General features: G+C 62.8%; 54 protein-coding genes, 3 tRNA genes and 1 pseudogene (2 of these 58 running past the window's edge). 11 read left to right on the forward strand and 47 right to left on the reverse strand.

Annotation, left to right across the window (positions count from 1 at the left end):
* From BX592_RS17295 to BX592_RS17340, 10 genes are all read right to left on the reverse strand, one after another.
* Nucleotides 1–374, reverse strand: the beginning of a protein-coding gene (locus tag BX592_RS17295; RefSeq protein WP_377681513.1) for a rolling circle replication-associated protein. Its footprint begins 601 nt before the window's first position; only the first 374 of its 975 coding nucleotides appear in the window; the start codon lies at nt 372–374; its stop codon lies off the left edge, out of view.
* Nucleotides 375–960: 586 nt separating this feature from the next.
* Entirely contained in the window at nt 961–2,301 is a 1,341-nt protein-coding gene (locus BX592_RS17300; RefSeq protein WP_341804530.1) for a type II secretion system protein GspD, read from the reverse strand.
* Between the two features lie 23 nt (nt 2,302–2,324).
* Nucleotides 2,325–3,263, reverse strand: a complete 939-nt coding sequence (locus BX592_RS17305; protein ID WP_134193039.1) for a zonular occludens toxin domain-containing protein — start codon at nt 3,261–3,263, stop codon at nt 2,325–2,327.
* A gap of 12 nt (nt 3,264–3,275) precedes the next feature.
* Complete coding sequence (locus tag BX592_RS17310; RefSeq protein WP_134193040.1) at nt 3,276–3,554, reverse strand: DUF2523 family protein; 279 nt, start codon at nt 3,552–3,554, stop codon at nt 3,276–3,278.
* A gap of 121 nt (nt 3,555–3,675) precedes the next feature.
* Nucleotides 3,676–5,217 carry a virulence factor TspB C-terminal domain-related protein gene (locus tag BX592_RS17315; protein WP_134193041.1) on the reverse strand — a complete coding sequence of 514 codons (1,542 nt, stop codon included), beginning with the start codon at nt 5,215–5,217 and terminating at the stop codon, nt 3,676–3,678.
* Nucleotides 5,218–5,302: 85 nt separating this feature from the next.
* Complete coding sequence (locus BX592_RS17320) at nt 5,303–5,566, reverse strand: hypothetical protein (protein ID WP_134193042.1); 264 nt, start codon at nt 5,564–5,566, stop codon at nt 5,303–5,305.
* Between the two features lie 68 nt (nt 5,567–5,634).
* The gene (locus BX592_RS17325) at nt 5,635–5,847 is read right to left on the reverse strand and encodes a major capsid protein (protein WP_134193043.1); all 213 of its coding nucleotides are present in this window, start codon (nt 5,845–5,847) and stop codon (nt 5,635–5,637) included.
* A 38-nt stretch (nt 5,848–5,885) separates the two neighbouring features.
* Entirely contained in the window at nt 5,886–6,065 is a 180-nt protein-coding gene (locus BX592_RS17330) for a hypothetical protein (RefSeq protein ID WP_134193044.1), read from the reverse strand.
* A 23-nt stretch (nt 6,066–6,088) separates the two neighbouring features.
* Entirely contained in the window at nt 6,089–7,174 is a 1,086-nt protein-coding gene (locus BX592_RS17335; protein ID WP_166676384.1) for a ParB/RepB/Spo0J family partition protein, read from the reverse strand.
* A 68-nt stretch (nt 7,175–7,242) separates the two neighbouring features.
* Nucleotides 7,243–7,548 (reverse strand): cellulose synthase, encoded by a 306-nt coding sequence (locus BX592_RS17340; RefSeq protein WP_134193046.1) that lies wholly within the window; start codon nt 7,546–7,548, stop codon nt 7,243–7,245.
* Nucleotides 7,549–8,219: 671 nt separating this feature from the next.
* On the opposite strand from BX592_RS17340, the gene BX592_RS33880 reads away from it, so the two are divergent.
* Nucleotides 8,220–8,636, forward strand: coding sequence for a helix-turn-helix domain-containing protein (locus tag BX592_RS33880; protein WP_166676385.1), 417 nt, complete (start codon nt 8,220–8,222; stop codon nt 8,634–8,636).
* Nucleotides 8,637–8,718: 82 nt separating this feature from the next.
* Here the strand turns inward: BX592_RS33880 and BX592_RS17350 are convergent, their stop codons facing one another.
* The 6 genes from BX592_RS17350 to BX592_RS17375 all read right to left on the reverse strand — a co-directional run bounded on the left by BX592_RS17350 (nt 8,719) and on the right by BX592_RS17375 (nt 16,720).
* Nucleotides 8,719–9,567, reverse strand: a complete 849-nt coding sequence (locus BX592_RS17350; RefSeq protein ID WP_134193047.1) for an oxidoreductase — start codon at nt 9,565–9,567, stop codon at nt 8,719–8,721.
* 358 nt (nt 9,568–9,925) lie between these two features.
* On the reverse strand, nt 9,926–12,349 hold the full coding sequence (locus tag BX592_RS17355) for a penicillin acylase family protein (protein WP_341804475.1): 2,424 nt from the start codon (nt 12,347–12,349) through the stop codon (nt 9,926–9,928).
* Nucleotides 12,350–12,562: 213 nt separating this feature from the next.
* Nucleotides 12,563–13,405: an NAD-dependent epimerase/dehydratase family protein gene (locus BX592_RS17360; RefSeq protein ID WP_134193049.1), complete on the reverse strand. Its 843-nt coding sequence runs from the start codon at nt 13,403–13,405 to the stop codon at nt 12,563–12,565.
* Nucleotides 13,406–13,561: 156 nt separating this feature from the next.
* Nucleotides 13,562–14,026 carry a DUF2214 family protein gene (locus BX592_RS17365; RefSeq protein WP_134193144.1) on the reverse strand — a complete coding sequence of 155 codons (465 nt, stop codon included), beginning with the start codon at nt 14,024–14,026 and terminating at the stop codon, nt 13,562–13,564.
* Nucleotides 14,027–14,250: 224 nt separating this feature from the next.
* Complete coding sequence (locus BX592_RS17370) at nt 14,251–15,309, reverse strand: hypothetical protein (RefSeq protein WP_134193050.1); 1,059 nt, start codon at nt 15,307–15,309, stop codon at nt 14,251–14,253.
* A gap of 346 nt (nt 15,310–15,655) precedes the next feature.
* Complete coding sequence (locus BX592_RS17375; RefSeq protein ID WP_134193051.1) at nt 15,656–16,720, reverse strand: glycosyltransferase family 4 protein; 1,065 nt, start codon at nt 16,718–16,720, stop codon at nt 15,656–15,658.
* Between the two features lie 915 nt (nt 16,721–17,635).
* On the opposite strand from BX592_RS17375, the gene BX592_RS17380 reads away from it, so the two are divergent.
* Nucleotides 17,636–19,474, forward strand: coding sequence for an ABC transporter ATP-binding protein (locus tag BX592_RS17380; RefSeq protein ID WP_134193052.1), 1,839 nt, complete (start codon nt 17,636–17,638; stop codon nt 19,472–19,474).
* A gap of 160 nt (nt 19,475–19,634) precedes the next feature.
* On the opposite strand, the gene otsA is transcribed toward BX592_RS17380, so the two are convergent.
* Both otsA and otsB read right to left on the reverse strand, forming a co-directional pair.
* Complete coding sequence (gene otsA, locus BX592_RS17385; RefSeq protein WP_134193053.1) at nt 19,635–21,098, reverse strand: alpha,alpha-trehalose-phosphate synthase (UDP-forming); 1,464 nt, start codon at nt 21,096–21,098, stop codon at nt 19,635–19,637.
* 82 nt (nt 21,099–21,180) lie between these two features.
* Nucleotides 21,181–21,930, reverse strand: coding sequence for a trehalose-phosphatase (gene otsB, locus BX592_RS17390; protein ID WP_134193054.1), 750 nt, complete (start codon nt 21,928–21,930; stop codon nt 21,181–21,183).
* Between the two features lie 516 nt (nt 21,931–22,446).
* Here otsB and BX592_RS17395 point away from each other — a divergent pair.
* The 3 genes from BX592_RS17395 (at nt 22,447) to BX592_RS17405 (ending at nt 24,524) form a co-directional block, all read left to right on the forward strand.
* Nucleotides 22,447–23,025, forward strand: coding sequence for an SCO family protein (locus BX592_RS17395; RefSeq protein ID WP_243849597.1), 579 nt, complete (start codon nt 22,447–22,449; stop codon nt 23,023–23,025).
* Nucleotides 23,026–23,087: 62 nt separating this feature from the next.
* Complete coding sequence (locus BX592_RS17400) at nt 23,088–23,567, forward strand: copper chaperone PCu(A)C (protein ID WP_377681517.1); 480 nt, start codon at nt 23,088–23,090, stop codon at nt 23,565–23,567.
* A gap of 54 nt (nt 23,568–23,621) precedes the next feature.
* Nucleotides 23,622–24,524, forward strand: a complete 903-nt coding sequence (locus tag BX592_RS17405; RefSeq protein WP_134193055.1) for a cytochrome c oxidase assembly protein — start codon at nt 23,622–23,624, stop codon at nt 24,522–24,524.
* Nucleotides 24,525–24,695: 171 nt separating this feature from the next.
* On the opposite strand, the gene BX592_RS17410 is transcribed toward BX592_RS17405, so the two are convergent.
* From BX592_RS17410 to uvrC, 6 genes are all read right to left on the reverse strand, one after another.
* The gene (locus BX592_RS17410) at nt 24,696–25,190 is read right to left on the reverse strand and encodes a GNAT family N-acetyltransferase (protein ID WP_134193056.1); all 495 of its coding nucleotides are present in this window, start codon (nt 25,188–25,190) and stop codon (nt 24,696–24,698) included.
* 121 nt (nt 25,191–25,311) lie between these two features.
* A tRNA-Cys gene (locus BX592_RS17415) sits at nt 25,312–25,385 on the reverse strand.
* 172 nt (nt 25,386–25,557) lie between these two features.
* A tRNA-Gly gene (locus tag BX592_RS17420) sits at nt 25,558–25,633 on the reverse strand.
* 114 nt (nt 25,634–25,747) lie between these two features.
* Nucleotides 25,748–25,823: transfer RNA gene (locus BX592_RS17425), tRNA-Gly, on the reverse strand.
* Between the two features lie 127 nt (nt 25,824–25,950).
* Complete coding sequence (gene pgsA, locus BX592_RS17430) at nt 25,951–26,544, reverse strand: CDP-diacylglycerol--glycerol-3-phosphate 3-phosphatidyltransferase (RefSeq protein ID WP_134193057.1); 594 nt, start codon at nt 26,542–26,544, stop codon at nt 25,951–25,953.
* Between the two features lie 199 nt (nt 26,545–26,743).
* On the reverse strand, nt 26,744–29,038 hold the full coding sequence (uvrC, locus tag BX592_RS17435) for an excinuclease ABC subunit UvrC (RefSeq protein ID WP_134193058.1): 2,295 nt from the start codon (nt 29,036–29,038) through the stop codon (nt 26,744–26,746).
* A 153-nt stretch (nt 29,039–29,191) separates the two neighbouring features.
* Here uvrC and earP point away from each other — a divergent pair, with 153 nt between their 5' ends.
* From earP to BX592_RS17455, 4 genes are all read left to right on the forward strand, one after another.
* Nucleotides 29,192–30,463, forward strand: a complete 1,272-nt coding sequence (gene earP, locus BX592_RS17440; protein ID WP_134193059.1) for an elongation factor P maturation arginine rhamnosyltransferase EarP — start codon at nt 29,192–29,194, stop codon at nt 30,461–30,463.
* 224 nt (nt 30,464–30,687) lie between these two features.
* Complete coding sequence (gene efp / locus BX592_RS17445; RefSeq protein WP_134193060.1) at nt 30,688–31,245, forward strand: elongation factor P; 558 nt, start codon at nt 30,688–30,690, stop codon at nt 31,243–31,245.
* A gap of 292 nt (nt 31,246–31,537) precedes the next feature.
* Nucleotides 31,538–31,744 (forward strand): CsbD family protein, encoded by a 207-nt coding sequence (locus BX592_RS17450; RefSeq protein WP_134193061.1) that lies wholly within the window; start codon nt 31,538–31,540, stop codon nt 31,742–31,744.
* Nucleotides 31,745–32,006: 262 nt separating this feature from the next.
* Nucleotides 32,007–33,389, forward strand: a complete 1,383-nt coding sequence (locus BX592_RS17455) for a sigma-54-dependent transcriptional regulator (RefSeq protein WP_134193062.1) — start codon at nt 32,007–32,009, stop codon at nt 33,387–33,389.
* Between the two features lie 149 nt (nt 33,390–33,538).
* On the opposite strand, the gene nagZ is transcribed toward BX592_RS17455, so the two are convergent.
* From nagZ to BX592_RS17565, 22 genes and pseudogenes are all read right to left on the reverse strand, one after another.
* A complete protein-coding gene (nagZ, locus tag BX592_RS17460; protein ID WP_134193063.1) occupies nt 33,539–34,567 on the reverse strand; it encodes a beta-N-acetylhexosaminidase in 1,029 nt (342 codons plus the stop codon).
* 96 nt (nt 34,568–34,663) lie between these two features.
* The gene (gene acpS, locus BX592_RS17465; protein ID WP_134193064.1) at nt 34,664–35,062 is read right to left on the reverse strand and encodes a holo-ACP synthase; all 399 of its coding nucleotides are present in this window, start codon (nt 35,060–35,062) and stop codon (nt 34,664–34,666) included.
* Between the two features lie 17 nt (nt 35,063–35,079).
* Complete coding sequence (pdxJ, locus tag BX592_RS17470; protein WP_134193065.1) at nt 35,080–35,844, reverse strand: pyridoxine 5'-phosphate synthase; 765 nt, start codon at nt 35,842–35,844, stop codon at nt 35,080–35,082.
* On the reverse strand, nt 35,841–36,893 hold the full coding sequence (gene recO / locus BX592_RS17475; RefSeq protein WP_377681514.1) for a DNA repair protein RecO: 1,053 nt from the start codon (nt 36,891–36,893) through the stop codon (nt 35,841–35,843). The genes pdxJ and recO overlap by 4 nt, the downstream gene beginning before the upstream one ends.
* Entirely contained in the window at nt 36,880–37,785 is a 906-nt protein-coding gene (gene era, locus BX592_RS17480) for a GTPase Era (RefSeq protein WP_134193066.1), read from the reverse strand. The genes recO and era overlap by 14 nt, the downstream gene beginning before the upstream one ends.
* A gap of 379 nt (nt 37,786–38,164) precedes the next feature.
* Nucleotides 38,165–39,562: pseudogene (gene rnc, locus BX592_RS17485) on the reverse strand (ribonuclease III); the annotation flags it as partial.
* Between the two features lie 241 nt (nt 39,563–39,803).
* Entirely contained in the window at nt 39,804–40,721 is a 918-nt protein-coding gene (lepB, locus tag BX592_RS17490; RefSeq protein ID WP_134193068.1) for a signal peptidase I, read from the reverse strand.
* A 22-nt stretch (nt 40,722–40,743) separates the two neighbouring features.
* Nucleotides 40,744–42,537 (reverse strand): translation elongation factor 4, encoded by a 1,794-nt coding sequence (gene lepA, locus BX592_RS17495; RefSeq protein ID WP_134193069.1) that lies wholly within the window; start codon nt 42,535–42,537, stop codon nt 40,744–40,746.
* Nucleotides 42,538–42,780: 243 nt separating this feature from the next.
* Complete coding sequence (locus BX592_RS17500; protein ID WP_279589193.1) at nt 42,781–43,062, reverse strand: glutaredoxin family protein; 282 nt, start codon at nt 43,060–43,062, stop codon at nt 42,781–42,783.
* 5 nt (nt 43,063–43,067) lie between these two features.
* A complete protein-coding gene (locus BX592_RS17505; protein WP_134193070.1) occupies nt 43,068–44,600 on the reverse strand; it encodes a DegQ family serine endoprotease in 1,533 nt (510 codons plus the stop codon).
* Between the two features lie 19 nt (nt 44,601–44,619).
* A complete protein-coding gene (locus BX592_RS17510) occupies nt 44,620–45,666 on the reverse strand; it encodes a MucB/RseB C-terminal domain-containing protein (RefSeq protein WP_134193071.1) in 1,047 nt (348 codons plus the stop codon).
* Between the two features lie 4 nt (nt 45,667–45,670).
* Nucleotides 45,671–46,327: a sigma-E factor negative regulatory protein gene (locus BX592_RS17515; RefSeq protein ID WP_134193072.1), complete on the reverse strand. Its 657-nt coding sequence runs from the start codon at nt 46,325–46,327 to the stop codon at nt 45,671–45,673.
* Nucleotides 46,328–46,465: 138 nt separating this feature from the next.
* The gene (gene rpoE / locus BX592_RS17520; protein ID WP_075157742.1) at nt 46,466–47,065 is read right to left on the reverse strand and encodes an RNA polymerase sigma factor RpoE; all 600 of its coding nucleotides are present in this window, start codon (nt 47,063–47,065) and stop codon (nt 46,466–46,468) included.
* Between the two features lie 91 nt (nt 47,066–47,156).
* Nucleotides 47,157–47,570 carry a protein YgfX gene (locus BX592_RS17525; protein WP_243849592.1) on the reverse strand — a complete coding sequence of 138 codons (414 nt, stop codon included), beginning with the start codon at nt 47,568–47,570 and terminating at the stop codon, nt 47,157–47,159.
* Nucleotides 47,571–47,697: 127 nt separating this feature from the next.
* Nucleotides 47,698–48,936, reverse strand: a complete 1,239-nt coding sequence (fabF, locus tag BX592_RS17530) for a beta-ketoacyl-ACP synthase II (RefSeq protein ID WP_134193073.1) — start codon at nt 48,934–48,936, stop codon at nt 47,698–47,700.
* 257 nt (nt 48,937–49,193) lie between these two features.
* Nucleotides 49,194–49,433 carry an acyl carrier protein gene (gene acpP / locus BX592_RS17535; RefSeq protein ID WP_004197638.1) on the reverse strand — a complete coding sequence of 80 codons (240 nt, stop codon included), beginning with the start codon at nt 49,431–49,433 and terminating at the stop codon, nt 49,194–49,196.
* A 148-nt stretch (nt 49,434–49,581) separates the two neighbouring features.
* Nucleotides 49,582–50,331: a 3-oxoacyl-ACP reductase FabG gene (gene fabG, locus BX592_RS17540; RefSeq protein ID WP_134193074.1), complete on the reverse strand. Its 750-nt coding sequence runs from the start codon at nt 50,329–50,331 to the stop codon at nt 49,582–49,584.
* Between the two features lie 127 nt (nt 50,332–50,458).
* Nucleotides 50,459–51,394: an ACP S-malonyltransferase gene (fabD, locus tag BX592_RS17545; RefSeq protein ID WP_134193075.1), complete on the reverse strand. Its 936-nt coding sequence runs from the start codon at nt 51,392–51,394 to the stop codon at nt 50,459–50,461.
* Nucleotides 51,395–51,552: 158 nt separating this feature from the next.
* Nucleotides 51,553–52,542: a beta-ketoacyl-ACP synthase III gene (locus BX592_RS17550; RefSeq protein WP_134193076.1), complete on the reverse strand. Its 990-nt coding sequence runs from the start codon at nt 52,540–52,542 to the stop codon at nt 51,553–51,555.
* A complete protein-coding gene (plsX, locus tag BX592_RS17555; RefSeq protein WP_134193077.1) occupies nt 52,542–53,750 on the reverse strand; it encodes a phosphate acyltransferase PlsX in 1,209 nt (402 codons plus the stop codon). Before plsX ends, BX592_RS17550 begins: the two co-directional genes overlap by 1 nt.
* A 205-nt stretch (nt 53,751–53,955) precedes the next feature.
* The gene (gene rpmF, locus BX592_RS17560) at nt 53,956–54,135 is read right to left on the reverse strand and encodes a 50S ribosomal protein L32 (protein ID WP_134193078.1); all 180 of its coding nucleotides are present in this window, start codon (nt 54,133–54,135) and stop codon (nt 53,956–53,958) included.
* A 140-nt stretch (nt 54,136–54,275) separates the two neighbouring features.
* Complete coding sequence (locus tag BX592_RS17565; protein WP_134193079.1) at nt 54,276–54,953, reverse strand: DUF177 domain-containing protein; 678 nt, start codon at nt 54,951–54,953, stop codon at nt 54,276–54,278.
* Between the two features lie 316 nt (nt 54,954–55,269).
* On the opposite strand from BX592_RS17565, the gene BX592_RS17570 reads away from it, so the two are divergent.
* Nucleotides 55,270–55,890: a Maf-like protein gene (locus tag BX592_RS17570; RefSeq protein ID WP_134193080.1), complete on the forward strand. Its 621-nt coding sequence runs from the start codon at nt 55,270–55,272 to the stop codon at nt 55,888–55,890.
* Entirely contained in the window at nt 55,887–56,606 is a 720-nt protein-coding gene (locus tag BX592_RS17575; protein WP_134193081.1) for an SAM-dependent methyltransferase, read from the forward strand. The genes BX592_RS17570 and BX592_RS17575 overlap by 4 nt, the downstream gene beginning before the upstream one ends.
* Before the next feature lie 177 nt (nt 56,607–56,783).
* Here the strand turns inward: BX592_RS17575 and BX592_RS17580 are convergent, their stop codons facing one another.
* Nucleotides 56,784–57,671, reverse strand: partial view of a S49 family peptidase gene (locus BX592_RS17580; RefSeq protein WP_134193082.1) — the 3' portion only. It continues 120 nt past the right edge of the window; the window shows 888 of its 1,008 coding nt (coding positions 121–1,008); the start codon falls outside the window, past its right edge — the gene reads right to left on this strand; the stop codon is at nt 56,784–56,786.

The raw sequence follows: 57,671 nt of genomic DNA on the forward strand, positions 1-57,671 counted from the left end.
CGCTTGCGTATCATCCGACGCGACCGCTCCACGGACGTCTTAAGCGACTTCTCTTCTTTCAGCGTCAGATCCGCTTCAGTCTCGCCTTCAAGCGCTTCACGCTTCCCACGCACGCCACGCGGTAACGCGCGGATCGACTGGAAGTGACGCCACACACGCTTGCTAAACGCGACCACCTCTTGCTGGCCATCATCGAAGCGCTGCGTGCGCACCACGTACTCATCCCAGCAATTGCCGTCGATAAAGTCGGGTAACGTCTCGCCACGCATGCGAGCGTCGTATATCGAATCAAACGTGCTGTACTCGGCCTCCCAACTCTCGCGCGAACGCACCTGGCCGATCACCGCCTCATCACCTACAATGTCTGTACTCACGTTGGATACTCCCGTTATCCGATGTTTGTCACGGCCCCGGATCGCTGCCAACGATCGCGGGGCTTTCTCTTTCGCACAGACCCTCAAATACCTACCTAGCATGTGAGGATGCCTATATTCTTCTTTCCGCGCCGCACGTCCTCTTGTGCCTTGTGCGACGCTGTTGATCGCAGCATTTAGCCTGGCCTTCCGCCGGGCTTTTTTTCTCCACTGATACCGCGAGGTAGCGTCATTTCCGTTAAGTGTTAGAGGTACAAGTTTAGGCGCGCTGCGCGCGCCGCCTCTGCGGCCTACGGCTCGCGGGAGGCTCGCGCGCCCGCGCCCCGCTCAACCCCTCACCACCTTCGCGCAGCGTCGCCACGCGCCTGATACAGGCCGCAGCGGTCGTTGCACGCACAACAAACCGGCTTTGCAGGGAGGGGCGGTTCCGCTCACCGCCTTCGCCTGCGTTCAACCATCGCGCCGGAACCCGCTACTCGGTCCGGTAGGCCGCGCTAAGCCGCGCGACAGACGCCACGACTCCGCAGACACGCCCACGCCCTACTATCGCTGCGATCACGCCCCGGACACTCCTGACGCTAGACGCCTAGATTTTCTGGACCTGCAACACCAGCAAGACCTCTGTGCGCCCCTTCGAGGCGCTATGCCCGTCAAGGAAATGCGGCAACCAGCCGAGGCTGTTGTTGGTCGAGCTGGTCGTGTCCTGAACCAGCCCACCGATCACAATCACCTCGCCGTCCTTCATGCTCACGGTTGTTTGCATCTGCCGCGTATTCTTCGTCGGCGAATTGTTAACGCCGGTCGTCGTCGCAACGAAACTAGACATCTGCTCTTGCAGCTGCACCTGTATCGCGTCAGCCATCACGGTCGGCTGAACATCGAAGATCAGACCGGCGTCCTGATACTCCACGGACTGGACCGGCGTACCGCTCGCGCCCTGGTAGCTGATGCTGCCGAGCGTCGGCACCTGCGACCCAACGTTAAGCCGCACGCTCGAACCGGACAGCACGCGCGCATGCGGATCGCTCACTTGCTTGAACCGCGTATCCGCGTTCAACGCCGAGATAGCGAAATTGAGATAGTTGCTACTGAAGCGCAACGCCGTCGGGTCCTGCGACGTCGGCCCGTTCGACACCGACAGCTGCCCGCCGATGCCTGTCAGCACGTTTGCCGCAATCGAAAACGCAGAATTACTGTCGTTCTCCGTGTTGACCTCATACACCCAGCCACGCACCACCACCTCACCAGCGGCCCGGTCGAGCTGCGGCAACAGCTGCCTGACCTTCGAAATCTCAGACGCCGACGCCACGAACACAAGATCGTCAGCCGCCGACACGCCCGAACGGGGCGGCACCGGCAACACACCCGCCATAGCGCCCGCAGCACCGGAAGCACCTACAGGAGCCGATCCCGCATCGGACGCCACCAAACCACCAACCGGACCCGCCGAGGCCGTCATACGCCCGGAAAACAGCGGCTGCACCACTTGCGCCAGATACTCCGCCGTGCGGTAACGCGGGCGATACACAAACGTCTCCTGCTCCGGCTGCCTGACCTCACCCACTGGTTTCTTCGACACAAAATCGACGCCCTCATGCGTCTCTACCCGAAAGCCCTGCGAATCCAGAAACACGCGCACGAACGCATGCAGGTCGCCCGCCTTGCCGTCATACTGGAACGACACCAGCCGCGTGTCCTGCAACACCTCCGAGCTGATCACGTGCGGCACATGCATGGCATCGCCGTACAGCAGATCCACCAGCTGACCCACGTTCACGAACCGCAGATCGAACGCCCCCCCACGACCCAGGCGAAGCGGCGCAACGGGCACCGCTGGAACCGGCGCACTCGAGCTGGACACCAGCGCCGGCAGCGTAGGCAGCGGAGGCACCACCTCAGCACCCGCCACCAGCTGCGCGAACAGCACACCACCCAATGCAAGCAACCTCTTCATTTCTGAACCCCAACCGGTTTGTCACTGTCAGCCGCGGCGCCGGACCAGACGGCCACGCGCTCACCGTCCACCACACCTTGCAGCCGCAGCGCATCACCGCGAAACGCGTCGCTCAGTTCGCTACGAAAATGCCCCTGCGTGTCAAGCAGCAGCACGTATCCGCGACCTTCGACCGCGTACCGGCCAGCCACGCGCCAGCGCCCCGAGGCGGGGTCCTTTGATCCCGCACCAGGCAGCGACGCAGCAACAGCAGCCGCAGGCACACCAGCGGCAGCGCTCGACGCACTGGCAACCGTCGCAGCCGCACCGACCCCGAATCCACCGGAAACCGATTTGAAGCCCTTCCAGCCGAGCCAACAGGCGATCAGCAACGCGACCGGCGCGATAAAAAGCGCTTTCGGAATCACGGCCTTCTGCTTGGTGTGCAGCTCCGAACTGGTGTACAGCTCGAAGACCTTTTTCGGATAGCTCCAGCGCGTTTTCACGGCATCGCGAAAGCCCGCATTCGGGTTATGGCAGTGATCCCACTCATAGACCATCGCCTGCTTCAGACCGAACAGTCGCCGCACATGCACGTGCCGCCCGACCAGATCGCGAATCGTCTTGTTCATCCGGTTCGGGTGCTGCGTGATCACCACGAAGTCGACGCCCTTATGACGATGCTTGTGCAGCCATTCAATATCTTCGGTTGGCTTGACGCCGACAGACACAGGCGGCCAGATACGCTGGACCTCATCGACCACCACAATGTCGTTTGGCTGCACATGGTCAAACCAGCGACGCACCCACGCTTCGTCCACCAGCTCATGATCAATCGCGAGGTTGGGAATACCGTCCACCACGATTCGCCGCCCCGCCTTGATCTCCCGCAGCAGCGACCAGATCGCAAACAACGTCTTGCCGCTACCCGGTGTTCCCGTTATCAGCGTGATCACGCCCCGCCCCCGTTACTTGAAGAAGAACTTCTTGAAGCTCGACGCACCCGCCATGGCGACACGGGCCGAAATCGCGCCGCCGATATACCCGACGCCCTGAAACACCCCGCCAATGGCCAGCACGTTTGCCAGATCGGCACCCAGACCACCCACAGCGCCGGTCAGCCACTGCATCGCCGTGTTAATGGCCAGATCGATTCCGGTCACCGTCATGATTCCGACGCCCAGCGCGATCAACGCCTGAACGATCACCGGCTGGACGAGCGCCAGCAGCCATGTCGCCCACGTCATCGTGCGTACCTCATAGCGATGTGGTCAGCGAAGTCCCGCGACTGCGCCACCGAGTCGAGCAACGTCGCGTACATGTAGCCAAAGAAAACAGCCATCACGACGGCGCACACGAACAGCACTCTCATAGCGACACTCCCATCGCGACAATGAACGCAGCCGCGAGCGCACACAGCGCAAGAATCAGCGGCCGCAGCTTCCTGGCCACGGTGCACACCGGCTCATACGAAACGGACAATGGCGAACCAAGCACATCCACCGTGACATCCGAAGGACACGCGCCGTCCACCGCGCCCACATTCCACGGCGTCAGCGACACGCTTACGGAACTCGACGGAACAGGCTGCGCAGCCGGAGCCGTGCCAAGCGGCGCACAGGCCGACGCGCTGGGTTCAAGGTCGCAGGGGTTTTCGGAAGGCTGCGTGCCGCTTGACGGTTGGGTGCCGCTTGCCGGTTGGTCACCACCACCTGTCCCCGGATTACCACCGGTACCCGTATCACCACCGGTACCCGTATCACCACCTGTCCCGGGATTACCACCGGTACCCGTATCACCACCTGTCCCGGGATTACCACCGGTACCCGGTGACGTAACCGGCCCTGACTGAGACGGCACGGAACCCGGAAACGGCATCGCTACACCACCGCCATACGGGTCCCCGCTGGTGTAATCGCCGAGCGTCGGAACATACCCAGGATTCGCCTTGTTCCAGTTCGACACGTCATTCGCTGTAATTGGATTCGCGGCGTTATAGGGGATACCGGCATAGCCGCTCTGCTGGCTCGCCAGCTGCCACAACCCGTTAAGCGTATCGGCGACCAGCTGCGGATCAACCGGTGCAGCCAGATCGCCAGGCGGCAGCGACGACAGCGCATCAGCAGGCGTCATTGCCACGGACTTGGACGGCGCACCAACGCACTGCCCTTGGATCAGAAAGCCCGACGCGCACTCGACGCCCGAATAGCTCTTGTCCATCGTGATGACGAACCCCGAAGTCGGCGACGGGCTTCCACTACCAAACGCGAGCGTTTGCTGGCAAACAAACCGGTTCCCCGTTTGCATCTCGCAACCCGTCAACGCGTACGTTGCCGTCGCGCTGCTGTGATACTGCTCATAGGCAACAGCCGCCGAGTACGGATCACCCGCGCATACAGCCTGACAGGCAGTGTCACCCGAGCCATGCCAGTACGGCTGTCCCTTTACCAGCGCACCGCCCGAGGTCCCAACGCCGACTTTGCCGCCCTTGTCCGGAAGCAGCCACGCGGTAATCATCGCGGACGATACATGGACAGACACATTCACCAGCGCGCCGACAGCACCGCACAACAGCACGCCCGCAAGCCCCCCCTTTCCGGCACAGGAAAGCACCCCCTGTAACACGCCTAGCCCCGCAGTACCCGCGAGTCCCCACGCGCTGTTAATGCCCTTCGCTGTCGCCGCCGCCTGAGCCGAATTAGGCGAAATGCCAAGTTCGGCCTCCTTTGCGGCAAGCACGCCAGCCGCCTCAACCTGTGCAACGCTAAAGCCGGTGCCGTTCAGCGGATATGTGCCCAGGATGTTGCCAAGCTCGTCAACGACGAGCGGCGCAACGGTCGAAGTTTGCGCAAACGCGACGCTCGCAAAGAGCAGCAGGAACGCCGCCACAGCCGCACACAGAAAACGCATCGCATCCGCTCACAGAAAGAGAATCAGGCCAACGGCCCAACACGTCGCCACGACAATCGCCACGCACTCGAAATACCAGCTCACGTCACACCTCACCCGAAGAATCCAGATGCCGCCGGATCGCACGCAGCGACCACGCCGCAGCCATCACGAACAGCACGGCCGCCCCAATCTGCAAACCCGCGACCTCACCGCCCGCAACCGGTTGGTCATTGCTCAACGTCGAAACCTGCACATACAGCGCGTTGCCACCGCTATCGGTGCCGCAGCCAATCTGCTGCCCGCCCACCTGCGCGTAAGTGACACCCGCCACGCCACCCGGCCCACATACCAGCGACGACACCGCCATACCACCCCCGCAAGAAAAAAGGCGTCCAGTTGCCCGGACGCCCCGAAAAGGCTATTACCCGGCCCGCTTTAACGACCGAGGAAGCCCCTAACCGTCTTGTAGCCCCACGCCACGACGACCACTGCCAGCACTGCGCCACCGATCGCAACGATTGACGGAATCGTCCCGTTGATCGCGGTCACAATGGGCGTTACATCGACACCCGACGCCTGCGCAAAAGCGCCAGTCGATGCAGCTGCACCAGCGGCGATGACGGCCAACTTCGCTTTAAGTCCCTTCATTTCCTTACCCTCTCAGATTCAACAACACGGCCCGTTAATTAGGATTCGTCCGACTGGGCCAGCTTCGAACGGATCGACTTCCTTGGTGGGTCGCGGCGCATGACAACCTGAGTCACAAACGCCACGCCCTTGCAGACGAGATAGACGAACAGCATCGCGTTCAGGAACATCAACTGCACGCCAATCCGGTCCAGCGCATCAAATGGAATGCTTTGCATCACTACCCCTTTCGCTAACGACACTAGGCGTTTCGGATCGCGATCCGCACTTCAGCCAGCAGCGTCCCCAGCTCGAACGGCATGCCGAATGCACCCAGCGTGAAGGCCGCAAGCGTCCAGTCCTCAAGATGCTCTGACGCCTGCAGCCCGGCTACGCGTCGCACCAATGCCAACGCTTCGAGTCCTGCACACGACGAGCCGAACTCGAACCCATCGCGACACACATCCAGAATCGCTGTCTGCTGATCGCTAGAAAATTCGTTCACCAGCTCCGCGACCGGAGGACACTCCTCATGCCGCAGGTTCTCCGCCAGTTCCCACAGCGCAATCCGACCGTCAAACCCGCGCTTCCCTGTGGACGGGGGCGAGACTTCGCCCTGCACAGCAGCGCTATCCTCCTGGGGCACTGATGACGACGGCACCTTGCGCGCTGCAGGTTTTTTAAGCTCAGCGAGAACCGCTCTCGCTTCTTTTCGACCGGCATTTCCTTGCCGGATATTCATATCCAGCACTGCTGCATGCGACTGGTTCAACTCGCCCACTTTCGCCACGCACTGCAGCAGCTCCACGTCCTCAGTTATGCCGTCTTCAAGCAGCTTCTTCGCGCGCCAGTCAAAATCGTCGTAAGTCAGCGCGAGCCGCTTCGAGACCCACGCACTCGACTTCTTCACGCGATCCGCAACGCGGTCGACCTTCTTGAGCCGGTCATACAGACGGCGAATCGCACGCGCCTCATCCTGCAAGCTCAGTTCTTCGCGCTGAATGTTCTCCGCGAGCTGCATGTCTTCCGCAGCTTCTTCGGTTACTTCTCCGACCAGCGCAGGGACTGCTGTTAGCCCTGCGATACGTGCAGCACGAATCCGCCGTTCACCTGCGATAAACCGGTACCGCCCATCAACTGGAGTGCGCAGCAGCACGGGCTGCAATATCCCGCGCACTTTCACATCAGCCGCCAACTCAGCAAGCGACTGTTCATCGAATACCGTGCGGACCTGCTCCGGCATGTCGATCACGTCCAGCGCCACGAACTGCAACGCCGGTCCATCCGACGCCGGAAACACATCGCCGTTTAGCGGTGCTACCGCCGCTTTTCTTGTTTTTGCCGCCATCACCATCCCCGCCTTTCGCATGCGAAAAAAAGCGGACCGCAAACCTCACGGCCCGCACCGAGGCAACCTTATGCCGTGACGGCCTCTGACTTGGGCCGCGCTGCAGGACGCCCCCACGGCTGCAGCGAAGTGATACGCGGTTCGAGCTTGCCTTCCATCGACTGGAAAAACGCGAAGTTCGCGAGGTAGTCCCCTGGCTCCGTATCCTTGAGCGCATCAGGCAGGTTGATCGTGCCGACGAGCAGCTGCGGTTTGCCGTCCACGTCCTGTTCCAGCACGCATTGCGCGGAAAAAATCGACCAGGCGTTGCCGGTCTTCTTCGCGATGCCAGAACGATTGATGACCTGCAACACCTTCAGCTTTTGCGTGTTCATATAAACCCCTTTCAGGTTAGGACTACTATTCACAATGGATAAAGCCTTTTCAGGCGATTAACACTCTCACGTACTCGACGCGAGACGCTTAACGCGCTACTGCGCGTAAATCACTACAGGCACCGCAACCACCTGCGCGATCGACACCACACCACACACACAGATCAGCCACGCCCTCAACATCAGGACGCGATCGCACATCAACCGGCAGCGGACGAACAGGACCGAAGCAGCGCGGAATGAAATCCGCCAACAGTTCACCACCCGATCGCACGCGGAGCGGTTTCACAGCTAGTGACGAAATGGATTTGCTGCTGCGCCGACTTCGACTGGCACCAGCGTAAGGAAATTGGGTTGGCGACCCTGCCGGTAGAGTTCGGCACGGGCCTTGTCACGCGCACGATCGCTGTCGCGAGCGCTGCGGACTTCAATGGTCGCGACACGCGTATGCGCGTGCTGCGTATAGGCATAAACACGAAATGCAGGCACAACTACCCCCCGTTCGTCGGCTACATCACTTTCGCTTGCGAAACCCGGACGTCTGCCAGGTTTACCTTTTGCCGAATGCTGATAGACTCTCACCAACACGAAACCGGCAGAAATCACGGAATACCGTGATTCGCCGTAACAATCTCACACATTTCCGTGAGTGTCAACAGGAGTGGTAAAGAATGGACCTTCCAGCATTGCTAGACGCTGCGAAACGCGGAAAGGGATCACTAAAGGAAATCGCGACCGAATTAGGGATACACCCCAATCGGCTAAGCGACTGGCGAGCCGGCCGACTGAAACCCAACGCCAGCGAAGTAGCGTACCTCGCCGAATGCGCCAACCTGCCGATTCTCGAAACAGTCGCCGACATCGAATCGCAGCTGGACAGCCAACACGCAAGCATTTGGAAAAAGGCGCTAGGAACTCTCCGTGCAGCTGGAGTAGCCGCGACTCTTGTGCTCGGAATCGCGATGGCTTCGATGCTCTCGCCCAAGCAAGCCACAGCTGCTGAGCACGATGGCATGCTGCCTTCACACGGCAGGGGTCACTGGTTCGATCCCAGTACTACCCACCAGAATTCGCGGAACATCGCGTGAAAAAGGCCCTCAGGCAATTGCCGAGGGCCTTTTTGTTTTTGGTCGTTTTACTTCCGCATTTATCTTCGCTTCTATCTCCGATTCACCGCCCAAAGTCCGTCGACTTCGTCACCTTCTCCCAAGCCTTGATCTGCGCGTCGACATCCGCGAGCGTATCGCGCACGAAGCCGAACGCATCGCTACCTAGCAGCAGATGGCACGGCGGATTCGGCGTATCCACCAGCGTGAGGATCGCCTGCGCGGCCTTCACCGGATCGCCCGGCTGATGACCATCGCGCCTCAAACGTCCCGCGCGCAACGGTTCGAACATCTCGTCATAATCGGCAATCGTGCGCTGCGCGCGCACCATCGATTCGCCGGCCCAGCGCGTGCGAAAGCTACCGGGCGCAATCGCCGTCACGTGAATACCGAAAGGCCTCAGTTCCTTGCACAGCGTCTCGCTGATCCCTTCGATCGCGAATTTGCTCGCATGGTAATAACCAAGCCCCGGAAATGTGACGATGCCGCACATCGACGTGATATTGACGATATGTCCCGCGCGCCGCGCACGCATCGTCGGCAGCACGGCCTGCACCATCGCGACCACAGCGACCACGTGCACATCGAATTGCTTGCGCAGTTCCTCGATCGGCGATTCCTCGATCGTCCCTTCATAGCCATAGCCGGCATTGTTGACGAGCACGTCGATCGGACCGACGTTGTTCTCGACCTCTTCGATCAGCGGCGCAATCGCCTGCGTATCGGTCACGTCGAGCAAGCGGCCGAACGAGCGGCCGGGCGCCAGTTCGTCGAACTGCGCACGCTGGTCCTGCTGGCGCAGCGTGCCGACGACGCGATGCCCCGCGGCCAGCGCCGCTTCCGCGAGCGCGCGTCCGAAGCCGGAACTGACGCCGGTAATAAAGAATGTTCTCGAGGTATTCGTTCGAATCATGATGTCGAGGTCCCTTGACGTGTCGGCACGCACCCGAATCAGTCAGGCGCGCTTCATCACAGCGTTCGGTTGACGACGCCGTGCACAGGGTCGATCGTGCCGGTTCGCCCGTCAGTCGCCTTGTGGTTGCGCACGACACGTTTCAGAAACGCCCGGCTGCGCCGTGCAAACACGCCAAAGCGTGCATAGCGCATCGCCGATACGCATCGTCATCCGTGATCACTCGAGGCTAACAAATGGATCGGCATACCGATTCGCCTGGGCTACGTCGAATCGCCGTCGCTTGCAAAGAAGGGAGCCGCCGTCTCTGCAACGACGCTTCGCGCGATCGCGTACCGAACGAATGACACAGGCAGCCCTACTGAGCGCCGCCCGCGACAAGCGTCAACGTATGCTCGGCCGCGCCCGGCAGAAACGGCGCAACATCGCCGTGCACCCACGTTTCATGACCCGCGATGAAATACGGCGACATCGGATTGCCCGACTGCCCGCCCGGCATCTCGAAGATGCCATCCTGCTCACGCCCCGGCGACACCGCGAAGCGCTCGGATGCGCCGAACGTTGGCGACTGCACGCGCGGCATGTTGATATCGCCCGGCAGCGGATCGCGCGGCGTACTCAGCCAGCCACGCACCCATGGCAGCCATGCAGGCACAATCCGCGCGAACGGATGCGCGATCGCCGAGCGATTGCGATCGCCCCAGCGTGCGTCCTCAAGCTTGGTGCCCTTCGGCAACTGTGCGATCGAGTGGTCGATCCGTTCGAGCATAAACGCGCGCCAGTCCGCGAATCCGTCGGGTATCCACGCATGATCGTCGGCAAGCGTCTCCATCGTCGCTTCATAGCGCGAGTTGGCCGCGCGATAGCCGAGTTCGGGCGCCGTCGCGGCCATCTGCTTGTCGAGCGCGCCGAACCACGCGTCGTACAGCGAGTAGTAAAACGCACGCACCAACCGGTAACCGACCGCCCCCGCATCCGCGCGCCCATCCCAGGTTTCGACGAGGTGCCGAAACTCCGCACGCTCCGGATGGCCGGTGAGCGCGCGCGCATCGAGCGCGTCGAGCGCGACCCGTCGCCAGTGTTCAATCCAGAACGCGCGATCGTCGGTCTGCACCGACAGCATGTCGCGTTCGCTCGCATGTGGCAGCGCGAGCAGATCGTCGCGGATTTGCGTCGCGCGCGCGCCGAGATCGGTGCCGGAGTCGCCGACGCGCGCTGCTTCGTCCAACGGCAGAATCCGGTTGTTCGCGGTCCAGATGCGACCAGCCGATGGATCGACGCGTACCGGATACTCGCCCGGCGTCAGAAACCCTTGCCAACCCGCGTAGGTGTCGGAGCTGAACGGCAGGCTCGCGGGCGTCGCCGCATCCGGACTGGTGTCGGCAAGACGCGGCAGCGGACCGGCCAGCGTCCAGCCGATATGCCCTTGCGAATCCGCGACCGTAAAGTTTTGCGTCGGCACACCGAAAGTCTGTGCGGCATGCAGCGCGTCGGCGACGTTCGTCGTGTCTTCCAGACGCACGAGATTCAGATTGACCGCCTCCGGCGCTTGCGCAACCCAACGCAGCGCGTACGCGTGCGAACCCACGACGAGTTGCGGCCCCCAACGCGTCTGCACGACCGGCAGATCGACGCTCGCGCCGCCGTTCACGTCAATGCGCTCGTGAATCACCTGCGCGTTGTCCCACCCGCCGCCGGGAACGCGATAGCGCAACGCATTGGCCGGATCGCGCTGCAGTTCGATCAGATCGATAAAGCGGCCGTAGCTGTTCGTGAAGGCCCACGCGATATGACCGTTGCTACCGGCCACGACGACCGGCGCGCCCGGCAGGCTGACACCGGTGATCCGCCGCATCCCGCCATCCTCAGCCGGGTAGACGAGCGACACGCGATACCAGATATTCGGCAACGACAGGCCCAGATGCATGTCGCTCGCGACCAGCGCGCCGCCATGCGCGCTGTGCGCACCGTCGAGCGCGAAGCCATTGCTACCTACCATCGAGTTCATCGCGGCGCCGCCGCCGACAAAACCAGGCACGCCGTCAAGCCACCCGGTAATTTCCGGTTCGCTGCCGGACGCGGACTGCGTCGCGTGCAGCCACGGCGGACGCGTCGCGGGCAGCGCGAGCGGCGCCGATGCCAGCGCGCTCTGGCCATCGAGCGGTGCATCCCAGTGGCTCGTAGCCGGCAACAGAAACGCAAACAGATCACCCGGCGCGCGTTCGTGCAACGCCGCGCGCGACAGAATGCGCGTGACCTGATCGTATTGAAGATCGAAGTACATCGCGTAGACCGCGAGCAGCGTATCCTCGGCGCGCCACGGCGTCGGTGGCGTGCGCAACAGCCAGTATTCGAACGGTCGCGCGTGAAGCGCATGCAAACCGTCGTTGACGCCTGCGGTGTAGCGTTCGATCAGCTGCCGCTGCTCCGCGGGCAGCGCGGCCAGCGCCGCGTGCGCGTGTTCGCGAAAGCGCAACGGCCGGTCGCGTCGATCAAGCGGCAGCGCGGCCGGTCCGATCAGCGCACTCATCTCGCCGGCAGCGACCCGGCGCAGCAAATCCATCTGAAAGAAACGGTCCTGCGCGTGGATAAAGCCGGTCGCGTACGCGACGTCATCGCGCGAGCGTCCCTCGATAGTCGGCACGCCAAGCGCGTCGCGCGCAACGGTCACCGGCGCGGACAGCGATGAGGACAGCGGCGCGCGATGCGTACCGTCCAGTTGCGGCAGGCTCGCGCGCAGCGTCAGCCAGCCGGCCAGCACCGCCGCGGCCAGCAAGACCACGATAACGCACAACAGACGAAGCGGCCACCGGCGGCGCCGCCTTTGCGGGAAAAGGCTCGAACGGGTCATGGCAGAGCACGCGGTGGTGGTTCAACGCGGGTTGTTCAACGCTTGTGCAGCGGCGGCCGGATTGGGCCGGACGCCGTGCGACCATAGCATGACCATGTGAACACGATACGTAACGACGGAAGGACGCGAACGTGCGGCGAAGTCTTACGCGTCGCGTTCGAGCGGCGCGGCCGCCGCGAACGGGCCGCCCTGAAAGCGTTGCGCGACATCGTCGGATTCCGCGCTCGGCGCGACCGGCTCGAACAGATGCGCAAACTGCGCGGAACTGTCTTGCGGACGAAAGCCGAGATACGACGCCTTCGTGTTGTCGACCCACTTCGTCAGGTTATCCGACACACCGTAAACAATCGCGTGCCCGACCCGGTTCGTGAACAGCGAACAGCGCACCAGCTCGATGAAATCGCGGAAGCTCAGAAACGTCACCATCATGCGCCGGTTTTTCGGCGCTTCGAACGACGAGCCAATGCGCAGGCACACGGTTTCGATGCCGAAACGGTCGAAGTAGTAGCGCGACAGCGCTTCGCCGAAACACTTCGTCACGCCGTACAGGCTGTCCGGCCGCAGCGGTGCATCGACATCGACGACCGACGTGACCGGGTGAAAGCCGACCACATGATTCGAACTCGCATACACGACGCGTTTTACGCGATGCTTCACCGCTGCCGCGTACAGGTTATAGAGACCGCGGATGTTCGCTTCGAGCAGATCGTCGAACGGTGCATCGATCGAGATGCCGCCCAGATGCACGACCGCGTCGACGCCGTCGAGCATCGCATCGACCGCCGCGCGATCAGCGAGATCGACCTGCGCGGCTTCTTCATGCTTCGCGAGCGCGTCGATCGGCGCGATATCCGACAGCCGCACGACGTCGGCCCATGCGCCGAGCGCGCCGCGCAATTGCACGCCGAGGTTGCCGGCCGCGCCGGTCAGCAGGAGACGGTGAAAGGGCTTGCGCGCCGCAGACGTCGGCGCCTGTTGGTCGGTCATAGCGTGTTGTTCCAGGTCGAAAGCCGGCAAAGAAACCGGCGTTGAAAATAGTCACCGTCGTGCGGCACGAGTCCGCTGCCCTGCTGGCAAGCCCGCTGCCCGCCGTCGCCCTGGCCGGTGCTGCGTACTGGGTACTGGGTACGCCGCGACCGTCGCTTACCAGTCGGTGCCCGGCACGCCAACACCGCGCACCATCCCGGTCGCGGCGAACACCATCACGACGAGCAGCGCAATCTGCACCGCGCCGATCGTCGCAAACCGATGCGCGCGTCCAAGCCGTGGCGGCATGCCTTTTCTGAGCGCGATGCGCCAGCGGATCAACGCGACCATCGGTGCGATTTCGAGCAGCAGAATGATGACCAGCGCGCCCATCTTCACGTGGAAAAGCGGCTCCTGAAGATAAAAGGACGCGCCCTTCTCGAAGCCGCCGAACGCGCGTATCGAACCGGAGACGATCAGCAGTACCGCGCAAAGGCCCCAGACGTTATCGGCGAGAAACACACTCGACAAGCTTTGCGGCGACGAACAACGCCGCAACGCGTAGGTGCGCGCAACGATCGCCACCAGCGCAAGACCATAGCCCAGCAGATGAAGTGCGGCAAGCACCCAGCGGATCAACAAGGACACGTCCATTCGATACTTCTCTTTTCTCTTTCTTGTCGCCTGTTTGTTTCGTTGTTCGCGCAGTCAGCCGCGCGTGGTTCGGTTGGCATCGGTCGGTCTCACACGACGCACAGCGTCCTGGGGCGCAGCGATGGTCGATGTGCAAGCAACGAACCGGACAGACAACCCAAACCCCGGACTCACGCCACGTTCGCGGCGGCCATGGCGTGCATGCGATCCGTTCATCCCGCTTGCCGCAAGCTCGCGTCGAGCGCGCGGGCCGCTGTGCGGTCGCCTTCAGATACGAGCGACACACGAAATACCGTCTGGCGGTTATGCCCGGCCGCCGCCGGCGAATCCCACATCAGTTCGATCTTCGGCCGACGCAGCCAGCCGCCCGGACCGGTATGTCGCGGCGGCGCCATACTGGTGGCTCGCGCGATGGCGGGCTCGCGGCTCGCGACGGGAGCGGTCGCGGGCGGTTCGGCGGTGTGTTGGCCGTCGACGCCGCGCGCAGCGGCATCCGTATCGGCGCCCACATGGTTGTCCTGATTAGCGTCCGTTTGTGCCTCGCGGGTGTCAAACGCGGCGTCACGCTGCGCCTGGATATCAGGCGCGGCGGCAACGGGCACGGCCCCGAGGCCTGACCCGGCCGCATCCTTCGCGTCACCGCCCGGTGTTTCTTTCGCCGCACGACTGCCACCGTCGATCACGCCGCCCGGCCATCGCACCGAAAGTTCGCGCGCATCGTACTGCCCTAGCTTGCGGCTTTCCATCCAGACCACTGCAGTACGCGTGACGTTATCAATGGAAATCGCGTAACGGCCAATCGCAAAGCGGCGCGCACCGGTATTCGTGCGCCATAGCGCGCGCGGCCGGCAAATCCACAGCACGGCCGCGTACAACGCTGGCGCAGCGAGCAGCCAGCCATTGGTTGCCGCCACCGCATGCGCGGCACGCCGTAAGCCCGCCGTCCACGCGAACGCGCCGACCGACCAGGCGGCGAACAGAAACCCGAGAAACGCGAATAGCCGCAGCGCCTGCCGCAGCCATTGCGGCAGCGGATGGAACGGACGCTCGACGCGGGCGCGCGCGCCCGGCAGAAAAATCAGCAGAAACAGGAACACGAGATTGATGCAGGCCCACGGCGAAGAAGCCATCGCGGACAACGCAGTCAACACGTCCATGTTGGACATCGAGAACAGCCAGCGTGCGAAAATCACGAGACCGATCGCACGCAGCGCGAAGATCATGCCGGCGCCCGGCGCGGCATTCGCTCGCGTCTGTTTCGTTCTCGCCAAAGCATTCTCCTCGTGTCCGTGACGCCGCTTGCGCATTTTGCGGCACGGCCATTATAGGGATATTGCGCGGCCGACTCACCGGACCCTCACCCAACCCGCACCTGACCATCCGCCCGGCGCGCGCGCCGCGATGCGATGCGCATGCCAGCGATGCGTCAGTCCGGTGCACCACCGGACGACATGCCTGCGAATGGGCGTCGATGCGCCAGATTGTGGCATCAGCGAATCGCGACATCTAACGGTCGGGCGCCCGGGAAACACAACGCCCCGGGTGCAAGGTGCACACGGGGCGTTGTGAAAAACTTCACGCAGCCGCCGCTCGCGCGGCGGTCGCGGTCAAGCCGCGTTAGCTCGCGTTGACCTCGCGCAGCACGGTACGGCGCTTCTGGCGCAGCAGTTCTTCATAGGTCGCGACGTAGTTGCGCGCCATCACCTGCGACGTGAAACGTGCCTCGAACGCCTTGCGCACGTTCGCACGCGGCAGTTGCGACAGGCGATTGATGGCCGCCACCGCGCTGATTTCGTCTTCGACGACGAAACCGGACACGCCGTTTTCGATGACTTCCGGCACCGAGCCGCGCTTGAACGCGATCACCGGCGTGCCGCATGCCATCGCTTCGATCATCACCAGACCGAACGGCTCCGGCCAATCGATCGGGAACACCAGTGCATGCGCGTTGCCGAGGAACTCACGCTTTTCGGCTTCGCCGATTTCGCCGATGTACTCGACGTGCGGCAGCGCCATCAGCGGCTTGATCACTTCTTCGTAGTAGGCGCGGTCGGCCTTGTCGATCTTGGCTGCAACCTTGAGCTTCATGCCCGCCTGGCCGGCGATGCGGATCGCGCGGTCGAGGCCCTTCTCCGGCGACACGCGGCCGAGGAAGGCGAGATAGCCCGGCTCGACGTTGGGGATCGGCGTCAGCACGTTCTCCGGCAGACCGTGATAGACCGTTTGCAGCCAGTTCGCCTGCTGCAGCGGCTGGCGCTGGTTGTCCGAAATCGACACAACGGGCACGTCGCTGAACGTGTTGAACACCGGCTGCAGTTCGGGCAGGTCGAGACGGCCATGCATGGTCGTCAGGAACGGCACCGGCTGACGCGCGAACAGCGAGAACGGGTAATAGTCGATGTGGAAGTGCAGAACGTCGAATTCGTCCGCGCGGCGGCGCACTTCTTCGAGCAACAGCATGTGCGGCGCCATCACGTCGCGGATCGTCGGATCCAGACGCAGCGCCTGCGGCCAGAATGCTTCGAGCTTCGCGGAGGTACGCGAATCGCCGCTCGCGAACAGCGTCACGTCGTGACCCTGCTCAACCAGTGCTTCCGTCAGATTAGAGACGACCCGTTCCGTGCCGCCGTATAGCTTCGGCGGAACCGCCTCGTGCAACGGAGCGATTTGAGCGATTCGCATGTGGATTAACTCCCGTAAAAGATCAGGCTAAGTAACTGCAGTTTGTAAAAGCGACTCGCGTGCTCGCCAAGGTTGCATGGCCGGACCCGATGCCGGCACATACCTGCTCTTTCGAGAAAATCCTGCGATGGATCGCCCGGTAGGGACGCCAGGACTTCGCCATCGTCACCTACTGTCTTCGCGGTAAACGCACCGCAAGCACAGCCGTTGACAAATGTCAGTCATCCTGGGCTGACCGAGCACGCATTATCAATGCCACCTCGGCCAAACGGCCCGAACATTTCAAAGACTTTACGTTGTTACAAAGGGGAAACACTTTGCAACCCCTTGTTTTCTAAGACAGTTCTACATTGGAAACCGGTAGCGACAAACTCGCCGTCGCGTGTTGCCAACGTCCTCCTAAATGCGGTCTCAGGTGCAGTTTTCAATTGTGGTTACAGCTTGTTATTAGCCCGCGTTTCCCCCGTTGGCCGGTTCGGTTCCCGGATTGCATGTGCCCCCGAATCCCCCGCCTCAGGCCTCGTTTGTGCTTCAGTTTGTGCTTCGACACGTATCCAAACCTTATCGGCACTTGCTAGCGGGTTGGTTAGGCTCATCGCAGTGTCGCTTCGTTTCACGAAGCATCGCTTCGCTAACCGACAGGGCCACTCCGATTCGATGCGACCCGATTGAATGCAAACTGTAATTGTATCTCGAAAAACTTCGGGCCCGTCGTTAAGCCAAATCGGGTGGCGGGACGCGCCGGACCGTGTAACGTGCGAGCCATCCTGAAATGAATCCCGCACGAGGCTGGCGTAAATCGACTTTCCGCGGTCCGAATTCGCTTTTGCATGTTTACAATGCGGAACCTACGCTGTGTTACGAGGCTACCCGTGACCGATGAGCTAACCCGACTTCAGACGACAGTACGCACAATTGGAACATCTCACCATTGCCCAGCGTAATGCCCATAACGCAAAGCTTGCGAGCTATGCGCAACGGCCGCTTGCGTTCCTTTTTCGCTTCATTCGCCGCCATCCTTTTGCGCATACGGTGGTTCTGTGCAGCGTGTTCGCCGCAGTCGGCTGCGCGCTCGCGTCGCAATATGCGATCAAACACCTGATCGACGTACTGAGCCAGGGGCGACATCATCCCGGGCCGCTGTGGGGTGCGTTTGCGATCCTTGTCGGCCTGATTGCCGCGGACAACCTGCTGTGGCGGGTCGGCGGCTGGTTCGCCGCGCACACGTTCGTCGCCGTCACCGGCGACTTGCGCCGCGATCTGTTCCAGTACCTGAGCGGCCATTCGCCGACCTATTACGCCGAAAAGCAGCCCGGAACGCTCGCGAGCCGGATCACCGCGACGTCGAATGCGGTCTATACGGCCGAAAACACCACCGCGTGGAACGTGCTGCCGCCCTGCATCGCGGTGCTCGGCGCGATCGTGATGATCATCACCGTGAATCCGTTGATGGCCGGCGCGTTGCTCAGCTGTTCGGCGGTCCTCGCGATCGTGCTGTACAGGCTCGCAAAGCGCGGCTCCGCGCGTCACCAGAATTTCGCGGCGAAGGCCGCGGCGGTCGACGGCGAGCTGGTCGATGTGATCGGCAATATGGCGCTGGTGCGCGCGTTCGGCATGACGTTTCGCGAGCAGAAGCGCTTCGGCGCGACCGTCAAGGCCGAAATGGACGCGCGGCAGAAGAGTCTGCTGTATCTGGAGCGGTTGCGTCTGCTGCACGCGGTGATCACCGCGCTGCTGTCCGCCGGGCTGCTCGGCTGGGCGTTGTGGCTGTGGGATCAAGGCCGCGCGACGTCCGGCGACATCGTGCTGGTCAGCTCGCTCGGGTTCACGATCCTGCACGGCACGCGCGACCTCGCGGTGGCGCTGGTCGACGTTACGCAGCACGTTGCGCGTCTGGCCGAAGCGGTCAAGACGCTGCTCGAGCCGCACGGCATGCCGGATCGCAATGACGCGGCCGAGCTTGTGCCGCAGGGCGGCCGCGTGCAGTTCGACCAGGTCACGTTCGCGTATCCGCGCCGTCGGCCGATTCTCGATCATTTCGATCTGAATATCGAGCCGGGCCAGCGGGTCGGTCTGATCGGCAAGTCAGGCGCCGGCAAGTCGACCGTGCTCGCGTTGCTGCAGCGCTTTTACGAACCGCAGGGCGGACAGATCAAGATCGATGGCCAGGATATCGGCTCGATCACGCAGGACAGCCTGCGTCATGCGATCGCGCTGGTGCCGCAGGATATTTCGCTGCTGCATCGGACGGTTTACGAAAACATCGCGTACGGCCGGCCGGACGCGTCGCGCGAGGAAGTGCTCGCGGCCGCGCGCGATGCGCGCTGCACCGACTTTATCGAATCGATGCCGGAGGGTTTCGATACGATCGTCGGCGACCGCGGCGTGAAACTGTCCGGTGGCCAGCGGCAGCGCATCGCGATCGCGCGCGCGATCCTGAAGGATTCGCCGATCCTGTTGCTCGACGAAGCGACCTCCGCGCTGGATAGCGCATCGGAAGAGGCGATCCAGAAAGCGCTCGATCGTCTGATGGTCGGCCGCACGGTGATCGCGATTGCGCACCGGTTGTCGACGCTGCACAATTTCGACCGGATCATCGTGATGAGCGCGGGCAAAGTCATCGACGACGGCAGCCCCGAAGAGTTGCGCAATCGTCCGGGCCTCTATCGCGATCTGCTCGCGAAGCAGTACGGTAAGACCACGACGCTGCATATCGGCGGCAACAAGAAAGTGGACGAACAGCACGTCGCTTGATTGCGCGCGCCGAGTGCTGCATATCGCGAATCGCGACAATCGGCCATCGCGCATGGAATCAACAGGCGCTGGCTGAGACGCTGGCTAAAAAAATGCCGCTTCGAACCTTACGCTTCGAAGCGGCATTTTGTTTGCGCGAGCATGCCTCGTCGCGCGCGACTCAGTTCATCACACCGGCCCGGTCTTCGCGCCGCGGTGTCTTCCCCGCTTCAGCGACATCGGGCAACGCCGGCTGCGAGCGCTGCAAATCGCGCATGAAGTTGTCGCGCCATACCGACACATTGTTCTCGCGCAACTGCACGATCATGTCCCGATGCCGCGCCTGCCGCTCCGCGAGCGGCATCGACAACGCGGTCGCGAGCGCGTCAGCCATGCCGTCGATATCGACCGGGTTCACGATCAGCGCACCGGTCAACTCCTGCGCGGCGCCCGCAAAGCGCGACAGCACCAGCACGCCCGGGTCCTCCGGGTCCTGCGCGGACACATACTCTTTTGCAACGAGATTCATGCCGTCACGCAGCGGCGTCACGTAGCCGACGTGCGCGGTGCGGAACAACGCGGCCAGCACCGAGCGCTCGTACTGCCGGTGAATATAGAGAATCGGCGTCCAGTCGAGCTCCGCGAAGCGGCCGTTGATACGCCCCGATTCGCTTTCGAGCTGCAGCCGGATCTCCTGATAAGCATGCATATCGGCGCGCGTCGGCGGCGCGATCTGCAGGAACGACACGTTGTTGCGCTGGGCCGGCGCATGATCGAGCAGCCGCTCGAACGCACGGAAGCGTTCGACCAGCCCCTTCGAGTAGTCGAGCCGGTCGACGCTCATGATCAGCTTGCGCTTGTGCAGCGTGGCCTTCATCGTGCGCACCGGCTTGCCGCGCTCGCCGGCTTTCGCGAGTTCGGCGATCTCGTCCGGATAGACGCCGATCGGGTACGCGGCCGCGCGCAGTGTTCGTCCGAACGCATGGATCAGCACGGGTTCGGCGGCCGTCGCGGGCCGCGAATCCACGCTGCCATCCGCTTCGTTGACGATGTAATCGCAGAACGAACGCAAGTCGGGCGCCGTCTGAAAGCCGAGCAGATCGAACGAGCACAGCGCTTCGACCAGCGAGCGATGCGGCGGCACGGCCAGCAACACTTGCGACGCGGGAAACGGAATGTGCAGGAAAAAGCCGATGCGGTTTGCGACGCCCGCCGCACGCAAAGCCTGCGCGAACGGGATCAGATGATAGTCGTGCACCCAGATTACGTCGTCGGCGCGCAGCAACGGGACCAGCTGTTGCGCGAGCCACGCGTTCACCCGGCAATAGCCTTCGTACTCGTGGCGGTCGTATTGCAGCAGGTCGGCACGGTAGTGGAACGCGGGCCACAGCGTCGCATTCGAAAAACCGCGGTAGTACTGGTCGTAGTCGCGCCGCACGAGACCGATCGTCGCGAATGTCACCGGGCCGCGCTCTTCGAGCTTGATTTGCGGCTGTCCCGCGGCCAGCACGTCGCCGCTCCAGCCGAACCACATGCCGCCGGTTTCTTTCAGCGCGTCATAGACGCCGACCGCAAGGCCGCCCGCCGCGGGACCGCCTTCGGAAATCGGCGCGACACGGTTCGAAACGATGATCAGGCGACTCATGACGCGCGGTTCCCCGATGAAATAAAACCTTGGCCCGAAGCGGACGGCCGCACCACGAAACCGGAAAGAGCGCGCCGCCGCTTCATGCGCCGCGCGCCGCCGCGACGACCGCCGCGAGCCAGTCGTGCAGCGCGCCCACCGACTCGAGCCGCGAGCGCGCGATCGAATCGCCGCCGCCGACCTTGATCGACACGCCGCCACATTCATTCACTACCGCAAAGCCTTTTTCATCCGTCAGATCGTCGCCGGCGAACACCGGCTTGCGGCCCGCAAAAGGCGGTTCGTCGAGAAAGGCGCGCAGCGCGCGGCCTTTGTCGACGTCCTTCGGTTTGATCTCGTAGACCATCTTGCCCGGCTGCAACACGTACGCGCCCGGATAGTCGGCCACCAACCGCGCGGTCGCCGCGCGCGCGGCCGGCTCGCGGTCCGGCGCATTGCGATAGTGCAGCGCGAGCGACGCGCCCTTGATTTCGAGCAGCATTCCCGGATTCGCGTTGACGACGCCCGCGAGCACCTGCTCCATGCGCAGCAGCCGGTCGTCGTTAAAGCCGATGCGCTGCGTGTCGCCATTCGCGTCACGCCGCTCGGCGCCATGCAGCCCCGCGACTGGCAGGTCCGGCATGCGCAGAAAGCCATCGATGCTATCGATGCCGCGACCCGACACGATCGCGACCGCGCCATGGGTCAGGCCGCGCAGTTCGGTCAGCAGTGTGGGCGTTTCGGACTGCACGAGCACGCCGTCGGGCGTCGGTGCGAGTTCGACGAGCGTGCCGTCGAAGTCGAAGAAGAACGCGTATTCGGTTGGAGCGAGGACTGCGGGAGGTGCTTGCATCGGATTATCTTGCCTTTCAGCCGCTTTCAGCCGGAAAAGTGTGCGCATCTTACCGCGCATCGGTCGATTAATCGAGACGCGGAGTCTCGTTCGCACATCGGCGGGCGGGTTAGCCCGTATGTGTCGCGTCCATTTCGATACGCGATCGGTGAAATTAGTCAAAAACCGGACAATCTGGCTTCACGCAGCTTTCAGACGCTGCGTCATATTGCCCCGAACGACCCGATCGGGTGGCCGGCGCGCGACGCGGGAACCGGAATTGCGCTAGAGTTTCTGCCTCTGCCGCGAAACCGCATGGATGTTCATTCTGCTCCCGATGGACGCGTCGTACGACGCGCATTGTCGGTCTCGCGGGGCGTCGAGGGTTCTGGATAAATCGAGTCGGTGGTCAAGCCTTTGTTCCCCGGATTTTCATTTGCGCGCTTCGATGCCGTGCGTTCGGCAGCAGGCGCGCGCAGGGTCGGCGCGTCGCGAACGCGCGTCGCACGCAAGTCCGTTGCGCATCGCGTCGCGTCGTTGACGGTCGCGCTATGTGCCGCCACTGCGCTAGCCGGTTGCTCGCACCACGAAGCGCCGTGGCAGCTGACCAACGTCACAGGCCACTTGCCGGACCTCGAGTTCTCACTGACCGGCGACGACGGCAAGCCGGCCACGGCCGCCGCGTTCAAAGGCGATACGACGCTGGTCTATTTTGGGTATACGCATTGTCCTGACGTTTGTCCGGAGACGATGGCGCGATTGATGCAAGTGCTCGGCAAACTGGGCCCGGACGCGCAGCACGTACGCATTCTGTTTGTGAGCGTCGATCCTGCGCGCGATACGCCGCAGGCGTTGCACGACTATGTCGGCGCGTTCGATGCGCAGCACGCACGGGGACTCACCGGCAGCGATGCGCAGATCCAGGGACTCGCGCAACGCTATCGCGTCGCGTACCAGATGGAGAAGCGCGACCCGAATGGTAACTACGATGTCACGCATAGTTCGGCCGTCTACATCTTCGACGCGCAAGGCCACGCGCGGCTATTGGCTACCGACCAGGATACGCCGGATCAGATCGCGCAGGATCTGCGCCGTATCATTGAAGTTCGTTCGTGACGTGTTTCGCTGATGCCTTTTTCTCTTCCACGATGACCAACAATATGAGACCTCTGACTTCGATGCATCGTTTTGGACGCGCGCAGGCGTTTGCCTTTGCGTGCGCGGGTGCCTTTGCATTCGCGCTGATGTTCGCCGCGAGCACGCCCGCTCACGCTGCCGGTGCGGCGCAGGCCATCGTCGTGAAAAACCCGTGGGTGCGCTGGCTGCCGAATAACCTGCCCGCCGCCGGTTATGTGACGCTCTCGAACAATAGCGACAAGCCGATCGACCTCGTCGACGTATCGAGTGCCGACTATGGCAGCGCGATGCTGCATCAAACGGTGTCGAGCGGCTCGACGCAAAAGATGGTGATGGTCGACAAGCTGACCGTACCGGCGCACAGTGAAGCGAAGATCGCGCCGGGCGGATATCACCTGATGCTCGAAGAGCCGAAACACAAGATCGCGCCCGGCGATAACGTGCGTCTGAAGCTGCACTTCTCGGACGGTGAAACGGTTGAGACGACGTTTCCGGTGAAATCGCCGGCTCAGGCCAATTGATGGCCGCGATGAACCTGTTCCGTTGCCAGCGATGAACCCGCGCCGTTGTCCGCGATGAACCTGCTCTATTGGCTCGAACCGTGGGAACCGTCACCGACGGTCGTGATCGTGATGATCGTGACCGCCGTGCTGTTTGTGCGAGGCGTGCGCAAAGCGAAGCTGTCGTTCGCGCGGCAAGTGTCGTTCTGGTTCGGGCTTGTCGCGCTCTACGTGGTGCTGCACACGCGGCTCGACTATTTCTTCGAGCATGAGTTCTTCATGCATCGCGCGCAGCATCTGGTGCTGCATCATCTCGGGCCATTCTTCATCGCGCTGTCGTATCCGGGCGCCGCGCTGCGCGCAGGCATCCCATTCACCTGGCGACAGCGTTTCGTGCAGCCCGTGCTGCAGACACGCGCCGTGCGCATGACGCTCGATGTGCTGTTGCATCCGGTCGTCGCGGTCGTCTTGTTTGTCGGCCTGATTTATTTCTGGCTGCTATCGCCGATTCACTTCATCGCGATGATCGACTGGCGCGTGTACCGCGTGATGAACTGGAGCATGGCCATCGACGGGCTGATGTTCTGGTGGCTCGTGCTCAATCCGCGTCCGGCGCCGCCCGCGCGGCTCGCGCCGGGACGACGCATCCTGATTGTGATCGCCGCGATTCCGCCGCAAATTCTGCTTGGCGCCTTTATCTTCTTTTCGACGCACGAACTGTATCCGGTCTATTCGATCTGCGGCCGCGCGTTCACATGGTTGAGCCCGATGCGCGATCAACAGATCGGCGGGCTGCTGCTCTGGATTCCGGGGTCGATGATGAGCGTGTTAGGCGCGCTGATTGCACTGCGCCACTGGATCCGGCTGTCGGCACGCGGACGTTTGCGCAATGAGCGGGCGGGCAAGCAGGATGCCGGCGCACGGCCGGTCGCGGGCCCGTCCGCGACTCGGACGTCATCCGCACACGCGCAGCGATAGCCGTCTGGAAGCGGCGGGCGATGCGCCGCAGCCGGCGAGTTCGCGGGGGCTGCGACTGGGCCGGGCCTGCGATACCGCGAAACGGCGATCGGCGATTGGGCGACCAGGCGACCAGGCGACCAGGCGATGCCAGGCGTCTACGACTACAAGAGCCGCTCAGTCGCTCGCCTGTCAGGCCGAACGCATCCAGACGTGCGGGATGCCGTCTTCTTCGTGCACTTCCGAGATCGGCTCGAAACCATGCGCGCCATAAAACGCCTGCAAATGCGCTTGCGCATGCAAGCGAACCGGCGTGCCGGGCCATTGCGCATAGATGTGATTCAACGTGCGTTCGAGCATCGCCTTGCCGAGACCGACGCCGCGAAAACCGGCCGTAGTCAGCACACGGCCAATGCGAATATCCGCTTCTTCGGCATCGGGCAGCAGCACGCGCAGGTAACCGGCGAGCTTCGCGCGCGGCGCATCCGATTCGTATACCAGCAGATGCCATGCGTCGCGATCGAGCCCGTCGATATCGCCGTACAGACAGTTCTGCTCCATCACGAAGACCGCGCTGCGCGCGGCCAGCATCTCGTAGACCTCGACGTTCGTCAGATCATCGAAGGCTTTCCAGCGCCAGTCGAAGTGCGGCGCGGCTGGTGTATCGACTTGCTGTGAATCGGACATGGTTGAGCTCTGATGGAATGAACCAGGCGTAGCGCGACGCCGCGCGGGACGTGATCGCAAAACAAAAGCGTGATGCCAAAGCAAAAGCCCCGATCAGTTATCACTTGATCGGGGCTTTTTCTGGAGGCGCGAGCCGGAGTCGAACCGGCCTACACGGCTTTGCAGGCCGCTGCATAACCGCTTTGCTATCGCGCCGTAAGCGGACTACGGAACTGATCACGTTGCCAAAGACTGCACCCTGAAAACTCTACCTAAGGTTGCACGCGCAACGGTCCGCAGATAATGTGCATTGGCCTACTGGCCTGCCGAAAAACCTGCCAAACAAAAAGGGAAGCTTTGCTTCCCCAGCTGGCTTCCCTTTATTTGCTGGAGCGGGAGACGAGTCTCGAACTCGCGACCTCAACCTTGGCAAGGTTGCGCTCTACCAACTGAGCTACTCCCGCGTGGCCCTGCAAGTGGCACCCAATCAGGCTGCCTTGCAGCGTATTACCTTTTGCACTGCTGAAACGGCTTCGAGTCTTCGTTCAAAACTCAAACAAGGGCCGCTTCGAAAATTCTGGAGCGGGAGACGAGTCTCGAACTCGCGACCTCAACCTTGGCAAGGTTGCGCTCTACCAACTGAGCTACTCCCGCATTTGCTACTGACTTCCGGCGCATCAACTTGCTAGACCGCCTGCACCGGAGAGACGAGATTATGTATAAAGCACTGAAACGTGTCAACCCTTTTTCCACCGCCCGATTCGCGGCGTTTGCGCATCATTCAAACCGCACCGCCGCGCTCGCGAATCTGCGGCCATGCGAGCTTCATGTAATACAGCATCGACCAGATCGTCAGCACCGCGGCGAGATAAATCAGCCACACGCCCCACACTCGCGTATCGAGTACGAACCCACCCGGAAAACGCACGGGTTCATACAGCAGCAGCATCGGAATCGCGACCATCTGGCATGCGGTCTTGAACTTGCCGAGCGAATTCACCGCAACGCTCTTCGACGCGCCGATCTGCGCCATCCATTCACGCAACGCGGAAATCGCGATTTCGCGGCCGACGATCACCAGCGCGATCGCGGCGTCCAGGCGCGCCACTTGCACGAGTATCAGCAGTGCCGCGGTCACCATCAGCTTGTCGGCGACCGGGTCCAGAAACGCGCCGAATGCGGACGTCTGGTTCCATTTGCGCGCGAGATAGCCGTCGAACCAGTCGGTCAGCGCGGCCAGAATGAAGATCACCATCGCCGCCAGATTACGGTGCTCGACGTTCATCCATGAGTTGGGCAAATAGAACACGCCCACCACGAGTGGAATCAGCACGATCCGCAGCCACGTCAGAAAGATCGGGAAATTAAACGGCATGGGCAGCGACAGGGTTCTGAAAAATAGAGATGCAATTGTGCCGTCTCAATGAGACAGCCACAAGCGAACAAACATCCAGCGAAGTCCAGCGATCCATCGACAACTGGCCTGCAACTGACCCGCAACGGGCCGGCAACTCACTCGCAGGTCATTTGCAACCCACGCGCACAGCCGCGCCGGACCCGTCCCGCCGGCGCGTTCAGTGCAGTTGCCGGTAGATCTGCTCGGCCAGCGCGCGCGAAATACCTTCGACACTCGCCAGATCGTCGACACTCGCCGCCACCACGCCACGCAAGCCGCCGAAGCGCGCCAGCAGCCGCTGGCGGCGTTTCGCGCCGACGCCTTCAAGTTCCTCGAGACGCGACGTCTGGCGCGTCTTCGCGCGTTTCGCGCGCATGCCGGTAATCGCGAAGCGGTGCGCCTCGTCGCGGATCTGCGCGACCAGCATCAGCGCCGCGCTTTCCTTGCCCAGCTCGAGCGCCGTGCGGCCGTCGGCGAACACCAACGTTTCGAGCCCGACCTTGCGTCCCTCGCCTTTCGCGACGCCGACCAGCATCCCGAGATCGAGCCCCAGTTCATTGAACACCTGACGCGCAATTTCGACCTGGCCCTTGCCGCCGTCGATCAACACGATGTTCGGCAATGTGCCGCCCGCGGCGACGGGTTCCGCCGCATCCGGCGTGACGAGCGGGTCGGCGGCCGCTTCGGCCTGCAAGGTCGTCGCTTCGTCGACCGCATTCGCGGCGGCCTGCGCCACCATTTTCTCGTAGCGGCGCGTCAGCACCTGACGCATCGCCGCGTAGTCATCGCCTGGGGTGATGCCGGTGATGTTGTAGCGCCGGTATTCCGACGACTGCATCTTGTGATGGTGATACACAACGCACGACGCCTGCGTCGCCTCGCCCATCGTATGGCTGATGTCGAAGCATTCGATGCGCAACTGCGCGAGGTCTTCGCATTCGAGCGCGAGCGTGTCGGCGAGCGCGCGCGTACGCGCCTGCTGCGAACCCTGTTCGGACAGCAGACGCGCGAGCGCGAGCCGCGCGTTCTGCTCGGCCATCGCGAGCCACGCGCGCTTCTGGCCTTGCGGCTGACGCAGCACCGTCACCTTGTGACCCGCCTGTTCAATCAGCAGATCGACGAGTTCGCGGTTCGCCGGCGCGTGGCTGACGACCAGCACCGGTGGCACGCGGTTGCCGAGATAGTGCTGGGCGATAAACGCTTCGAGCACTTCGGATTCGATGCCCGGTGTGCGCGAGCGAGCGAGCGCCGTCCCGTTGCCGGCCGCGGCGGCGGAAGTGACAGCATCGTCGGCAGCGGTCGATGCCGCGGAAGGCATCGCGTCGTCGTCGGCAGCAGTTGACGAGTCATCGTCCGCGTTCGCGTCGTCCTGGTCCGAAAGGTCCCTGTTTGTGCTGCCCGCGACTTCGGTATGCGACGTGTCGTCGTCGGCGGATTCGCGCTCGCTGTTCAACGCCCGCATGTCGAGCGGCGCAACGCCGGTATGCGTCTCGGCGGGCGCGGCCGACGCGAAGTCTTGCGCCGCCCCGTCGTCCGCGTCATCGTCATCGTCGTCGAGCGTGCCTTCCTCGACCGCCAGCGCGCTTTCGACATGCGCCGGAAAGTACGCCTTGTCGCCCAGATGCCGCCCGCCGCGCACCATCGCGAGATTCACGCAGACGCGTCCACCGAGCGCGACGACCGCGAGAATATCGACATCGCTATCGCCGCCGACCTCGATCGCCTGCTGGTGCAGCACCGTCGACAGCGAGCTCATCTGGTTACGCACCGCCGCCGCCTGCTCGAACTTCAACTCGGCCGCGAACGCGTGCATCTTCTGCTCGAGCTCGCTCATCACCTCCGACTGGCGCCCAAGCAGAAACCGCGATGCGTTCGACACATCGCGCGCGTAGTCTTCCTCGTTGATCGCGCCGACGCACGGCGCGGTGCAACGACCGATCTGATGCAGCAAACACGGCCTCGTGCGGTTGTTGAACACCGAGTCTTCGCAGGTGCGCAACTGAAACACGCGCTGCAGGATCTGGATGCTTTCGCGCACCGCCCACGCGCTCGGAAACGGTCCGAAATACTGGTTCTTCTTATCGACCGCGCCGCGGTAATACGCCATGCGCGGAAACTGATGACCGGTCAGCTTCAGGTACGGATACGACTTGTCATCGCGAAACAGGATGTTGTAGCGCGGCGCCAGCGCCTTGATCAGGTTGTTTTCAAGCAGCAGCGCTTCCGCTTCGGAGCGTGTCGCGGTGGTTTCGATACGCGCGATGCGCGTAACCATCATCGCGATACGCGGCGATAGCAGCGTCTTCGTGAAGTAGCTCGACACGCGCTTTTTCAGGTCGCGCGCCTTGCCGACGTACAGCACCGCGCCAGTCGCATCGTAGTAGCGATAAACGCCGGGCAGATGCGGTAATTGCGCGAGCACTTTTTTCGGCTCGAAGACGTCGGCAGTATCGGAAGCGTCAGAGTGGGCCATGCAGAATTAGACTGGAAGCGGCGCTTTGCGGGGAAAAATCAGTCGATAAACAGCAGAGTAGACCGGTCTTGCGCGGAAACGCTGCATTAAAATCGCCAGTTTAGAACATTCCGATCATGCCGCGCCTACTCAAAGTCCACAGGCCCTGCCGCCATGTCCGCTGCCTCCCGCGCTGTCGTCTGCAACGCATCCCGAACCCCGCGCGCGGCGCGCAAGCCGCTCGCGCAGCCCGACGCGCAACCTGAATTGCATGCGCCGGACGACACGACGATCGCCTGCGATATCTTTTGCGCGGTGATCGACAACTTCGGCGACATCGGTGTCTGCTGGCGCCTCGCGCGCCAGCTTGCAGCGGAACACGGTTGGCAAGTGCGCCTGTTCGTCGACGATCTGCGCGCGTTTCACGCGCTGTGTCCGGTCATCGACACCGGTCTCGCACGCCAGAGCGCGCAAGGCATCGTCGTCGAACATTGGCGCGAGCCCACGCACGCGGGCGATACGCTCGAAGTGGCCGATGTGGTGATCGAAGCGTTCGCCTGCGAACTGCCGCCGGTCTACGTCGCCGCGATGGCCCGCCGCGCGCGCGCGCCGGTGTGGCTGAACCTCGACTATCTGAGCGCGGAAGACTGGGTCGCGGATTTCCATTTGCGGCCATCGCCGCATCCGCGTTATCCGCTCGTGAAGACCTTTTTCTTTCCGGGACTCGCGCCCGGTACCGGCGGCGTGCTGAAAGAACATGATCTCGACGCGCAACGCGCGGCGTTCGACGCGTCGGAATCCGTGCGCGCCGCATGGTGGCGCGATAGGGTCGGCGCCCCGCTGCCCACCGCCGACACGACCGTAATCTCGCTTTTCGCGTACGAAAACCCGGCCGTCGATGCGCTGCTCGAACAATGGCGCGACTCGGCCAGTCCAATCGTGCTGCTGGTGCCCGAAGGACGAATTTCGGGCGCTCTCGCCCGTTTTTTCAGCCTGCCGTCGTTCGCCGCGGGCACGCATGCGCAACGCGGCAACCTCGCCGCCCATGCGCTCGCGTTCACGGACCAATCCGGCTACGACCGCCTGCTATGGGCGAGCGACCTGAACTTCGTGCGTGGCGAAGATTCCTTCGTGCGCGCGCAGTGGGCCGCGCGCCCATTCGTCTGGCACATCTATCCGCAAGCGGACGACGCGCACCTGCCCAAACTCGACGCCGCGCTCGCGCACTACGCGCGCTCGCTACCCACTGCTGCGCGCGACGCGCTGACGCGCTTCTGGCACGCGTGGAACGGCGTAGGCGCGCCTGACTGGGCCACGCTGTGGGCCGATTTCTCGCGCCATCGGCCCGCACTGACCGCGCGCGCAACGCAATGGGCGCACGAACTTGCACGCGCCGGGGATCTCGCCGGAAATCTGGCCCGATTCGCAAAAACTCAGCTAAAATAAACGGTTAGCCAACGGCCGCCATTTCAGACGCGGCACCGCTATAGGCCCAAGCGCATCGGCGCGGGCATCCCGTGCGGTTTCATCCGAATTTCCTCTGCATCGGGTAAAACACCGGCAACGGCTGCGGGCAGCGCCCACGGATGCCGTGCGCCACGGCGTACGCAAATGGAATACGCCATACAGCAAGCAACGTTGAAGCACATTATTTCGTACAGGACAGTTTTATGAAGATCGCTCAAGAACTCCGCACCGGCAACGTCGTGATGATCGGCAACGACGCGATGGTCGTGCAGAAGGCCGAATACAACAAGTCGGGCCGCAACTCGGCTGTCGTCAAGATGAAGTTCAAGAACCTGCTGACGGGCGCAGGCATGGAAACGGTCTATAAGGCCGACGACAAGTTCGACGTCGTCGTGCTCGACCGCAAGGAAGTGACCTACTCGTACTTTGCAGACCCGATGTACGTGTTCATGGACGCCGACTACAACCAGTTTGAAGTCGAAGCGGAAATGATGGGCGACGCGCTGAACTATCTGCAGGACGGGATGGCGTGCGAAGTGGTTTTCTACAACGACAAGGCGATTTCGGTCGAACTGCCGACCACGGTGGTCCGCGAAATTATTTACACGGAACCGGCCGTCAAGGGCGATACGTCGTCGGGCAAGGTGCTGAAGAACGCGAAGCTGAACACCGGTTTCGAATTGCAAGTGCCGCTTTTCTGCAACATCGGCGACAAGATCGAAATCGATACGCGCACGCACGAATACCGCAGCCGCGCGTAAGGAAAGCGTAGGCTTCACTCAAGAGCGGCGCCCTACCTGGGCGCGGTTTCGCAAAAGCGTCCAATTTGGGCGCTTTTTCTTTTTTCCGCGACCGTGTATGGTGGTGGAAATCTTTACCGGAAATTTATGCAAATTTGCGCAGGCTATCGCGGACAAACTCGTCCGTTCAAACGTCAGCGCATTGATTCTGCAGCACATTCGGTATCTGGCACGCCCTCTGCTTCTCAGCTAGGCAGCCGTCCGGGTTTCCATTTCAATCTGCCCGGGCGGTTCATTGAACAGGGAGGTGTCAATGAACAACGACATTGCTGAAGGCAAATGGAAGCAGATGATCGGTAAGGCGAAAACCGCGTGGGGCGAACTGACCGACGATGAGCTGACAAAGGCGGAAGGTCGCGCGGACAGGCTAACCGGACTGATTCAGGAGCGTTACGGCAAGACCCGCGACGAGGCGGAGCGCGAAGTGCGCCGCTTCTTCGATGCAAACCGGGATCTGTAGCCGCATTCATGCAGTGACCCCGTGCGCGCGGCCGGTTGTGCCGCGTGTGACGATCAAGCCGCGCGCGCACGGGCAAAAGCAGAAACGCAACCGCGGCACGCAGGGTCCATGAGCGTTAGTGGAGACAACAGGATTAGAAAACATGCGTCGAATCGCCGGGCGGTGAAGTTAAAACGTCAGCACCGGCCCTTATCGTGCCCGAACGCGTCCAGAACGCTGACGCCCCGGGGGTTTCCGTTCATTTGAAAAAATTGCGCTCGTTATGCCACATGCCCTGATTGTCGAAGACGATCCCAATAGCCTGTCCGGTCTGTCGGCGATCCTCGCTGCCGACGGCTTCTCGGTCGACACCGCGATCACGCTTGCCGAAGCGCGCGCCGCGCTGTCCCGGTTTATCCCGGACGTCGTGCTCGTCGACCTGAATCTGCCGGACGGCAGCGGCCTCGATCTGCTGCAGCATCTGCCGGTGCAGCCGCCAGGCGGCGCATTGCCGGTCATCGTAATGACGGGCAATGCGACTGTCGAAAGCGCGATCGAAGGCTTGCGGCACGGCATCTGGGACTATCTGCTCAAACCCGTGAATATCCCGCGTCTGCGCAGCCTGCTCGCGCGCATTCCGCGTCCGTACGAACTGACCGAGGAAGTGCAGACGCTGCGCGCGAAGCTGCGTCAGATGGGCCGCTTCGGTCCGATGATCGGCCGCAGCGGCGCGATCCAGCACATCTATGACACGATCGAGCAGGTCGCGCCGACCGAAGCCGCCGTGCTGATCTCCGGCGAAGCGGGCACCGGCAAGGAGGTCGCGGCACGCACGCTGCACGAAATGAGCCGGCGGCGCAAAGGTCCGTTTATCGTGTTCGACTGCCGCGCAGCAGCGTCCGTCGGCGGCGGACGGCCGCTCGATAGCCTGCTGTTCGGCCACGAGCGCGGCGCGTTCAGCGGCGCCGAGCAACGCGAGCCGGGCCTGTTCGAACAGGCGAGCGGCGGCACGCTGTTTATCGACGAAATCGCGCTGCTGCCGCGCGCGCAGCAGGAGTCGCTGTTGCGCGCGCTCGATTCGCAGACCTTCATGCGGGTCGGCGGCACGAATCAGGTGGTGACGGATTTCCGGCTGATCGCGTCGACGCGCAAGGTGCCGCGCGCCGCGGTCGCGGACGGTTCGTTGCATGAAGACCTCGGCTTGCGCCTCGAAGCGGCCGCGCTGTCGCTGCCGCCGCTGCGCGAACGCGGCGACGACCCGGCGTTGTTCGCCCAATCACTGGTCGATGAGTTGAACCGCGAAGCGAACGCGCGCGGCATCGCCGATGCGACGAAGCTAACCACGCCGAACTTCCTGCGCGAGTGCCTCGCGTACGAATGGCCGGGCAATGTGCGCGAATTGCATGAGCGTGTGCGGCGCGCGTATCAGGCGTCAGGCGATGTGCTCGAGACGCTGCGCGCCGATGAGACACACGGCATCGGTGGACGTGATCTGAACGGGGGCCGCGTGCAGGTGACGGTCGGCACGCCGCTCGCGGACGTCGAGGAGATGCTGATTCGCGCGACGCTGGACGCGGTCGGCGGCACACGGCATCGCGCCGCATCGCTGCTCGGTATTAGTCCGAAGACGCTGTATAACAAGCTGCAGCGGATGCGGTTGAATTGATGCGTGTGCGGGTCGGATGAAACAAAGGCGCAAGCGTGTTGCTTGCGCCTTTGTTTTTCAGGTGCTTTAGATGCGCGCTCTCGCCGATCCCGGCATCGACCGCGTTTGCGTCACGTTTCAGTTCCAGTTAAACCCCAGTCACCCTTCTTTCACGCGAATGCGTCGCGCAACAGCGCTTGCGCCTGCCGATACTCCGGCTCGTCAATCAGTTTGTCCCAGATCGGCGCCTTGCCGCGCGAGCGCATCCGCTTGATGCGCCGGCGCGATGCCTTCGACGGTTTGACGCGCAGCGCGTCGAGCACCTTGCCGGCTTCTTCCGGCTGATTGCAGATCAACACCATATCGCAGCCCGCTTCGAGCGCGGCCGTCGCCGCTTCGGTCAACGTGCCGCCCTGGCGCGCCGCTTCCATCGACAGATCGTCGCTGAAGATCGCGCCATTAAAGCCCAGTGCGCCGCGCAGAATTTCCTGCAACCACACACGCGAAAACCCGGCCGGCTTCGAATCGACCAGCGGATAGATCACGTGCGCGGGAATCACCGACGCGAGCGACATGCCGAGCCAATCGTACGGCGCGACGTCTTCGGCGAGTATCTCGTCGAGCGTGCGTTCGTCGACCGGCACCGCGACATGCGAATCGGCCTGCGCAAACCCGTGCCCCGGAAAATGCTTGCCGCAGTTCGCCATGCCGGCAAGCGCCAAGCCGTGATTCAGGCTCTTCGCGAGCATCGTGACGACGCGCGGATCGCGATGAAACGCGCGGTCGCCGATCACCTGTGAATGGCCGTAGTTCAGATCGAGCACCGGCGTGAAGCTCATATCGACTCCGCATGCGCGCAGTTCCGCTGCGAGGATGTAGCCGACCGCGGTCGCCACCTTCGTCGCGTGCAGCACATCGTCATCCCATAGCGCGCCGAGCTTGCCCATCGACGGCAGCACCGTGAAGCCATCGGTACGAAAGCGCTGTACGCGGCCGCCTTCGTGATCGACCGCGATCAGCAGGTCTTCGCGGACATCGCGAATCGCATCGGTCAGCGCAATTAACTGTGCGCGGCTTTCGAAGTGCCGCGCAAACAGAATCACACCGCCCGTCATTGGATGAGCGAGGCGGCGTTTGTCGGCGGCATTGAGCGTCTTGCCGGCGACGTCGAGCATGACCGGTCCAGGAGAGGTTTTCATCGAGCGCAAATGGAAGAGAAAGACTGTCGAACGGCGCAACCGGCGCAAAGCGCCGCGCCGGAGAAATTCGGGTAGCGGGGATGACCCGCGCGCTCGCTAATTGCCGGTCTCCGCAATCACGAACGACACCGCGTAGTCGCGTTCGTCGGAAAGCGTCACGCGTGCGGTGATCCCGCGCACGGCGAGCCAGTCCGCGAGTTCACCGGATGCGACCACATACGGCCGGCCGTCGGCTTCGTTTAGCGTTTGCAGTGCGCGCCACGTCATCGGCCAGTGCATGCCGAGACCGATCGCTTTGGAGAACGCTTCTTTCACCGAGAAACGCGTCGCGAGATACGCGAGACCGCGCACCGCGGAACGCGCGTTGCGCGCGTGATAGACACGCAGTTCGTCGGGCCCGAGCACCTTTTCCGCGAAGCGGCCGCCGGTGCGTTCCATTACCGCGGCTACGCGGCTTACCTGCACGACGTCAGTACCAATGCCGTAGATCGCCATCACGCGCTCGCGTTGCGCTAAGCGCGTGCCGCAAGACGCGCGGCGACCATGATCGCCTTCATCTCGCGCACCGCGTTGTCCCAGCCGGCGAAGATTGCGTGTGCAACGATCGCATGGCCGATATTCAGCTCGACGATGCCTTCGATCGCCGCAATCTGCTGCACGTTTGTGTAGTGCAGACCGTGGCCGGCATTCACCTTGAGCCCGAGCGAGCGACCCAATTCGACGGCTTGAACGACACGTTCGTATTCGCGCTGTTGCGCGGCTTCGTCGTGCGCTTGCGCGTACTGGCCCGTGTGCAGTTCGATCACCGGGGCGCCCGCTTCATGCGCGGCGCGGATTTGCGTCTCTTGCGCATCGATGAAAAGCGACACGCGCGAGCCGACATCCGCCAGCTGCTTGCACGCGGCGCGTACCGCGTCGAAGTGGCCGGCAACGTCGAGACCGCCTTCGGTGGTCAACTCCGCACGCTTTTCAGGCACCAGACACACGTCGTGCGGACGCACCTCGCACGCGATGTCGAGCATTTCCTGCGTGACCGCGCATTCGAGATTCATCCGCGTCTTCAGTTGCGGACGCAACGCGCGCACGTCCGCGTCGACGATATGCCGGCGATCCTCGCGCAAATGCAGCGTGATCGCATCGGCGCCGGCCTCTTCAGCGGCCAGCGCCGCGCGGATCGGATCAGGATAGGACGTGCCGCGCACATTGCGCAGCGTGGCGACGTGGTCGATATTGACGCCGAGGTCGATCACGTGGGGCGACGTGAGAAAGAAGCTCATAGGTTCTGCAAGTCGATCAGGATCTGGCGCGTCGCGAGCGGCGTGCCGCCGAGGTACGTGTTGAGCAGGAAGCGCATCAGCGTCTTGCTTTGCGCAACCGTCTGCGCACGATGGTAATCGTCCTGCTCCATATCGAGCAAGGTCTGACCGGCTACGACCGGCCATTGCGCGGGCAGATCGTCGGACGCGTCGCGCACGCCGCGCTCCGGGTCGAACACATAACGGCCACCCGGCACGACCGGCTGGCCCGCGACTGTGCGGTTGAGCGCCATTGCGTAGCCGGTCTCGCGCAGCAGCACGCGCTCGAACGAACGCAGCACCTGCACCGGCGGCTCGTCGTGCGCAAGGCGCGTCAGCGTCACCACATAGTGATGGAAGAGTTGCGGATGCGGATCTTCGCGCGCGCAAAACTTGACCAGCAGTTCGTTCACGTAGAACCCGCAGAGCAGCGCGTCGCCGGCGAGCGGCAGCATGCCGCCAACCCATTCGGCGCCGGTCAGCGTGCGCATTTCCGATTTGCCGGTCCACGCGAGCGAGAGCGGCTGAAACGTCTGCAACACACCGCGCAGCGCCGAGTGCGGGCGCTTCGCGCCCTTCGCGATCAACGCGAGGCGGCCGTGGTCGCGCGACAGGACGTCGAGAATCAGGCTGGTTTCGCGATACGGGTAGCTGTGCAGAACGAATGCCGGCTGCTCGGAGACGCGGTATTCGGAAACCGGCGCGCGCGGCGTGCGGCGTGGGGTTTTCGTCGCGCGTCGTCCGCTTGCGGCCTCGTGGTCGTCGGGAGTGTCGGCTTGCTTGCTGGTCGATTTGGCGGCCGGCTTTTTGGCCTGCCCGCCCGGCTGACTACCCGCCGGATCGTTCGCTTCGAGCAGCGCTGCATCGGCGAAATCGTCACCGGGCGTGCGCGCGGTGGTGGACTTCTTCGGCGCGGCCCGTTTCGCGCGCGCACGCGCGGCGGGCCGCGCGTCATCGCGCGGCGCCGCCGGTTCCGCCGGATCAGGCTCGGCTTCGGGAGGCTGCGTCATCCATGCGTCATTCGTACCCATACGCGCGCAGCCCGGCTTCGTTGTCGGCCCACCCGCTCCTCACCTTGATAAAGGTCTCCAGGTACACCGGACCGTCGAACAGCTTTTCCATATCGAGGCGCGCTTCGGTGCTGATCTGTTTGAGCTTGGCCCCTTTCTGGCCGATGATCATCGCCTTATGCGTATCGCGCTCGACGAGAATCGTCGCGAAGATGCGGCGCAGGCGGCCTTCCGCCTCGAACTTGTCGATCACGACCGTGCTCGTGTATGGCAATTCGTCGCCGGTCCAGCGGAATACTTTTTCGCGCAGGATCTCAGCAGCGAGAAAGCGCTCGCTGCGATCGGTCAGATCGTCCTCGCCGTAGATCGGCTCGCCTTCCGGCAGATACGGCTTCACCGTCGCGAACAGCCGCTTGATGTCGTCGGGGTTCTTCGCGGACAGCGGCACGATTTCCTTGAAATCGCGCAGCGCCGACATCTGCTGCATGAATGGGTACAGCGTGTCCTTGTCGCTGACGCGGTCGAGCTTGTTCGCAATCAGCAGCGCTGGCGCCGCCGGCGGAATCAGATCGAGCACCTGCTGGTCGTCGGGGCCGAAGCGGCCGGCTTCGATGACGAACAGAATCGCGTCGACCGACGTCAGCGTCGAGGTCACCGCGCGGTTCAGCGACCGGTTCAGCGCGCCGCTATGGCGCGTCTGGAAACCGGGCGTGTCGACGAAGATGTATTGCGCGTCGTCGAGCGTGCGGATGCCGGTGATGCGGTGACGGGTCGTCTGCGCCTTGCGCGACGTGATGCTGACTTTCTGGCCGACGAGCGCGTTCATCAGCGTCGACTTGCCGACGTTCGGCCGGCCAACGATGGCGACCATGCCGCAGCGAAATCCAGGGGCGGTGGGAGTGGGCGTGTTCATATTCGGGCTACGGCAAACCGGGGCCGACGTGCATTGCGGGACAACCAGATGCGAACTGCAATAGCAACAGCAAAGGCGCGGCGGCGGTAATCGGCTGGGTTAATCAGGGGCGCTCGCGAGCAATCGGGGTGAATCAATGGCCCGCGTCGGCGACGCGGGTATGCAGCGCGCTCGCGACGCCGGGTTCAAGGTCGGCTTCCGCCGTCGCCGCGCCGGCGATTTCGCGGCTGCGGGACGTCGGTCTTTCAGTGCTGCGTGATGCGGCTTCAAATGGGTCCGCCGGTTTCTCCCGTTCGGAGCCATTTGCGAGGCGCGCGGCGGTGTCGTGCTTGTCCCCTGCTTTGTCGCTGGTTTTTTCGGCGGGTTTTTCGGCTGCTTTGTCTGTTTTCCCGGCTTGCCTGTCGGCGAGCGACGTGGCGGTTTCCAGCTTGTCCGCCGCCGTGTCGCCTTGACGAATTGTCGTATCGGTCCTGTCGGAAGGCGGATCCGGCGGTCGCGTCGCGGCGTCGGTCCGGTCGCTCTGCTTGTCGGCGTGGTTGTCCGACGGTTTGTCGGGCTGTTTGTCGACCGGCTTTTCAGCCTGCTTCTCAACCTGCTTGTCGGACGGTTTCTCCGTCTGCCTGTCGGACGGTTTCTCGCCCGGCTTTTCAGCCTGCTTCTCGGCTGGCTTCTCGGCTGGCTTGTCAGCCAGCCTGTCAATGCGGTCCGCCTTTTCGCCCCGGCCGGTCTTGTCCTCGGTCCGCTCGACCGCCTTGTCGCCCGGTTTATCCGCTGCTCGTTCGACCCGCTCCGGCTTGTCCGCCTTTTCCTTATCGGCGCTGCCACCGCCGCCGGCCTGGCCCTGGCTGTATTCGACGTGCGCGGCACGAATCACCGCGAGCGGGGCGACGCTGGGCGGCGCGGCGGCCGGCACACGCTCGGCGCCTGCTTCCGCTGCCGTTGTCTTCGCTTCTGCGCGTGCCGCGCGCTGCTCGGCCTTGCGCTGGTCCGGCGCACGCAGATCAAGCGCCGTCTGCACGCCGGTCACGCCGGGGACGATTTCCGCCTCGGCGCTCTTCGCCGCACGCGCGCTCTTCGAACGCTTCGACTTCGCAACCACCGCCGGCGCCGCTGCCATCACCTCGTCGAGCGCCTTCTTGGCGGCCGCCTGTTCGGCGGCGCGGCGGCTCGCACCGGAGCCCGACACCTTCACGTCGAGCTTAGGCACAGTGCATTCGACTTCGAACTGTTGATTGTGCGCCGCACCATGCGTGGCGATCACCGTGTAGGTCGGCAATGCGATCTTGCGGCCCTGCAGATACTCCTGCAGCAGCGTCTTGGCGTCCTTGCCGAGCGTGCGCGGGTCAATATGATCGAGAATCGGCACATACAGCCGCTTGATAACGGTTTGTGCCGCCTCAAACCCGCCATCCAGAAAAATCGCGCCGAGGATCGCCTCGAGCGTGTCCGCGAGGATCGACGGCCGGCGAAAGCCACCGCTGCGCAATTCGCCTTCACCGAGGCGCAGGCCGTCCGAAATATTCAGGGCCTGAGCAATTTCGTACAGCGACTGCTGTTTGACGAGATTCGCCCGCACCCGGGACAGATCGCCTTCGTCCAGCTTCCCAAAACGTTGGAACAAAAGTGCCGCCACCGCGCAATTGAGAACGGAGTCGCCGAGAAACTCGAGCCGTTCGTTATGCGTGGCGCTATGACTGCGGTGAGTGAGAGCCTGGCGCAGCAATTCCGCATTGCGAAATTCGTAGCGCAGTCGGCTTTCCAGCGGAGATGAAGGCATGGGCAGAGTATAACGCGGGCGCTTGCCCCGGCGAAAACGCGGACCGACACGCGAACAGGCGTGGTGAAGCGACGTTACCGCAGGTTCTTAAAGTAGCGTGATAACACGCCGCGCAGATTTCGCGGCGTGTTTCGAGCTTGCGATGCGACGATCGTGATGCGTGATTTTGAGACGCGTGGTCGCTGCGGTGATCGGAGCGCGGTTCGCGCTCATCGCGCGATGACGTTAAAGATAACGCCACTCACTCGAATGGGCCGATCCGTTTGAGATCGCTGAAGTTCATCCAGATGAAGAACGCACGGCCAACGAGGTTCGCGTCCGGCACGAAACCCCAGTAACGGCTGTCCGCGCTGTTATCGCGGTTGTCACCCATCATGAAGTAGTGGCCCGGCGGCACCTTGCAGATCACGCCGCGGTCGTTGTAATTGCAGTTGTTGCGATATGGGTAGTCATCCGCGCCGACAACGAACGGCGGCACCGCCGGATTGTTCAGGATACGGTTCTTGCGGCCGTCGATATCTTCCTCGAATTGCTTCATGTAGCCGGCGCGCGGGGTGCCGCTCGCTTCATCGGGTTCCTGATCGTAGAAGTCGGGCAGCGCAATCTCGGGAACCGGCTTGCCGTTGATCGTCAGTTTCTTGTCCTGATACGAGACGACGTCGCCCGGCAGACCGATCACGCGCTTGATGTAGTCGACCGATTCATCCTTCGGATAGCGGAACACGATCACATCGCCGCGCCGCACGGGACGGCCTTCGGTGAGCTTCGTATTCGTGATCGGCAAGCGCAGGCCGTAGTCGAATTTGTTGACGAGGATGAAGTCACCGACCAGCAGCGTCGGCACCATCGAGCCTGACGGAATCTTGAACGGCTCGACGACGAACGAGCGCACGACGAACACGACGAGAATGACCGGGAAGAAGCTCGCCGTGTATTCGAGCCACCACGGCTGGCGCAGTTTTTCGTCGCGCAACTTCGCGCGCGTCTGATCCGGATTTTCATCGGCGAAACGCTCGCCGACCCGCGCTTGCTGGCGGTCGAACTCGGCTACCGCCGCTTGCGCCGCGAGGCGCCTTCTCGGCACGAAAAAGAGCTTGTCTGCTACCCAGGCGATGCCCGTCAATACGACGAGCACAAAAAGAATCAATGCGAAATTCATTGAAGGGTGTCCGTTGTTCGTCTTATTTGTCTTCGACGCGCAGAATGGCGAGGAATGCCTCTTGCGGGATTTCAACCGAGCCGACCTGCTTCATCCGTTTCTTGCCTTCCTTCTGCTTTTCCAACAGCTTCTTTTTGCGCGAGATGTCGCCGCCGTAGCACTTCGCCAGCACGTTCTTGCGCAACGCCTTGATGTTCTCGCGCGCGATGATGTGCGCGCCGATCGCCGCCTGGATCGCGACGTCGTACATCTGGCGCGGGATGATCTCGCGCATCTTCGCCGCCACTTCGCGGCCGCGGTACTGGCTCTGCGAGCGGTGCACGATGACCGACAGCGCGTCGACCTTGTCGCCGTTGATCAGCATGTCGACCTTCACGACGTCCGACGCGCGGTACTCCTTGAACTCGTAGTCCATCGACGCATAGCCGCGCGACACCGACTTGAGCCGGTCGAAAAAGTCGAGCACGATCTCGGCCATCGGCATTTCGTAGGTCAGCTGCACCTGACGGCCGTGGTACTGCATGTTTATCTGATTGCCGCGCTTCTGCGTGCACAGCGTGATCACCGAGCCGACGTAGTCCTGCGGCATATACAGGTTCACCGTGACGATCGGCTCGCGCACCTCTTCGATGCGGGACGGATCAGGCATCTTCGCGGGGTTCTCGACCGTCGCGACCGTGCCGTCACGCTGCAGCACCTCGTAGACCACCGTCGGCGCGGTGGTGATCAGGTCCATGTCGAACTCGCGCTCGAGCCGCTCCTGCACGATTTCCATGTGCAGCAGACCGAGGAAGCCGCAACGGAAACCAAAACCGAGCGCCTGGGAGACTTCCGGTTCGTACTGCAGCGATGCGTCGTTCAGCTTCAGCTTTTCGAGCGATTCACGCAGCGCGTCGTACTGGTTCGCTTCGACCGGATAGAGGCCGGCGAACACCTGTGGCTTCACTTCCTTGAAGCCGGGCAACGGCTCGGGCGCCGCACGCTTGACCGTCGTGACCGTATCGCCGACGCGCGCCGCCGTCAGTTCCTTGATGCCGGCGATGATAAAGCCGACCTGCCCCGCGGACAGCGATTCGAGATTCTTCGACTTCGGCGTGAACACGCCGACGTGCTCGACCGGGTACTCGGCGCCGGTCGCCATCATGCGAATCCGGTCCTTCGCGCGCAGTGTGCCGTTGACGATGCGCACCAGCATCACGACGCCGACGTAGTTATCGAACCAGGAGTCGATGATCAGCGCCTGCAGCGGCGCTTCGACATTGCCCTTCGGCGCTGGCACTTTCGCGATCAGCGCCTCGAGCACGTCTTCGACGCCAAGCCCGGTCTTCGCGCTGCAACGGGTCGCGTCGGTCGCGTCGATGCCGATCACGTCTTCGATTTCGGCGATCGCGCTTTCCGGGTTGGCGGCCGGCAGGTCGATTTTGTTCAGCACGGGCACGACTTCGACGCCGAGTTCGATTGCGGTGTAGCAGTTTGCAACCGTCTGCGCTTCGACACCCTGGCTTGCGTCGACCACCAGCAGCGCGCCTTCGCACGCGGACAGCGAGCGGCTGACCTCGTACGAGAAGTCGACGTGGCCGGGCGTGTCGATCATGTTCAGGTTGTAGACCTTGCCGTCGCGTGCCTTATAGGACAGCGCCGCGGTCTGCGCCTTGATAGTGATGCCCCGTTCGCGCTCGAGATCCATCGAGTCGAGCACCTGCGATTCCATCTCGCGGTCGGACAGGCCGCCGCAAATCTGAATGATGCGATCGGCAAGCGTCGACTTGCCATGGTCGATGTGCGCGATGATCGAAAAGTTACGAATATGATCCATTCAAGGCCGATCAAGCAAAAAAGGCGCGCTCGGTGGGTCGCGAAGCACGCCTCGGAAACTGACTGAAAAACCTGCCTATTTTAGCTGAAAAGGGGTTCCGCTGGCGGATTTGCGGGACTGGCCGGCCTGCATGCGGACCGGCGGACACGCGGCCAGCGTGCGGACCGGTAGGCTTCGCGCCTGCGTGCGAACCAGCGAGCACGCGCACCGGCGGGAGACAGACGTCGCGGCGATGCGAGCGCATCAGCGCGCGGACGCATCGACGCATGCGGCCAGCGCGCCACGCACGCGCGCCTCGTCGAGGTGATAGCGGCACAGTTCGGCGCCGGCCAGCACCAGCACGGGCACCGCTTCGTTATATCGCGCTTCGAGCGCGGCATCCGCGTCGATATCGACCACATCGACGTGTACACCGAATTCCACCCGTAGCGGCTCAAGCGCGGCGCGCATGTCGTCACACAGATGACACCATGCGCGCCCATAGAGCGTGAGCACTGTCGGCTCTTGCGAAGCCGGCTTGGTCACAAGTGTCACTTCTGCGGTGCGCGCGGCCGGATCGGCACGAACTGCGTGTTGTCGCCGCGGCGCACGAGCAGCGCGACCATCTTCTGCGGATCGAGATGCGTGACCAGCTCGTCGAACTGCTTTGCGCTCGTCACATCGGTATCGCCAAGCCGCAGGATGATGTCACCTTTCTGCAGCCCAACCCGCGCGGCCGGCCCTTCGATCGCGTCGACCTGCACGCCATTGCGCAGCTTGAGCGACTTCATCTGGTCAGATGGGATATCGCTAACTGCGATGCCCAGCGCATTCGTCGCCTGTTGCTTCGGCGCGGGTGGCTTGCGCTGATCGGCGTGCGCGGCCTTGTCCGGCTGCATCTCGGCGACCGTGACCGACAGATCGCGCGTCTGGCCCTTGCGCCAGATCGTGATGGACGTCTTCGTGCCGGGCTTTGTATCGCCTACCATCCGTGGCAGATCGGTCGCGGTGTCGACCGAATGACCCGCGAACTTCAGGATGATGTCGCCCGGCTGGACGCCCGCCTTGTCGGCCGGACCGCCTGGTTCGACGCTGCTTACCAGCGCGCCCTGCGCCTTCGGCAAGCCGAGCGAATCGGCGACATCCTTCGTGACCTCGCCGATCGCAACCGCGATGCGACCGCGGACGACCTTGCCTGACGTCTTCAGCTGATCGGCGACACGCATCGCTTCGTCGATAGGAATCGCGAACGAGATGCCCATAAACCCGCCGGTACGGCTGTAGATCTGCGAGTTGATGCCGATCACCTCGCCTTGCATATTGATCAGCGGGCCGCCCGAGTTGCCCGGATTCACCGCGACGTCGGTCTGGATAAACGGCAGATAGTCGCCGGTATCGCGACCCTTCGCGCTGACGATACCCGCCGTCACCGTGTTTTCGAGCCCGAACGGCGAACCGATCGCGACCACCCATTCGCCGACGCGCACCTTGTTCGAATCGCCGATCGTCACGGTCGGCAGGTTGGTCGCATTGATCTTCACGACCGCGACGTCGGTGCGTTCGTCGACGCCGATCAGCTTCGCCTTGAACTCGCGCTTGTCGGTGAGCGTCACGTAAATCGAGTCGGCATCGTCGATCACGTGCGCGTTGGTCATCACATAACCGTCCGACGACAGGATGAAGCCCGAGCCAACGCCGCTGTTCGTTTCGGAATCGCTGTTGTCCTGTGGCGAATCTCCACCCTGGCCGCCCTGGCTACCCTGACCACCTCCTTGCCCGCCCTGGCTGTCGCCACCGCCACCTCGCGGCGGCGTTTGCGGCGACTGCGGCATTGGAATGCCAAAGAAGCGGCGGAAAAACTCGGACATGTCGCCGTCGTCGAGTCCGGGAGGCAGACCGCGGTTGCCGGTCGGCACGTGCGCGGTGGTCCTGATATTGACGACCGCGGGGCCGACCTTGTCGACCAGGTCCGTGAAATCGGGAAGGCTGGCTGCGGGCGCGGCCACCGCCGTATGCGGCAGAAACGGCAGGCAAGCCGCTAGCAGCGCGGCCGCGAAGAGTTTGCGCACCGAGGAAGTCGTCATGTCGTCGTAAACCGATGGATTACTTGGGAGCCTTGTATTCTATGGCAGACGCGAATTGCTGCAATGTGGCCTGAGGCACTTCGCCAAGCAGGGTAATCCAGAAGTCCCCGCGGCGCTTGACAAGCACATGGGTCGCCCCGGTGCTTCCCGCGCCTTCTTTCCGCGTATTTTTCTCGACCGGCTCGACGAAGATCGAAATGGCCGCGAGGCCGTCGGAGAACACCATCTGGTCGACCGGAATCGGCGGGTTGCCCGGATCGTGCGCCGCCATCGGCCGGCGCAGCTCACGAATCTTCCTGAAACCCGGCACGTTCGGCGTGATCTGCCAACCCTGCGCTTCCATATCGACCGGCTCGACCGGCGGATGCACGATCGTCCATCCAGCGGTATTACGAATGCCCGCTGCAATCGGCGCCTTTTCGACCGGCACGCCAATGCGAATCTGCGAAAACGACAACTGCTCGAGCACATCCCCGCTCGGATCGAGCGTTTGCGCGCGCAGCAGCAAGCCGGTTTTCGTGTCGGCCCACAGCTTGTATGCGTAACGGTAAGCGTCTTTGGGATCGAGTTCGATCACGTCGGCTTCGACGCCCGCGACGCGATCGCGGCCGAGGATTTTCGGGGCGTACACCGCCAGTACCTCATCGGTGCTCGCGGACAGCAGCGCAGGAAAGGAGTCCTTGTTTTGCCGTTGCTCGACGACGAGCAGATGCCGCTCGGGCACGAACGTATAGAGCTCGTCGTTATGCCGCAGCATCTTGCGCGGCTTGCCATCGAGACTTTCAAGCTGCTCGAATTCGCCATCGTTGCGCGTCGCATAGTGCGAGATGCGCGACGTCTGCACGAACGCGCCGCGCTGATAGACGAACGCGCCTTCGTAGTTCTGCTGCTGCGCAGCCTGGTGGATTCGATTGAGCAGTTCGGCCGCCGACTGGCGGCCCGAAGCGTCGTCCTGCGCATGCGCGCGAGGAACCACGGATAACGCTGAAACAAGTGCGGCTGCGCAGAACAGTAGTGCCGGCAGCCGTCCCCACGTTGTCTTTTTATTGAACCGCAAAGTCTGCATCGAGCTATCGGCCCTGCGTAGTGGCGGCTGCACGGATCAGCGGCATCGCGGTGCCCATTACGGGCTGCTGCGCGAACTGCTGATGGGCTTCCAGATACTGATCAAGACTTGCGTCACGGATGATATTCGCGTCCTGCACCGCCGGTTGCGCGGTCGCGACCGGCATCGACGCCATCGCGACACGCTGGAGCGTGTCCCCGGACGACACCGAGGCAACCTGCGCCCCTTGCATACCGGTGTTCACGCCCTGCAGTTGCGGAACGACGATCCACGTCAGCGTAGCGGCAGCGGCGGCTACCGCGAACGCCGGCAGCAAACGTCGACCGAGCGGACGTCCCAGCAGCCGGCCGGACGCATTGCGTTGTTCGCGCAACGCCGACGATGACGACGGCGCAACGATATGCGCTTCGCTTTCGAAGCGCGCCGCGAAACCGCTGACGAAAGCGTGGCTTGCGCTGGCGCTCAACGCCAGATCGTCGGAACGCAGCACGTCGCCGATCAGGTGATAGTCCGACCATGTCGCGCGATCTTCACGATCGAGCGCGCCAATAAACGCTTCCGACTCTTCGCCGACCCACTCGCCGTCGATCAGCGCGGACAGACGCTCGCCGCGCGAGCTCGCTTGCAGATTCGCTTCCGAACGCATCGAAACGGACCCCATGATGCTCCCCATCTTTACAGACACCCCGTAGTGACACCACCTGACCCAGATATTGCACCGTCGCCCCGCACGGCCGCTGATGAAACACTATCGACAAGCTTCGACCGGAGACGGCTCGAAGCGCAACGGATAGCGCGATTACCAGCGTTTGCCCTCGGGGGTGTCCAGCAACGGACGCAATTTTGCCGCAATGGCTTCGCGAGCACGGAAAATTCTCGATCTGACGGTGCCAATCGGGCAACCCATCATTTCGGCGATTTCCTCGTAGCTCAAACCCTCAATTTCACGAAGAGTAATGGCGGTGCGCAGCTCTTCCGGTAAAACCGCCATCGCAGCATTGACCGTCTCTGCGATCTGTTTGCTCATCAACATCGACTCGGGCGTGTTGATATCCCTTAGTTGGTCGGCATCCGAGAAAGTTTCAGCCTCTTCAGCGTCTGCTTCGGTCGAAGTCGGCGCTCGCCGGCCCTGCGTCGCAAGGTAGTTCTTCGCCGTGTTCACGGCAATCCGGTACAACCACGTATAGAAAGCCGATTCACCGCGAAATTGGGGCAGTGCCCGGTAGGCCTTGATGAACGCATCCTGGGCCACGTCCTCGACCTCGGCAGGATCTCGCACAAGGCGCGAAATCAGCCGGATGATCTTGCGGTGGTATTTGGTGACCAGAAGCTCGAACGCGGCCTTGTCGCCGTTCTGCACGCGTTCGACCAGCACCTGATCAATTTCTTTTTCGCTCACCTGATAAATCCGTTAGCTAGGGCCCGCGGGGGCACCATTGTAGCGTCCCCTTCATCCTGTCACGTTACAGCAGTAACGGCAGTAACAGTCGTTACAACGCCCCGTGCGCGGCGCGCCGGGCCTGTACCGCCAGTTCACGGAAATGGTCGGAGCAAAGCATATCGGCGGTCACGAGCAACGTGCGGGAGCGGCCATTGTCGCCTACAAGCGCAATCGAAAGCAGCCAACCGCTCCACTGCGCGCAGCCGACGATTCGGCCCTGGGCGATCGACTGACCGGCGCGATTCGACGTGGCCAATCCATCCGGCCCGATTTTAAGCGACGTGGGCCGGCGTCGGGCATCGCGCGCAAGCGCAATACCCAGCATGCCAAGCGTCGCGAGCGCGGCGACTACGGCGTGCGGCCACGCGAAGCGCGCGACGAGTGTCGTGAAAACGGCCGCGACGGCGATCAGGATAAAGACCGCGCTCACGCAATACAACAAGGCGGAGCGTCGCAGCACCATGCGCTGCGAAACTCCGCCTTCGGATACGTCCTGTTGCATTTGTCCCAGCGGCGACACCGCATCGAGCGGTGCCACCGGTAACCGGACGGATTGAAACTGCGGTGCTTGCGTCAAACGGAAACGCCGCTTACGCGCGTTTGAACACCAAGGTTCCGTTCGTGCCGCCGAACCCGAACGAGTTCTTCAGCGCGACATCGATCTTCATCTCTCGCGCAACGTTCGCGCAATAGTCGAGATCGCATTCCGGATCCTGGTTGAAGATATTGATGGTCGGCGGCGAGATCTGATTGTGCACGGCGAGCACCGTGAACACCGACTCGAGACCACCGGCGCCGCCGAGCAGGTGCCCGGTCATCGACTTCGTCGAATTCACGACGATCTTCTTCGCGTGTTCGCCGAACGCGCGCTTGATGCCGATCGTTTCCGCGAGGTCACCCAGCCCGGTGGACGTGCCGTGTGCATTCAGATAGCCGACTTCGTCCGCGTTGATGCCGGCGTTCCTCATCGCCGCCAGCATGCAGCGGCGCGCGCCGTCGCCGTCTTCGAGCGGCGCGGTCATGTGATACGCGTCGCCGCTCATTCCGTAGCCGGCCACTTCCGCGTAGATCTTCGCGCCGCGCGCCTTCGCGTGCTCGTACTCTTCGAGCACCATCACGCCTGCGCCTTCGCCGAGCACGAAGCCGTCGCGGTCCTTGTCCCACGGACGGCTCGCGGTCGCCGGGTCGTCATTGCGCTGCGACAGCGCACGCGCCGCCGCGAAGCCGCCAATGCCCAGCGGCGACACGGTCGATTCCGCGCCGCCCGCGATCATCACGTCGGCGTCGCCGTATTCAATCAGCCGCGATGCTTCGCCGATGCAATGCAGGCCCGTCGTGCACGCGGTCACCATGGCCAGGTTCGGGCCCTTCAGGCCGAACTTCATCGACAGATGGCCGGAGATCATGTTGATGATCGACGCCGGCACGAAGAACGGCGAAATGCGGCGCGGGCCGCGGTTCAACAGTTCGGTCTGCGTGATTTCGATCATCGGCAGACCGCCAATGCCCGAGCCGACCACCACGCCGATGCGCTCGGCATTCGCATCGTTGATGTCGAGGCCGCTGTCCCTGACCGCCTGCATGCCGGCCGCGATGCCGTAATGGATGAACGTATCCATATGGCGCGCTTCCTTGCCCGGAATGTATTCCTCGACATTGAAGCCTTTGACCTCGCCGGCGAAGCGAGTGGAAAAGTTCGACGCATCGAACTTCGTAATGTTGGCGATGCCGGATTTGCCGGCGACCAGATTGGCCCATCCATCGGCAACATTATTGCCAACAGGCGAAATCAGCCCCAGGCCTGTAACAACAACACGACGGCGGCTCACGGTAACCCCTTTTCCATAGAATGACGAAAGCAAATGCGATAGCTCATGCCAAAGCAAAAGCCACAGCGGCAACAGGAAACGAACCTGTGTACCCTGTGGCTATGAGCCCGGCGTGAATGCCGATAGCGGCGGCCTGACCGGCGTTTGCTCGCCGGCCGCGGACTGGCGCACGTGCGCCGGCTCCGGAAACACAACGACCATGACAATGGCGGCAGCAGCGGCCATCGACGACGGTGGCGGTGCGGGCGCGAATGGCCTTAGGCCTTGACGTTGGCGCGAGCGTAGTCGATCGCTTGCTGCACCGTGGTGATCTTTTCGGCTTCTTCATCCGGAATTTCCATGCCGAATTCGTCCTCGAGGGCCATCACCAGTTCGACGGTATCGAGCGAATCTGCGCCGAGATCGTTGACGAACGAGGCTTCGTTCTTGATTTCCGCTTCCGCGACGCCCAGTTGTTCCGCAACGATCTTTTTAACGCGTTGTTCGATGTTGTCCATTACCCCTCCAAGGGAAAAAAGTTCATAAATACAGGTGCGCGCATTTTATCAGGTTTGCCCCGCCGGAAAACGGCGCGCACGTGGTTGCAAAGGCACCGTCCACGCGCATGCGAAATGGCATCGCGGCGCGGATAGTAACCGAATTTGTTTACGACATATACATGCCGCCGTTAACGTGCAGTTCGACGCCTGTAATGTAAGCCGCTTGCGGCGACGCGAGAAACACGACCGCATGCGCGATTTCCTCAGGCGTGCCCAGACGGCCGAGCGGCACTTGCGCCTTCAATGCCGCCTGCTGCTCTTCGGGCAGCACGCGCGTCATGTCGGTGTCGATAAACCCTGGTGCAACGCAGTTCACCGTGATGCCGCGGCTGCCGATCTCGCGCGCGAGCGCACGCGTCATGCCGGCGACACCCGCCTTCGCGGCCGCATAGTTCGCCTGACCCGGATTGCCCGCCGCGCCGACCACCGACGTGATGTTGATGATGCGGCCGCCACGCGCCTTCATCATCGGGCGTAGCACGGCGCGCGACAGGCGGAACACCGCCTTCAGGTTTGTGTCGAGCACTGCGTCCCAATCTTCGTCCTTCATGCGCATCGCGAGCTGGTCCTGCGTGATGCCCGCGTTGTTGACCAGCACATTCAGCGAACCGTATTCCTTCACCGTGCTATCGATCAGCGCTTCCACCGCGGTCGCATCGTTGACGTTCAGCACCACGCCGCGGCCGTTAAGGTCGGCATCGTTGAACGCCTGCGTGATCGCCTGCGCGCCGCTCTCGCTGGTCGCGGTACCGATCACCGTCGCGCCCTGACGGGCCAGTTCGAGCGCGATCGCGCGACCGATGCCGCGCGATGCGCCGGTCACCAGAGCGACCTGCTTATCCAGAGATTTATCCATCGTTGAATTCCGCTGTGCCCGCTGTTCGCAGGCGGTTTAAACCCAACTGCCGCGGCAGCGACCCGCCGTTTCGGGTGGCGCTACCGCTCGCTACCGTGCGCCGCCGTTTACGTCTGTTCGCTACCGCTTATTGCGCGCTCACCTGCTTGAGCGCTTCGTCGAGCGAGACCGGATCGACGATCGACGCGCCGCCGAGGTTGCCGTCGATACGCTTCGTCAAACCAGCAAGCACCTTGCCCGGACCGCATTCGAACACATTCGTCACGCCTGCTTTCGCCATCGCCTGCACGCACTCGACCCAGCGCACCGCGCCGGCCGCCTGACGCACGAGCGCATCCTTGATGCCGGCCGGTTCGTTGACGATCGCCACGTCCACGTTGTTGATCACCGGGATCGACGGCACATCGAATTCGATGTTCGCGAGGTATGCGCTCAGTTGATCGGAAGCGGGCTTCAGCAACGACGAATGGAACGGCGCCGACACCGGCAGCGTCAATGCGCGCTTCGCCCCTTTGGCTTTGGCGATTTCGCAGGCCTTCTCGACCGCGGCCTTGTGGCCCGCGATCACCACCTGGGCGGGCGCGTTGAAGTTAACGGCTTCGACCGTGCCTGCCACGGATGCTTCGCTACACACCGCGTGCACGGTTGCATCGTCGAGACCGAGGATCGCCGCCATGCCGCCTTCGCCGACCGGCACCGCCGTCTGCATCGCCTGCGCGCGAAAACGCACGAGCGGCACCGCGTCGCGAAACTTCAGCGCGCCTGCGGCGACCAGCGCCGTATATTCGCCGAGACTATGACCCGCGACAATGGCCGGCGCGGGACCGCCGGCCGCGCGCCATGCACGGTAGATTGCATAAGCTGCAGTCAGCATCACAGGCTGCGTGTTGGTGGTGAGGTTCAGATCTTCCGCCGGACCTTCGGCAATCAGCTTGCCGATATCCTGGTTGAGTGCGTCCGACGCTTCCTGAACCGTCTCGCGCACAACAGGATGATCGCCGAACGCATTCAGCATGCCGACCGATTGCGAGCCCTGGCCCGGAAAAACGAACGCAAATTTCATATCAACCCCAAAATCGATGGTTTCGAATGTGCGCAGTGGTTGCGCTGCATTCCGTGAGAGCTTGTCGCATGGCGTCGTCGCCCGGTACCCGCTCTGCACGCGCGATACAGGCGCACCTCGCGCGCGGCCAGCGCCACCGCCGATGCAACCGTCTGACTTCAGAAACGGATCACCGACGCGCCCCACGTAAAGCCGCCGCCGACGCCTTCGATCAGCACGTTATGGCCGCGCTTGATGCGGCCGTCGCGCACCGCGACGTCAAGTGCGAGCGGAATGGAAGCGGCCGACGTATTGCCGTGCTCGTGCACGGTGACGATCATCCGTTCCTGCGGCAGGCCGAGCTTGCGACAGGTGCTTTGCATGATGCGGATATTCGCCTGATGTGGAATCAGCCAGTCGACCTGCTCGGGTTTCAGGTTCGCTTTTTCGAGTGCTTCAATCGCGACCTTCTCGAGCACGCCGACTGCAAGCTTGAACACCGCCTGGCCATCCATATGCAGGAATGCGCTGCCGGTCACCGTGCCGCTATGCACATTGCCCGGCGTACACAGAATGCTCGAATAGCTGCCGTCCGCATGCAGCGCGCTCGCGAGCACGCCCGGCTCGTCCGACGCCTGCAACACAACGGCGCCCGCGCCGTCGCCGAACAGCACGCAGGTCGTGCGGTCGTTGAAATCGAGAATGCGCGAAAACGTCTCCGCGCCGACCACCAGTGCAGTGCGATGCATGCCACTGCGGATAAAGCTATCGGCCGTCGCGATCGCGTACGCGAAACCGGAGCACACCGCCTGCACATCGAATGCAGCGCCGTTATTGCGGATGCCGAGCTTGTTCTGCAGCAGGCACGCGGTGCTTGGGAAGACGAAATCGGGGGTCGATGTCGCGACGATAATCAGATCGATCTGTTGCGGATCGACATCGGCCGCTTCGATCGCGCGCTGCGACGCGATCAGCGCGAGCTCGCTGGTCGTCACGTCCGGCTCGGCAAAATGGCGCGCATGAATGCCCGTGCGGGCAACGATCCATTCGTCACTCGTCTCGATGCCCTGCTTCGCGAGACGATCGGCCAGTTCCTGATTGGAGACGCGCTGCGGCGGCAGATAACTGCCGGTGCCCAGCACGCGGGAGTAGGTAGTGGATTGCACCATTATGCCTTCGAGGATGATGCGGCGTACGGCTCGGCAGGACCCGCGAGGCGACCCGCGGGACCGCCAGAACTGACCGCGCCGGCGGGATTCGCCGGGGCCGCCGGATCAGCCGGTGTCGGATTTGCGGAAGTGGCCGGGTCTGCTGGATTCGCCTTCGCGGCGCCGCCCGCGTCACGCGCGGCTTGCGTCGCCTGTTCAAGTGAGCCCGCGTTCTCCTCCATCGCGCGCGCGAGGCGTTCGAGCACGCCATTTTTGACGGCATCATACCCGCGTTTGATGGCCCACTCAAACGCGTACGCGTCGGCGGAGCCGTGGCTCTTGATCACGAGGCTGCGCAAGCCGAGCAGCGCCGCGCCATTGTATTGGCGATGATCGACGCGCTTCTTGAAGCGCAGCAGCACCGGCAGCGCGAGCACGGCCATCACCTTGGTCAGCCACGAGCGGCCGAACTCTTCCTTGATGATGTCGGACAGCATCTGCGCGAGACCTTCCGACGTCTTCAATGCAACGTTGCCGACGAAACCGTCGCAGACGATCACATCGGTCGTTCCCTTATAGATGTCGTTGCCCTCGACGTTGCCGCGGAAATTCAGCGTGCTCGTGCGCAGCAATTCGCCCGCGCGCTTGATCGTCTCGTTGCCCTTGATGACTTCCTCGCCGATGTTCAGGAGCCCGATCGTCGGACGGTCCTTGCCTTCGAGCGCGGACACGAGCGCATGGCCCATCTCGGCGAACTGCAGCAGATGCTGCGGCTCGCAATCGACGTTGGCGCCCAGGTCGAGCATCATCGTGTAGCCATTCGGGTTCGGCAGCGCGAACGCGATCGCCGGGCGTTCGATGCCCGGCAGCGTTTTCAGCACGTAGCGGGAGACCGCCATCAGCGCGCCGGTGTTGCCGGCGGAAATGCAGGCCTGCGCGTCGTCTTCCTTCACGCGATTGAGTGCAACGCGCATCGACGAATCTTTCTTTTTGCGCAGCGCGATCTCGACCGGATCGTCCATCGCGACGATCTCTGAGGCCGGCACGACGGTCAACGCCGGCTCGTTCGACGCTTTCAGCTTTTTCAACTGAGCGCGAATCGCGCTTTCGATGCCGACCAGCATCAGTTGCGCGTCGGGATGCGAGCGTACGAAGTTAACGGCAGCGGGAACGGTCACGGACGGGCCGTGATCGCCTCCCATGCAATCGATCGTGAGTTTTACAGTCATCGAATGCGACGAATTTCAGGCACAAAAAAGCGGCAAGTGAATGCCGCCTTTTCGATGCCGGGAAAATGTCAGGCGAGTGTCTGTCAAGCCGGCGGTGGACGATTCAACCGTTAAACCTGCGGCAGTGCAAACCGCCGCGGAACCGACAGCGACGAACCGATCGCCGCGCGCAACGCCTGTGAGTGGGCGCGACACGCTTCGGCGATTAGTCGTTCTTCGTCTTGACGACTTTCTTACCGCGGTAGTAGCCGTTCGGGCTGATGTGGTGACGCAGATGCACTTCACCCGTGCTCGGCTCGACCGCGGTCGGCGCCGTGGTGAGGAAATCGTGCGCACGGTGCATCCCACGCTTCGACGGCGACTTCTTGTTTTGTTGAACTGCCATGATAACTCCTGAAAATTTTCCGAATTCTAACACAGCGCGACGCCGCAGCCGCCACTGGCCGGTCCGCTAACCGCCCCGCTTCGCGCTACCTTTGCAACCTGTTCAATCAACCTGCCTGATGCTGGACTTAATCGCTGCGCTTAGTGCTGGCCGCCCGAACCGCCGGACCCATCCGGCCCCTTCGATTTCAGGCCTTGCAGCGCCGCGAACGGATTCGGCTTTTCAGCCTCGGCGCTGCTGTGTTCATCGGCATCCTCGTGCTCGCCCGCGTCCTCACCGCTTACACCCGACACCAGACTTTCATGCACTTGCGGACACACATCGTGCTTGGGCACGACCGGCAACGACAGCAACAATTCTTCTTCAATCAATTCGATGAGATCGAACTGGCGTGAGCCCACGATCACATCGACTTCATCTTCATCGAGCGGAAACTCTTCAGCTTCCGCTTCGGTGCCGACGATCCGGTAAATCGCGTCGACATTGAATGCCTGCTCATACGGCGCAAGGCAGCGCTGGCATTCAAGCCACGCGGCGCCGTGAATCGCGAGCCGCAGATACGGCTGCGGCCCCTCGGTGCCGTCGTCCTGCAACTCCGGCTGCGTCGACCCTTCGGCTTGCCAGGTGAACGCGGTGTCGCGTTCGTCCGCTGGCACTTCGGCCGGCACTTCGTTTAACATGCGCGGCAGTTGCGAAATGCGTACGACACCGGCTGCCTGCCGCCCGCTGCGCGCAAACTCGAACAGATCGAGCTGCCGCGGATCGACGGCGGCGGACTTGCCAACGGGCTTGCCTGGTTCCTGACTCGAATGCGTCATATGCGTCCCCTACCTGCGCTACGCGCGATGTTGGCGCGACGCGAACCGATGTTTGCGACTGCCCGCACAATGTCACCACGTGCGTCGGCGCTCATTGGCTTGCGCTAATCTGCCGGCTGCTTCCGTACTTTGACTGCTTCTGTACCTACTTCCAGTTACCTGGTTGCGTTGCACTCAACCCGATCGCGCATCGCTTTCCGCAGGAACCGCCGCCAGAAAAGCCCAAAACTATATCCGCTTTATCTTTTCGAGTCAAACACTTAAGCCCGTATGCGCAAAGCCGCCAGCGGGCCATCTTCCAGAACCCGATTTCAACATGCCGGAAACCGTTAAACGCCCGCCCCGCCTGATTCTCGCGTCGAGTTCGCGCTACCGCCGAGAACTGCTCGAACGCCTGCGCATTCCATTCGATGTCGTGGTCCCCGCCGTCGATGAGACACCGCTCGCCGGCGAAAGCCCGGAAGCGACCGCGCTGCGGCTCGCGCAAGCGAAAGCACGTGCCGTCGCGACAGGCCTCGCCGCCGGCGACGCCGCGCTCGTGATCGGCTCCGACCAGGTCGCGACCTTCGATAACCTGCAGATCGGCAAGCCCGGCACACACGACAACGCGCTCGCGCAACTGCAGGCGATGCGCGGCCGCGAAGTCCTGTTCCACAGCGCGCTGTGTCTGTTCGACAGTCGTACCGCCGACGCGCAGTGCATCGATGTCGTCACGCGGGTGCGCTTTCGCGGCAATCTTTCCGATGCCGGGCTCGACGCGTATTTACGCGCCGAAACGCCGTACGACGTGGCCGGTAGCGCTAAAGCCGAAGGACTCGGCATCACGCTGCTCGAAGCGATTAAATCGGACGATCCGACAGCGCTGATCGGGTTGCCGTTGATCGCGCTGTCGGGGATGCTGCACGCGGCCGGCTACCCGCTTTGGGAGGCTCAATGAGCGGCGCGCTGTATCTGATCCCCAACACACTCGGCGAAGGCGACGCGGACGCGCTCGCCGCCGTGCTGCCCGCGCCGGTACGTGCGCGCGCTGCGTCGCTGACCTATTACATCGGCGAAAACGCGAAAACCACCCGCGCGTTTCTGAAGAAGGTCGGCACCGAACGGCCGATCCAGGAAATCGAGATCCGCGAACTGAATGTAAACACGCCCGCGGGCGAAATCGATCGGTTGCTCGCGCCGATCCTCGCGGGCACGGACGCGGGTCTGGTGTCGGAAGCCGGCTGCCCCGCCGTCGCCGATCCGGGCGCACTGCTCGTGCGACGCGCGCACGAGCGCGGCGTGAAGGTCGTGCCGTTCGTCGGGCCAAGTTCGATTCTGCTCGCGCTGATGGCATCGGGGCTCAACGGCCAGAGCTTTGCGTTTCACGGCTATCTGCCGGTCGATGCGGGCGAGCGCGCAAAGCGCTTGCGCGAACTCGAGCAACAGTCGCGCAAGGCGAAGCAAACGCAGATTTTTATCGAAACGCCATACCGCAATCGCGCGTTGCTCGACACGCTGCTCGCTTCGTGCGCGCCGTCGACGCTCGTCTGCGTCGCGGTCGATCTGACGCTCGATAGCGAAACGATCGTGAGTCGTGCGGTGAGCGACTGGAAAAAGAAACCGGCGCCCGATTTGCACAAGCGGCCGGCGATTTTTCTGTTGCTGGCGGTTTAGCCGCTGAACGGAGAAGCTGCGAGTTGAGGTGGCTGGATAAATCGCCGGTGTAATCGCCGGCTCAGTCGCCGGCTCAATCACCGGCTTAATCACCGGCTCAATCATCGGTTCCAGCCACCGGATCACCTAGGCTTCCGCTTGCGTGCATGCCGCCCCCGGGCATCGCGCAGCGCTGCGTCATCGCAAATTAAGCTTCCCGCCGAGAACCATCGCGTGAACTGCCGCACTGCCGACCGCCGCGCCGAACTTGCGCGCGACACGGTCGGTGATGCTTTCCTTCACCGTGTAATCGACGATATCGGGCGCCTTGATGATTTCGCGCGCGACATAGTCGGTGTCACCCAGGCCATCGGCGAGCCCCAGGTCGATGCTCTTCTGGCCGGTCCAGAACAGGCCTGAGAAAATATCCGGTGTTTCATGCAGGCGCTTGCCGCGCCCCTGACGCACCGCATCGATAAATTGCGCATGGATTTCATCGAGCATCTGCTGCGCATGCGCGTCCATCTTCGGCGTTTCAGGCGAGAACGGATCGAAAAAGCCCTTGTTTTCACCGGATGTATGCAGACGCCGCTGCACACCGAGCTTGTCCATCAGGCCAGTAAACCCAAAACCGTCCATCAGCACGCCGATCGAGCCGACGATGCTCGCCTTGTCGACATAGATCTTGTCCGCCGCCGCCGCCGCGTAATAGCCACCGGACGCGCACATATCGCCGACCACCACATACAGCGGAATCGACGGATGCTTGCTGCGCAGCCGGCGAATCTCGTTGTAGATGATGCCCGCCTGCACCGGACTGCCGCCAGGACTATTGCAACGCAGGATCACACCCGCGGTGCCCGCGTCCTCGAACGCGTCATCTAGCGCGGAGTTGATGTCCTCGGCGTTCGCATTGGTGTCCGCCGAAATCTCGCCGTCGAGCGTGATCAGCGCGGTATGGCGGCCGGTCGAGACATGGTCCCCGCTCAGATCGAAAACGCCCCAGCCGATGATGACGAGGACCGCGAGCCACACAAAACGAAAAAAGATGCGCCAGCGCCGCGCCGCACGTTGCTCGGTGATCGC

Origin of the sequence: Paraburkholderia rhizosphaerae (assembly GCF_004366595.1) — a bacterium.
GTDB lineage: Bacteria > Pseudomonadota > Gammaproteobacteria > Burkholderiales > Burkholderiaceae > Paraburkholderia > Paraburkholderia rhizosphaerae.

Excerpts from the sequence above, each read along its gene's own strand:
- BX592_RS17310 (WP_134193040.1), bottom strand. The coding sequence starts at position 3,554 with ATGACGTGGGCGACATGGCTGCTGGCGCTCGTCCAGCCGGTGATCGTT.
- BX592_RS17315 (WP_134193041.1), bottom strand. The coding sequence starts at position 5,217 with ATGCGTTTTCTGTGTGCGGCTGTGGCGGCGTTCCTGCTGCTCTTTGCG.
- BX592_RS17320 (WP_134193042.1), bottom strand. The coding sequence starts at position 5,566 with ATGGCGGTGTCGTCGCTGGTATGTGGGCCGGGTGGCGTGGCGGGTGTC.
- BX592_RS17325 (WP_134193043.1), bottom strand. The coding sequence starts at position 5,847 with ATGAAGGGACTTAAAGCGAAGTTGGCCGTCATCGCCGCTGGTGCAGCT.
- BX592_RS17330 (WP_134193044.1), bottom strand. The coding sequence starts at position 6,065 with ATGCAAAGCATTCCATTTGATGCGCTGGACCGGATTGGCGTGCAGTTG.
- BX592_RS17335 (WP_166676384.1), bottom strand. The coding sequence starts at position 7,174 with ATGGCGGCAAAAACAAGAAAAGCGGCGGTAGCACCGCTAAACGGCGAT.
- BX592_RS17340 (WP_134193046.1), bottom strand. The coding sequence starts at position 7,548 with ATGAACACGCAAAAGCTGAAGGTGTTGCAGGTCATCAATCGTTCTGGC.
- BX592_RS33880 (WP_166676385.1), top strand. The coding sequence starts at position 8,220 with ATGGACCTTCCAGCATTGCTAGACGCTGCGAAACGCGGAAAGGGATCA.
- BX592_RS17350 (WP_134193047.1), bottom strand. The coding sequence starts at position 9,567 with ATGATTCGAACGAATACCTCGAGAACATTCTTTATTACCGGCGTCAGT.
- BX592_RS17360 (WP_134193049.1), bottom strand. The coding sequence starts at position 13,405 with ATGACCGACCAACAGGCGCCGACGTCTGCGGCGCGCAAGCCCTTTCAC.
- BX592_RS17375 (WP_134193051.1), bottom strand. The coding sequence starts at position 16,720 with ATGCGAATCGCTCAAATCGCTCCGTTGCACGAGGCGGTTCCGCCGAAG.
- otsA (WP_134193053.1), bottom strand. The coding sequence starts at position 21,098 with ATGAGTCGCCTGATCATCGTTTCGAACCGTGTCGCGCCGATTTCCGAA.
- otsB (WP_134193054.1), bottom strand. The coding sequence starts at position 21,930 with ATGCAAGCACCTCCCGCAGTCCTCGCTCCAACCGAATACGCGTTCTTC.
- BX592_RS17400 (WP_377681517.1), top strand. The coding sequence starts at position 23,088 with ATGCATCGTTTTGGACGCGCGCAGGCGTTTGCCTTTGCGTGCGCGGGT.
- BX592_RS17405 (WP_134193055.1), top strand. The coding sequence starts at position 23,622 with ATGAACCTGCTCTATTGGCTCGAACCGTGGGAACCGTCACCGACGGTC.
- BX592_RS17410 (WP_134193056.1), bottom strand. The coding sequence starts at position 25,190 with ATGTCCGATTCACAGCAAGTCGATACACCAGCCGCGCCGCACTTCGAC.
- pgsA (WP_134193057.1), bottom strand. The coding sequence starts at position 26,544 with ATGCCGTTTAATTTCCCGATCTTTCTGACGTGGCTGCGGATCGTGCTG.
- uvrC (WP_134193058.1), bottom strand. The coding sequence starts at position 29,038 with ATGGCCCACTCTGACGCTTCCGATACTGCCGACGTCTTCGAGCCGAAA.
- earP (WP_134193059.1), top strand. The coding sequence starts at position 29,192 with ATGTCCGCTGCCTCCCGCGCTGTCGTCTGCAACGCATCCCGAACCCCG.
- efp (WP_134193060.1), top strand. The coding sequence starts at position 30,688 with ATGAAGATCGCTCAAGAACTCCGCACCGGCAACGTCGTGATGATCGGC.
- BX592_RS17450 (WP_134193061.1), top strand. The coding sequence starts at position 31,538 with ATGAACAACGACATTGCTGAAGGCAAATGGAAGCAGATGATCGGTAAG.
- BX592_RS17455 (WP_134193062.1), top strand. The coding sequence starts at position 32,007 with ATGCCACATGCCCTGATTGTCGAAGACGATCCCAATAGCCTGTCCGGT.
- nagZ (WP_134193063.1), bottom strand. The coding sequence starts at position 34,567 with ATGAAAACCTCTCCTGGACCGGTCATGCTCGACGTCGCCGGCAAGACG.
- acpS (WP_134193064.1), bottom strand. The coding sequence starts at position 35,062 with ATGGCGATCTACGGCATTGGTACTGACGTCGTGCAGGTAAGCCGCGTA.
- pdxJ (WP_134193065.1), bottom strand. The coding sequence starts at position 35,844 with ATGAGCTTCTTTCTCACGTCGCCCCACGTGATCGACCTCGGCGTCAAT.
- recO (WP_377681514.1), bottom strand. The coding sequence starts at position 36,893 with ATGGGTACGAATGACGCATGGATGACGCAGCCTCCCGAAGCCGAGCCT.
- era (WP_134193066.1), bottom strand. The coding sequence starts at position 37,785 with ATGAACACGCCCACTCCCACCGCCCCTGGATTTCGCTGCGGCATGGTC.
- lepB (WP_134193068.1), bottom strand. The coding sequence starts at position 40,721 with ATGAATTTCGCATTGATTCTTTTTGTGCTCGTCGTATTGACGGGCATC.
- lepA (WP_134193069.1), bottom strand. The coding sequence starts at position 42,537 with ATGGATCATATTCGTAACTTTTCGATCATCGCGCACATCGACCATGGC.
- BX592_RS17505 (WP_134193070.1), bottom strand. The coding sequence starts at position 44,600 with ATGACGACTTCCTCGGTGCGCAAACTCTTCGCGGCCGCGCTGCTAGCG.
- BX592_RS17510 (WP_134193071.1), bottom strand. The coding sequence starts at position 45,666 with ATGCAGACTTTGCGGTTCAATAAAAAGACAACGTGGGGACGGCTGCCG.
- BX592_RS17515 (WP_134193072.1), bottom strand. The coding sequence starts at position 46,327 with ATGGGGTCCGTTTCGATGCGTTCGGAAGCGAATCTGCAAGCGAGCTCG.
- BX592_RS17525 (WP_243849592.1), bottom strand. The coding sequence starts at position 47,570 with ATGGTGCTGCGACGCTCCGCCTTGTTGTATTGCGTGAGCGCGGTCTTT.
- acpP (WP_004197638.1), bottom strand. The coding sequence starts at position 49,433 with ATGGACAACATCGAACAACGCGTTAAAAAGATCGTTGCGGAACAACTG.
- fabG (WP_134193074.1), bottom strand. The coding sequence starts at position 50,331 with ATGGATAAATCTCTGGATAAGCAGGTCGCTCTGGTGACCGGCGCATCG.
- fabD (WP_134193075.1), bottom strand. The coding sequence starts at position 51,394 with ATGAAATTTGCGTTCGTTTTTCCGGGCCAGGGCTCGCAATCGGTCGGC.
- BX592_RS17550 (WP_134193076.1), bottom strand. The coding sequence starts at position 52,542 with ATGGTGCAATCCACTACCTACTCCCGCGTGCTGGGCACCGGCAGTTAT.
- plsX (WP_134193077.1), bottom strand. The coding sequence starts at position 53,750 with ATGACTGTAAAACTCACGATCGATTGCATGGGAGGCGATCACGGCCCG.
- rpmF (WP_134193078.1), bottom strand. The coding sequence starts at position 54,135 with ATGGCAGTTCAACAAAACAAGAAGTCGCCGTCGAAGCGTGGGATGCAC.
- BX592_RS17565 (WP_134193079.1), bottom strand. The coding sequence starts at position 54,953 with ATGACGCATTCGAGTCAGGAACCAGGCAAGCCCGTTGGCAAGTCCGCC.
- BX592_RS17570 (WP_134193080.1), top strand. The coding sequence starts at position 55,270 with ATGCCGGAAACCGTTAAACGCCCGCCCCGCCTGATTCTCGCGTCGAGT.
- BX592_RS17575 (WP_134193081.1), top strand. The coding sequence starts at position 55,887 with ATGAGCGGCGCGCTGTATCTGATCCCCAACACACTCGGCGAAGGCGAC.